Below are 42,573 nucleotides of genomic sequence, written 5' to 3'. Positions count from 1 at the left end.
GTCGAGGACGCCATCGCGGTGGACCCGTCGGTGGCCCAGGCCGCCGTGGTGGTCCGTGAGGACACCCCCGGCGTCAAGCGCCTCGTCGCCTACCTGGTGCCAAGTGAGGGTACCCTTATCGAGGTCGCCGCGGTCCGCCGCATGCTGGCCGCCCGGCTGCCCGAGTACATGGTGCCGTCGGCGTTCGTGGTGCTCGGTGAACTTCCGCTGACCGTCAACGGCAAGCTCGACCGCAAGGCCCTCCCCGCGCCCGGCGCCACCGACTTCACCACGTCGGGACCGCTGCGCGGACCCAGGTACCCGAGCGAGAAGGCCGTGCACGCGGCGTTCACCGACGTGCTGGGCCTGCCCGCGCTCGGGATCGACGAGAACTTCTTCGACCTCGGTGGCCACTCGCTGCTCGCGATGTCGCTGCTCCAGCGGATCCGGGCGGAGTTCGCCGGCGAGTTCGGCCTGGCCGACCTGCTGGCCCGGCCGACCGTGGCGGCGCTCGCCGAGTTCCTCGTCGACCGCCTCGTCCGCACCTCGCTCGGCGAGGAGCCCGAGAGCACGCCGGCCTGTTCCGGCTGACCACCCGTCCACCGACCACCACCCCCCCAAGGAGACGACATGAGCGCCACCAACCCGTTCGAGGACGACGACGCCCGTTACTTCGTGCTCGTCAACGCGGAGAACCAGCACTCCCTCTGGCCCGCCTTCGCCGAGATCCCGGCCGGCTGGACGGTCGTGCACGGCGAGGACACCCGCGAGGCCTGCACCGCCTACGTGGACGCCAACTGGACGGATATGCGCCCGGCCGGCCTGGTCGCCCGCACGGCCGCCGCCGGCGCCTGACCCACCCCACCGGGGGACGTGCCCACCGGGCCGTCCCCCGGCCCCGTATCCGACCCAGTGACCAGACGGGCGAGCGATCGAGTGAGCGATGTGAGCAACCGACAGACGGAACCCGCCGCGGGGCCCCGGGACGGCCTGACGGCCGAGGAACTCGCGGACGAGGACCTGGCGCCCGGGGCGCTCTCCCCGGAGCGCCGCCGTCGGGCGCGCGCCCTGCTGAGGAGCTCCCTGCGGCCCCACCGGGCCACCGTGGCCGCGGCGATGGTGGCGGCGGCGATCCGCCAGATCGCCCTGCTGGCCGTGCCCTGGTGCGTCCAGCACGCCGTGGACGACGGGCTCAAGCCCGGCGACGACCGGGCCCTGCTGCTCTGGTCCGGTGCCACCGCCGGCGCCGCGCTCGTCCAGTTCGTCGGCCTCTACGGCTGGCAGTACTGGGCCGGGTACGCCGACTCCAAGGTCGGCGCGGACCTGCGCGGCCGCCTGCTGCGCCACCTGTCCGGACTGGACCGCGCCGCGCTCGCCTCGCGCGGGCACGGCGACCTCGCCATGCGCGCCACCCGCGACACCGACCTGGTCCGCGAGTGGGTGCACGGCCTGGCCATCTGGGTGGTGCTGGCCACCACCTTCGTGGTCGTCCTGCCCGCCCTGGCCGCCCTCGACCTCAGCCTGCTGCTGGTCACCCTGGCCACCCTGCCGTTCCTGGTCTGGGTCAACCTGTACTTCCCCAAGCGCTTCGCCGCCGCCAGTGGGGAGCTCGCCCGGGCGCACGGCGAACGCGCCGACGCCGTCGCCGACCTGCTGCAGGTCGGCACCGGACTGCGCGGCACCGGCGGCCACCGCCCGCTGGTCGAACGCCACCACACGGCCAGCGCCGACGTCACCGACCGCACCGTGGTCGCCGCCCGGGTGGAGGCCGGCTGGGCCGCCGTGGCGCCGTTCGTCCCGCGCCTGGCGGTCGCCGCCGGCGTCGGCGTCGGCGGCCTGGCCGTCCTCGACGACCGGCTCAGCCTCGGCGGGCTGATCGCCTTCACCTCCTGGATGGCGATCGTCACCCTGGCCACCCGGGTCCTGGTGGACCGTCTGCTGGAGCGCGGCCAGGCCGACGTCGCCGCCGCCCGCATCGACGAGGCGCTCTGCATCCGGCCGGTCGTCGCCGAACCCGCCCCCGAGGACGCCGTGGAACTGCCGGACTCCGGCGCCCTGGTGCTCTCCGGCGTCAGCGCCGTCCGGGACGGGCGCACCGTGCTCGGCCCGGTCGACCTGGAGATCGAGGACGGCGGGTTCGTGGCCCTGGAAGGCGCCACCGGCTCCGGCAAGAGCACGCTGCTGCGCCTGGCCGTCCGCCTCGACGACCCGGACTCCGGCACCGTCTCCTACGGCGGCGTCGACCTGCGCCGGGCCCGGCTGGACGAGGTCCGAGCGCGGATCGCGTACGTCTCCCAACGTCCGGTCCTGCTCTCCGGCACCGTGGCCGACAATCTGCGCCTGGGCCGCGAACTGGACGAGGCGGCGCTGCACGAGGCCTGTCGGATCGCCGGCATCCACGACCAGCTCACCGCGATGCCCGAGGGCTACCTGACCGAACTGGGCGAGGGCGGCACCGCCCTGTCCGGCGGCCAGGTCCAGCGCCTCGCCATCGCCCGCGCCCTGCTCGGCGACCCCCGGGTGCTGCTGCTGGACGACTCCACCTCCGCCCTGGACACCACGACGGAGCGGCTCGTCCTGGAACGGCTGCGCACCTGGGCGGCCGGCCGCACGGTGGTCTTCGCCTCGCACCGCTCCGCCGTCCTCGACGCCGCCGACCGCTCGGTGCGGCTGCTCGGCCAGGGCGGCGAGAACGGCTCCGGACCGGACGACCCGTCCGGCCCCACCGACTCCGCCCCGACCGAAAGGCCCGAGAGCGCCATGACCGCAACCAGCGCGGAGGCGACCCATGGCTGAGCAGCCCCTGCTCCGGGACGAGGCGGACCAGCGGGGCGTGCTGCGCCGGGCGGCCCCCTACCTGCGCCCGCACCGCACCCGGCTGATCGTCGCTCTGCTGGTCGGCCTCGCCGACTCCGCCGCGCTGGTGGCCGTCGCCCCGCTGATCGGCCTCGCCGCCGACGCGCTGGACGACGGCGACCGCCGGGGCCTCGGCCTGGCCGTGCTGTTCCTGGCCGTGCTCGCGGTCGGCCAGCTGGTGCTGGCCAGGGTCGGCGAACTGCTGCTGATCAAGGGCGGCGAGCAGGTCGTCCGCACCCTGCGCGAGCAGTGCGTGGAGAACCTGGCCGTCGCGCCGCTGCGCTTCCTGGAGACGCACCGCAGCGGCGAGCTGCTGCGGCGCTCCACCGGCGAGGTGGCCGCGCTGGCCGCGTTCGTCCGGCTCCACCTGCGCAACCTGGTGGCCTCGGTGGCGACCCTGGTCTTCACCCTGGCGGTGCTGGCCGGGTACTCCTGGCTGCTGCTCCTCGTCCAGCTGGCCGTCTTCGTCCCGCTGACCCTGCTGGTCACCCGGTGGTTCCAGCGCGACGCCGGTGCGGCGTTCGGGGCCAAGGCCGGGGCGGAGGCCACCGTCGCGGCCACCTTCTCCGAGACGCTGACCGCCCGTGAGGCCCTTCAGACCTCGCGCGGCCTGGCCGGGTGGACGCGCCGCTTCGACGGCGAGAACACCCGGGCGGTGCACGCCGCCCGCCGGGCGCTGCGGGTGGAGAACCGGATCGACCTGGTGAGCCTGATCGAGGGCCTGGCCCTCGTGGTGCTGCTGCTGGTCGGCGGCTGGCTGGTCACCGAGGACACCCTGACCATCGGCGCCGTGGTGGTGTTCGTGGTCGCCGGCCGCAACCTCTTCGACTCCTTCGCCGACCTCTCCCAGCTGGTCGGTGAGGTGCAGACGGCGCGGACCGGCCTGGCCCGACTGCTGGACCTGCTGGCCGCGACCGCGCCCGCGGCCCGCCTGAGGACGGCGTCCGGTGCGCTGCCGGCCCGGGGCGATCTGCGCTGCGAGGGCGTCGAGTACGCCTACCGGGCGGACGGCCGCACCCTGCACGGGATCAGCCTCGACTTCCCCGAGGGGAGCCGGACCGGGGTCGTCGGCGAGACGGGCTCCGGGAAGACCACGCTGTCGAAGCTGCTCTGCGGCCTCTACCACCCGGACACCGGCACCGTCAGCTTCGCCGGCACCGACCTCGCGGCCGTGCCCGAGGAGGAGCTCCGCCGCCGGATCGTCCTGGTCCCGCAGGAGGTGCGGATGGTCACCGGCACGGTGGCGCAGAACCTGGCCCTGGTCCAGGGCGCCCCGGACCGGGCGGCCATCGAGCGGACGGTCGACCAGCTCGGCCTGCGGGCCTGGATCGCCGAGCTGCCGGGCGGTCTGGACGCGGAGGTCGGGCTGCGCGGCGGCAACCTGTCGGCGGGCGAGCGGCAGATCCTCGGCCTGGTCCGCGCGGTGCTGGCGGATCCGGCCGTCCTGGTCCTGGACGAGGCGACGGCCGACATCGACCCGGCCACCGCCGCCCGGCTGGAGCTCGCACTGGACGAACTGCGGGCCGACTGCACGCTGATCGTGATCGCGCACCGTCCGGCCACCATCGCCCGGCTGCCCCGGGTGGTCCGGCTGGACGGCGGCCGCCTGGTGGGTGACGAAGCGGCAGGTGAGCTGCGGATCGGGGCTCCGCGACTGGTCTGAAGATGAGAGGTTAGGCTAACCTAATCGAAAGTGAGTGCCGGTGCCGTCACCCGTCGAACGGGGGGCGGCACCGGCGGCTGCCGGCCTGCGCACACCTCCCACCGGATTGGGCTGACCGATGACGACAGACACCGCCCCGCCGCGCATGCGGATCGTTCGCCACCCCCTCAAGTACCGCCTGCTGGAAGTCCGGCGGGTCACCCGGGTGACCCCCGGCACGGTGCGGGTCACCTTCGGCGGCCCCGACCTCGAAGGCTTCTGCGAGCTGGCCCCGACCGACCACGTGAAGCTCTGCTTCGCCGAGGAGGGGGCCGACCTGCCGGTCGAGCCGGTGGTCGAGAACGACACCTGGATGGACGCGCCGGTCGAGCCGATCACCCGCGACTACACGATCCGTCACTACCGGCGGGACGCGCAGGAGCTCGACATCGACATGGTGCTGCACGGCACCGGCATCGGCTCCGGCTGGGCCGAGGCCGCCGAGCCCGGTATGCGGCTGGGCGTCCTGGGCCCGCGCGGGTCGGAGGAGATCCCCTTCGTCCACGACTGGTACCTGCTGGCGGCCGAGGAGACCGCGATCCCCGCACTGGGCCGCTGGCTGGAGATGCTGCCCGCCGGCGTCAGGGTGATCGCCTTCGCCGAGGTGCCCGGGCCCGAGCACGAGCAGGTCTTCGAGACCGCCACCGACGCGACGCTCACCTGGCTGCACCGCGGCGACGCCCCGGCCGGCAGCGGCGACCTGCTGGAGCGGGCGATCCGTGCGGCCGACCTGCCCGACGGCATGGGCTTCGCCTGGGTGGCGGGGGAGGCCAACACCCTCAAGCCGATCCGCCGTCACCTGCGGGCGGAGCGGGGACTGGACCGCCACCAGATCGACGTCGACGGCTACTGGAAGCGCGGCGTCGCCAACCACGACCACCACGAGGGCGAGCACGAGCAGGCATGAGGACCACCGCCCCGTCCAGCGCCGTCGAGCCCGCGGAGGCCGATCCCTCGGAGGACCAGGCCCGGGCCGCGACCGCCCTGCCCGGGCGGATCGGCACCGGCCGACGGCTGGCCTGGCTCCTCGGCGCACTGGCGCTGCTGGCCGTGCTCGCCCTCGCCGGCATCGCGATCGGCGCCCGCTACATCCCGCCCGGGCAGGTGCTGCACGTGCTGTTCCACCACGAGCCCACCTCCGAGGACTGGATCGTGGTGCACCACGCGCGGATCCCGCGCACACTGCTCGGCATCGCCGTGGGCGCCGCCCTCGGTGTCGCGGGCGCGATGATGCAGGCGCTCACCCGCAACCCGCTGGCCGACCCCGGACTGCTGGGCGTCAACGGCGGCGCCGCCGCGGCCGTCGCGGCCGGGACGGCGCTGTTCGACCTGCGGAGCTTCCACTCCTACATCTGGTTCGCGCTGGCCGGCGCCGCCGTCGCCGCCCTGGTGGTACAGATCCTCGGCGGAGGCGGCCGGGCCTCGGCGACACCCGCGCGCCTCGCACTGGCCGGAACCGCCGTCACCGCCGTGCTGACCGCCTTCGTCAACGGCCTGATCCTGCTCGATCCGCTGACCCTCAACCGGTTCCGGTTCTGGCAGGTCGGCACGCTCGCGGGCGTCGACTCCGCGGTGCTCGGCCAGGTCCTGCCGTTCCTGGCGGTCGGCGGGGTGCTCGCCCTGCTGCTCGGCCGGCCGCTGAACGCACTCGCCCTCGGCGACGACGCCGGGCACGCGCTGGGCGCCCACCCGGCCCGCACCCGGGCGTTCAGCCTGGTCGCCGTCACACTGCTGTGCGGCGCGGCCACCGCGGCGGTCGGCCCGATCGCCTTCGTCGGCCTGGCCGTTCCGCACCTCGCCCGCCACGTCTGCGGCCCGGACCAGCGCTGGATCATGCTGCTCTCGGCGGTCCTGGCCCCGGTGCTGCTGCTCGGGGCGGACATCCTCGGCCGGGTGCTCCTGCACCCGGCGGAGCTCCAGGCCGGCGTGGTCACCGCCTTCATCGGCGCGCCGCTCTTCATCGCCCTCGTCCGCGGCCGAAGGATCGTCCACCTATGAACAGCCCCCTGACGGTCCCCCGGCCCGCCGCCCCGGTCGCGGCCGTGCCGGACGGAACGCCCGCGCGGCCGCCCGTCCCGCTGCGCGCCCTGCGCCTTCCCGGTGGGCGCTCGCTGCGCTGGCACCGGCGGGCGACGGTGGTCGGCGCCCTGCTGGTGCTCGCCCTGTTCGGCGTCGGCGCCTGGCTGTTGACGGCCGGCGACTACCCGCTGCCGGTCGCCGACGTGATCGACGTGCTCACCGGCGGCGGCGTCCGGGCGGACCGCTACATCGTGAGGGAGGTGCGGCTGCCGCGGCTGCTGACCGCCCTGCTGGTGGGCGCCGCGCTCGGCCTGGCCGGCGCGCTCTTCCAGACGCTCGCCCGCAACCCGCTCGGCAGCCCGGACGTCATCGGCTTCACGGTCGGCTCGGCCACCGGCGCGCTGGCGGTCATCCTGCTGATCGGCGGGAGCGCCGCCACCGTCGCCTTCGGCGCCGTGGTCGGCGGACTGGTCACCGCCGCCCTGGTCTACCTGCTGGCCCGGCGCGGCGGCACCCAGGGGTACCGGCTGGTGCTGGTCGGCATCGGGGTGAGCTCGCTGCTCTCCTCGCTCAACGCCTACCTGATCGCCCGGGCCTCGTTCAGCGACGCGCAGAGCGCGGCGGTCTGGCTGACCGGCAGCCTCAACGCCCGGGGCTGGGAGCACTGCGGGCCGATGGCGCTCGCGCTGGCCGTCCTGCTGCCGGCGGCGGTGCTGCTCGGCCGCCCGCTGCGGATGCTGGAGATGGGCGACGACGCGGCGTCCTCGCTCGGGGTGCGCACCGAACGGGTGCGGATCCGGCTGGTGCTGATCGGCGTCGCGCTGACGGCCGCCGCCACCGCCGCCGCGGGCCCGATCCCGTTCGTGGCCCTGATCGCCCCGCAGGCCGTCCGCAGGCTGACCCGGGCCACCGGCCCCAACCTGGTGGGCTCCGCACTGCTGGGCGCCGTCCTGCTGGCCGTCAGCGATCTGGCGGCGCAGCGCCTGCTCGCCCCCACGCAGCTGCCGGTGGGCGTGTTCACGGGCGTGGTGGGCGGCTGCTACCTGGTCTGGCTGATCGCCGGCCAGTGGCGGGCCGCGCGCTCCTGAGGAGTCGGCGGGCACAGCAGCAGACCCCGGGTCCGATCACGGACCCGGGGTCTGCTGCTGTGGGCGGGAGGCGGCGTCAGCCCTCCAGCGTCCGGAGGTAGACCCGGGAGCCCCGGGCCGGGTCCAACTCGCGCGCCCACGCCTGCGGCGCGAGCCCGGCCGGGATCTCCTCGAAGCCGTAGCGGCGGAAGAGCGCCCCGCCGCCGGTGCTGGCGGTGAAGAGGGCCCGCACCCCGCGGCGGCCGGCCTCGTCCAGCAGGGCGTCCAGGAGGTGCGAGCCGAGGCCCGCGCCCCGCAGGCCCTTGCGGACGCAGAAGTTGTGCAGCAGCCCGGGGGCGGGGTGGGCCGGCGGCTCGGGGGCGAGCAGGCGCAGCGCCACGCAGCCGTCCGGGCCGGACGGCCCGTCGACGAGGAGGAACCGGTCCCGCGGCGCGCGGTAGTCGGCCTCCCGGCGGCGGCGCAGCTCACCGGAGTCCATGGAGGGCTCGGAGAGCGCGAGGAGCGCCGCCGCGTCCGCCGCCGTCGCCGGCCGGACCGTCAGGGTTCTGCTGCCGGTGGGGCTCACCGATTCCTCGACCGGTGTCCGGGCGCCATCGGGACGACCAGCGGGGTGCCGGTCTGCGGGTCCTCGATCACCTGGCACGGCAGGTCGAAGACCTTCTCGACCAGTTCGGCGGTGACGATCTCGCCGGGCGGGCCCTGGGCCACCACCGCGCCGTCCCGCATGGCGATCAGGTGGCTGGCGTAGCGGGCGGCCTGGTTGAGGTCGTGGAGCACGGCGACGAGGGTGCGGTTCTGCTCCTCGTGCAGCCGGGCGCACAGGTCGAGGACCTCGACCTGGTGGGCGATGTCGAGGAAGGTGGTCGGTTCGTCGAGCAGCAGCAGCGGGGTCTGCTGGGCGATGGCCATCGCCAGCCAGACCCGCTGGCGCTGGCCGCCGGAGAGCTCGTCGACGAAGCGGGCGGCGAGCGTGTCGACGTTGGTGGCCGCCATCGACTCCGCGACGACCCGGTCGTCCTCCCGGGACCACTGGCGGAACAGCCCCTGGTGCGGGTAGCGCCCGCGGGAGACCAGGTCGGCCACGGTGATGCCGTCGGGCGCGGTGGAGCTCTGCGGGAGCAGGCCGAGCCGGCGGGCGAGTTCCTTCGAGGACAGGGCGCTGATCTGCTCGCCGTCCAGCAGCACCCGCCCGGCGGCCGGCCTGAGCAGCCGGGCGAACGCCCGCAGCAGGGTGGACTTTCCGCAGGCGTTGGGGCCGACGATGACGGTGAAGGAGCCGTCCGGGACGCCGATCGACAGGTCGGTCGCGATGGCGCGGTCGCCGTAGCGGAGGGTGACGTTCTCGGCGTGGAGCCGCCCGGGCTCCTCGGGCGCGGTCACGGGGCCTCCAGCAGCTGGTCGGTGGTCAGGACGACGGCGCACTTCTCGGCGGCCCAGCGCAGGCCCTCCAGGTGCTTCTCGGCGGAGAAGTCGGCGGTGGCGTCGGCCACCACGAACGCCTGGACGTCGCGGCTCCACGCGTCGGCGGCCGTCATCAGCACACCGATGTGGGCGTAGACGCCGACCAGCACCAGCTGGTCGCGGCCGGACCGGGCCAGGATGTCGGCCAGCTCGGTCCTGGCGAAGGCGCTGTACTTCCACTTGAGCAGCAGGGTGTCGCCCTCGGCCGGGGCGACGACGTCCGGGACGGCCTGCGCCCAGGCGTCGGCGGGCAGTCCGGGGCCCCAGAAGTCCAGTTGGAGGCCGCGTTCCTCGGGGGACTGGCCGCCGCGCTGGTGGGAGTAGACGACGGGCATTCCGTGCCCGCGGGCGTACGCCAGGACCTGGGCGGTCCGGGCGAGGGCGGGGGCCAGTGGCGGCCCTTCGGCGGGGAACGCGGACAGGAAGTAGTTCTGCAGGTCGTGGACGAGCAGGACGGCCCGGGCGGGGTCGACCCGCCACGGGACCTTGGGCGCGGGGAGCTGGTCGGCCCGCGGGGGATCGTACGGGGCGATGGTGGGCAGTGCCATGGTGTCTGGGCGTGCTCTCTCTGGGGTGGCGCGCTAGCGGGCGGTGGTGCGGAGGTCCTTCTTGCTGACCTTGCCGATTCCGGTCTGCGGGAACTCGGTCACGAACTCGACCAGGTCGGGCACCTTGTAGTCGGCCAGGCCGCGGGCCCGGACGAAGGCCTTCAGCTCGACGGCGCGCGGGCGGGGTGCGTCGGCGCGCAGGATGACGTAGGCCCGGGTGCGTTCGCCGAGGTGCTCGTCGGGCACGGCGATGACGGACACGTCGTGGACGGCCGGGTGGGCGAGCAGGACGTTCTCGACCTCCTCGGCGGCGACCTTCTCGCCGCCCCGGTTGATCTGGTCCTTGGCCCGGCCCTCGACCACCAGGTGACCGGTGGCGGTCCGGCGGACCAGGTCTCCGGTGCGGTAGAAGCCGTCCGGGGTGAAGGCGACGGCGTTGTGCTCGGGCGCCCGCCAGTAGCCGCGGATGGTGTACGGGCCGCGGGTGAGCAGGTGGCCGGTCGTGCCGTCGGGCAGGTCCCGGTCCTCGTCGTCGACGACCCGTACCTCGTCGGCGGGGGAGATCGGGCGGCCCTGGGTCGTCAGCACGGTCTCCTCGGAGTCCTCCGGCCGGGTGTAGTTGACCAGCCCCTCGGCCATGCCGAAGACCTGCTGGAGGTCGCAGCCGAGCGCGGGACCGAGCCGTCGGGCGGCCTCCTCGCTGAGCTTGGCGCCGCCCACCTGGAGCAGCCGCAGGCTGGCGAGGTCCCGGTCGGCGCCGGGCGCCGCGTCGGCCCAGGCGAGGGCGATCGGCGGGACGACGCCGGTCAGGGTGACCCGCTCGCTCTCGATCAGCGCCAGCGCGGTGCCCGGGCTGGGGTCGGGGGCCAGGACCACCCGGCCGCCGGCGTGGAACACCCCGAGGCTGCCGGGGGAGCTGAGCGGGAAGTTGTGCGCGGCGGGCAGCGCGCAGAGGTAGACCGTCTCCGCGGTCAGCCCGCAGATCGCGGCGGACTCGCGGACGCTGTACAGGTAGTCGAAGTGGTAGCGGGGGATCAGCTTGGGCAGGCCGGTGCTCCCGCCGGAGAGCTGGAGGAAGGCCAGGTCGGTGGCGGCGGGCGGGTCCTGGACGGGTGCGGGCTCGTCGGCGCGCAGCTCGTCGAGCGAGGTGAAGGGGCCCGGATCACCGACCACGAAGACCTCGGCGAGGTCGGGCACCGCCGCCGTGACCCGGGCGGCCATCTCCCGGTGGTCGAAGCCGGCGTGCCGGTCGGCGACGATCAGCGCCCGGGCCCCGGCGAACTCGCAGAAGTAGGAGATCTCGGCGTGCCGGTGCGCGGGCAGGGCCATCACCGGGACCACCCCGGCCCGCAGCGCGCCGATGAACACCTCGTAGAACTCGGCGACGTTGGGGAGCTGGAGGACGATCCGCTCGCCCCGCCGGATGCCCCGGGCGAGCAGTCCGGTGGCCAACCGGTCGGCCCGCCGGTCGAGTTCGGCGTAGCTCCAGCGCCGGGCGCCGTCGACCACCGCGATCCGCTCGGGCCGTTCGGCGGCGTGCCGGCGGATCATGTGGTCGAGCCGCTCGTCGGTCCAGTAGCCGGCCGCCCGGTAGCGCCGGGCGAACTCCTCGGGCCAGTCGGTCATTTGGCGTCTCCCAGTCCAACAGCGTGGAGAAAGGTGCGGAACTTCGCGGTGGTCTCGGCGAGTTCGTGCTCCGGCACCGAGGCCGCGACCACGCCGGCGCCGGCGAACAGCCGCAGATCGTCCCCGTCGGCCTCCGCACAGCGCAGCGTGATGACCCATTCGCCGTCGCCGTAGGCGTCCCCCCAGCCGACCACGCCGGTGTAGAACCCGCGGTCGAAGGGTTCCAGGGTACCGATCAGCGCGCGGGCCCGGTCCGTCGGTGTCCCGCAGACGGCCGGTGTGGGGTGCAGGGCGAGAGCGAGGTCGAGCGCGCTGGTGGCGGGGTCGCGCAGGGTGCCGGTGACGACCGTGGACAGGTGCCACATCGCGGCGGTGCGGATCACCGACGGCCGCTCGGGCACGACCAGGTCGTGGCAGTGGGGTTCGAGCGCACGCCGGACGGCGTCCACGACGAAGGCGTGCTCCGCGAGGTCCTTCGGCGACTCCAGCAGGGCGGCGGCGCGCCGCCGGTCCTCGACCGGGTCGTCGCTGCGCGCGGCCGAGCCGGCCAGCGGGTTGGAGGTGACGGCGGTGCCGCGCCGGGAGACCAGCAGCTCGGGGCTGGCGCCGACCAGGGTGGCGCTGCCCTCGCCGGGGACGGCGAAGGTGTAGCCGTGCGGGTCACGGTGGATCAGCCGGCGGAGCATGGCCGGGAGATCGGCGCCGCCGGGGGCGGACAGCTCCAGGGTCCGGGCGAGGACGACCTTGCTGAGCTCCTGGTCCTCGCCGAGGATCCGGACGGCGTCGGCGACGGCCTCGCGGTACCCCTCGGGGGCGGGGACGGGACGGCTGGTCCAGACCGGCCCGGTCTGCGGTTCGGGGGCGAGCCGCAGCAGCGGATCGTCGTGGACCGGCTGGGCCCACCGGGTCTCGGCGGGTATGAAGAGCGCGGCGGGGCGGCCGGGGGCGAAGGGCACGGCGCCGACCACGAGCGGGTCGGGCCGCTCCGCGGTGCGCGCCTCGCGGAGCAGCCGGGTGGCCTCGGCGGGGTCGGTGACGGCCACCCGGCTGCCCGTGGCGAGCAGTGTCCGTCTCGGGCCGGCGAAGAAGGCCCGGTCGGGGCCGGGGCGGTAGGCGGCCAGCAGCGCACCGCCCACGCGGTGGGCCGCGGTCGTGCCGCCGGTCTCGTTCACTGTGGTCATGCTGCTCCGTTCTGGGGGGCGGGTCGGTGTGCCCGGTGGTCGTCCGACCGGTGGATCAGGCGCGGAGGGTGGCGCCGCCGTCGACGTAGAGGTCCTGCATGGTGATGTGCCGGGCCCGGTCGCCGGCCAGGAACACCACGGCCTCGGCGATGTCCTCGGGGTCGGCGATCCGTCCGAGGGGGATCCCCACCCGGTAGCTGGCCGGGTCGCCGTCGATGACGCGCTGTTCGGCGGAGGGGTCGCGCCACAGGGAGCGCTGCATCTCGGTGTCGGTGGAGCCGGGGGAGACCAGGTTGCAGCGGACGCCCGAGCGGGCCAGTTCCAGGCCGAGGCAGCGGACGAACATCGCGGTGGCGGCCTTGGAGGCCGCGTAGGCGGCCATCGTGGTGCGCGGCACCCCGGCGGCGTTGGAGCCGACCGTGACGATGCTGCCGGCGCCGCGCCCGGCCATCCGGCGCCCGACCGCCCGACAGGTGTGGAACACCCCGTCGGTGTTGACGGCGAAGGTGGCCGCCCAGTTCTCGTCGGTGGTCTCCAGGGCGAGGGCCGGGCGGAGGATTCCGGCGACGTTGACCAGGATGTCGATCGGGCCGACGGTGCGCTCCACGCGCTCGACCTCGGCCTCGACGGCGGCGGCATCGGTGACGTCCAGGCGGGCGAGACCGGGGCGGTCGGCCCGCCGGTCGGTGGCCACGACGCGAGCCCCGCGCTCGGTGAGCAGGCGGGCGACCGCGGCGCCGATGCCCTGGGCCGCGCCGGTGACGAGCGCGACGCGGCCTTCGAAGTCCGCGGTCTCGACGGCTGCGGGGCGGTCCGGGGCGGTGGAGGTCCGGACGCCCGCGTCGGTGGCGGGCGGAGCGGGGGCGTCCGCGGGGGAAGTCGGCATGTGAGATCTCCGGGGGCGGGCAGGTCGGGCGAGTGGGCGGAGCACAACAGTTCGGTAAGGCTAGCCTAACCATGTTTTCGAGGGGTGGCCAGGGTGGGGGTGGGCCCGGTGCGACCGGCGGCGGCCGTGCGGCGGGGCTCCGAGGCGGGGTCGGCGGGGGTTCGGGCGTGCCGAGCAGGCATCTTGAGGCCTGGTCGGGCGGGGTTCGGGGGTGACCGACCCTCCGATCGGGAGGTGCGTGATGAGGCATCAGGCGTGTGGGTTGGGCGGTGAATTGCGCCGTTCGACGGGTTGACGGTGGGGTGGGAGTGAACATTAGGTGAGGCTTGCCTGGCTAATGGGTCCAGTCGACTCGGGTCGGTTGCCGTGTGCGCTCCGCCGACTCCCCGCGTGCCCGGGTCAGGCGCGGCGAACCGCCCCAGGGGGCGTGGTGTCTCTCCTTGGCAGCACTTCTTGACGCCACTTTGCTTATTAGGCGAGGCTAACCTTATGTTGAACGACCCTTCGAGCCATGGGCCGGCCGGCGTCGCCAAGACCCTCCTCACGCCGCTCTACGGCCGCGCCCATGCCGACCGCCTGCTGCCGGACAGTGCGGTGCGGCTGCACGCCGCTTCGATCACCGACCCGGACCGAGGCGACGCGCTGCCCGAAGAGTCAGGGCCGACGCTGGTCGTGGTCGAGGGCGCGCTGATGTGCCCGTCCGACCGGGAGGTGGCGCGCTTCCTCGCCGATGTGGGGGAGCAGCTCGGTCCCCGCATGTGTAACGGCTCCCGCCCGGGCCCGCGGCCCGGTGAAGATTGGCTGACCCGATGAATCCCACCGCACCGGGGCTGTTGACGCTGAGCAGCTTCCTCATGTCCCGCACCGGCCAGGCCGCCCGCCGGCGGCTCGCGAACCAGGCGGAGCGTCAAGGGCTCCGGCTCTGGCACGTGATGGTGCTCTGCGCACTGGAGGAGGAGGGCGGCCAGGCGAAGGGCGAACTGGCCGCCCGGCTGGACATCGGCCCCAGCGACATGATCAAGGTGATCGACGACCTGCTCGCCGCGGGGTACGTCACCTGCACCCGCTCACCGGCCGACCGCCGGCGCGTGCACGTCGACCTCACCGCCCAGGGGCGGGTGGCGGCGTCCCGGATCAACTCCGACCTGGCCGCCACCGACGACGAGGTGCTCGCCCCGCTCTCCCGTGAGGAGCGGCGGCGGCTGTTCGACATGCTGAACCGCCTGAACGGGCACCTGGGGCAGGCCGACGACGACCCCGACGAGGCCGGGGCCCGGCAGATCCGGAAGCGGGGCCGGTGACGGCATCGGCGCACCGGGCCCCGCCCGGGTCGGGCGGGGCCGCCCGGCGGACCGTCAGCAGCTGCACCCCCACCGGGGCTCGACGGAGCCGGCGGGAAGGGCCGTGGCACCGGCCTTCCAGTCGGGCGCCGGGTGGACGGTGTGCCCGGCCTTGATGGTCTCGACGACGGTGATGTCCTTGATCTCCTCGGCCTCGACGGCCAGCGGGCTGGCACTGAGGATCACCAGGTCGGCGAGCTTTCCGACCTCGATGGTGCCCTTGCGGTCCTCCTCGAAGTACTGGCGGGCGGCGTTGACGGTGATCGAGCGGACGGCGTCCAGGGCGTCGACGCACTGCTCGGGGCCGACGACCACGCCCTCGGTGCGGCTACGGCGGGTGACCTGGCTGGAGAGGATGGCGATCGAGTTGGGCAGAGCCACCGGGGCGTCGTGGTGGGAGGTGTAGGCGAGGCCCTGGTCCAGCGCCCAGCGGGCCGGTGAGATGGTCGCCGCCCGCTCCTCCCCGAGGACGGTCCCGCGGTACCAGTCGCCCCAGTAGTAGGTGTGCATGGAGAAGAAGGAGGGGATGACGCCCAGCCGGGCGAAGTCCTCGACCTGGTCGAGCCGGGCGGTCTGCGCGTGGATCGCCACCGTCCGCCGGTCGGCGTGACCGGCCAGCTCGGTGGCGCCCTCGACGGCCTTGAGGAACTGGTCGATCGCGGCGTCCCCGTTGACGTGTGCCAGGACCTGCCAGCCCTTGGCGTACGCGGCTTCGATCTGCTTCAGGACGGTGGTGTCGTCCTCGACGGCGGGGTAGCCGCAGTAGTCCGCGGGCTTTCCGGGCGGCGGGGTCAGGTACGGGACGGTGAGCCAGGCGGTGCGGCCCTGCGGCGAGCCGTCCAGGACCAGCTTCACGCCGGCCGCGCGCACGCCGTCGACGTACTCCGCGCTCGCCCCGATCGGGTCCTCCTCCGGGGCCTGCGCGAGCTGGTCGGCCTTGACGTAGGCGACCACGTCGATCTTGAACGGCACGGCAGCGGCGGTGTCCCGCAGGGCCTTGAGGTTGACGAGGCTGGTGCCGCCCTCCTGCACCGTGGTGAAGCCGAACCGTGCCGCCGACTCCGCGCCCTTGATGAACAGCGCCTGCAGCGCCGCCTCGGGCAGGCCGGCCATCGCCAGGTCCGAGGCCGGGTTGAACGCCTTCTCCTCCAGCACCCCGTCGGGCTCGCCGTACGAGGGCGGCACCGCCAGCTCCCGGCGGCGGATGACCCCGCCCTCGGGGTCCGGGGTGGCGGCGCCGTACTTCAGCCGCTTCAGCCCCAGGCTGTTCACCGCGCCCAGGTGGAAGGACTGGTGGATCGCCAGGACGGGCCGGGTGGTGGAGACCTCGTCCAGCTCGTCGCGGGTGGGGTGCACGCCCTCGGCGAGCATGGCGTCGTCGTAGCCGAATCCGATGATCCAGTCGGAGTCCCGGCCTACCGGGCCCTCGGCCCAGGCCCGCAACCTGTCCTGGAGCGAGGGGATGTCGGTGACGTCGCCGTCGGGCGCGGCCAGCAGGTTCGCGATGGTCGCCTGCAGCCCGATCCCGCCGAGATGCCCGTGCGCGTCGACGAACCCCGGCAGCAGCGCCTGTCCCGCCAGGTCGCGCAGCCGCGTCCGCGGCCCCTTCCAGCCGTCGACCGCTTCGTCGAGTCCGCCGACGAAGACGATGAGCCCGTCCTTGACCGCGACGGCCTCGGGTGCCGGCCCGGCGGCGACGGTCACGATGTCGCCGCCGTGGAAGATGAGGTCGGCCTGGTCGGCCATGCTGTTGCCCCTTGGGTCGGATGCGGGTGGTGGCCGGACAACTACCCCGTGTGACCATCCGTCAACCGTCCATCGGATCAAGGTCGTCCCGTCCGTCCGTCCGTCGGTCGCCGCCCGTCCTGTCCGGCTGTCGGGTGCGGGCGACACCGGCTCCGCCCACGACGGCAAGGGCGAGGGGGTCTACGTGGGCACGGCCAACACGCTCACCGACCACAGCGACCACGTCCGGATCCTGAACAACGTCATCGGCCCCGACATCGGCGGGGAGAACATCGATCTCAAGGAGGGCACCACCGGGGGCCTGGTCTCCGGCAACACCTTCGACGGCAACGGGCTGACCGACGTCAACTACGACGACTCCTGGGTCGACGTGAAGGGCAACGACTACGTCGTGGAGAACAACTCGGGCGTGCGGACGCGCAACGACGGCTTCCAGACCCACTCCCAGGCGGCCGGCTGGGGTTGCGGCACGGTCTTCCGCAACAACCGCTCCGACCTGAGCGGCGCCACCGGCCCGACCCGGTACGCGATCGACGTCACCGCCTACGCCCCGGGCTCCTGCCCGACCACCGTCACCGCCGACAACACGGTCACCGGTGGCCGGGGCCTCGTCAACCCGGGCATTCCGGTCGGCTGACCGCCCGGCCCCGCGGCGGTCGGCCCTGCGATGGCCGGCGGGGCCCTCCCCGCGCCCGGTCTGTCGATGCGTCAACTCGCCGATCCGGACGCGCTCTTGCCAGGGCCACCGGGACGGCGTAGACGGGAGGCCCGCATCTTCGAGCACCGGGAGTGCCATGAGTACCAAGAGATTGCTGACCGTCCCCGCCGTGGCGCTGGCCCTGGCCGGCGCCGTCGCCCCCGTCTCACCCGCCGCAGCCGCTCCGGGCCCGCGGGTCGTGGCCGCGAACGCCGTGGTGGTCATCTCGGGTACGGCCAACGGCGGGACGGTACAGGCGCACACCGGCGACCTCGTCCAGGTCGATCTCGCCGGCTTCCGCGACTACACCGTGACGTGGCTGTGGAGCGTGCCGGCCGCCGGCTCGCCCTCGGTCCTGTCCGCGATCTCGGGCAGCGCCTCCCCGAACGGCGACGCGCAGGCGACCTTCGTGGCGGCGGCCGTCGGGACGAGCACCGTCACGGCGACCGGGCGGTGCGTGGCGGACCGCGGCGCCGTCTGCCCGCCCTGGGTCGTCCCGTGGCGGACCACGGTCGTCGTCTCCTGAGTCGCCGGCCCCGGCCACCGGTCGCTGCCCGGCCGGGCCCGCGATGGGGCCCGGGCGGGGCAGCGGCTGCGCCGCCGCCCCGCCCGGTATGTGCGCGGACCCGCAGGGCACTGGCATGATCGCTGCATGGCAGAACGCATCATCGGCGCCTGTGACGGCGCCTCGAAGGGCAACCCCGGCCCGGCCGCCTGGGCCTGGGTCATCGCCGACGCCGACGGCCGGCCGGGGCGCTGGGAGGCCGGGCCGCTCGGCCGCGCGACCAACAACGTCGCCGAACTGACCGCGCTGAAGGAGTTGTTGGGCGCGGTCGAGCCCGGCGTGCCGCTGGAGGTCCGGATGGACTCCCAGTACGCGATGAAGGCGGTCACCCAGTGGCTGCCCGGCTGGCGCAGGAAGGGCTGGAAGACCGCCGCCGGGACGCCGGTCGCGAACAAGGACCTGATCGTGGCGATCGACGCGCTGCTGGCCGGGCGCGACGTCGAGTTCGTCCACGTCGCCGCCCACCAGGTCGACGGCGACCCGCTGAACGCCGTCGCCGACCGGGCGGCGAGCGACGCGGCGGTGGCCCAGCAGCCTGCGGGCGGCACCTCCTTCGACGCGGTCCTGACCGCTCCCCGCGCCGACGCGGCGCCGCCGACCCGCACCCGCCGGGCCGGTCCCGCGGCTGCCGGCAAGACCGGCGCCCGGGCCGGCGCCAAGGCGGGCGGAGGCCGCACCAAGGCCAAGTTCCCCGGCTCCTGCCGCTGCGGCCGCTCCTACGCCGTCGGCGAACCGATCGCCAAGAACCCGGACGGCTGGGGACACCTCGACTGCGCCCAGGCGGCCTAGGTCCGGACCGAAGAAGGGCCCCACCGGGAGCGGTGGGGCCGACCGGCCCCCGTGCTGACGGGGGAGTCACCGCTCCCGTGACCGCTGCCCCGCCGGGCGGCACCTCCCCGCTCCGGCGCCACGGGCGGGCTGCGGATCAGGGCAGCCGTCGGCGGGTCCCGCACCAGAGAAGAAGGTGATCCCGCAACGGGCCGGGCCGCAGGCGGCCGTCGTGAGCGGCCAGGACGTACTCCCGGAGGCGCCGGATCGGCTATGCGCCCATTCCGTGCTCCGGCTCTTCCCGGTCCGGGTCGATGATCAGCGGCATGCCGGGATCGTGCCACACGTGGCCCGCCCGGGGCCGGTCGGCGCAGGCCGTCAGCGGGGGTCCGGCCCCTTGCGGCGGCGCAGCAGCAGTGGCAGGAGCGACAGCACCACGACGCCGCCCACCAGCAGCCACAGGTAGTGCTCGATCCCCGGGACGGCGGCGCCCAGCCAGTACCCCATCAGCACCAGGCTCTGCGACCAGAGCACGCCACCGACGACCTGCCAGACGGTGAAGGTGCGGGTGGGCACGTCCAACATGCCGGCGACCGGGCTGAGCACCGTCCGGACCAGCGGCACGAAGCGGCCCAGGACGATCGCCTTCCGGTAGCCGTAGCGGCGCAGCAGTGCCTCCCCCCGGGCCGCCGCCGACTTCAGGCGTCCGCTGCGGGTGCGGGCCAGGACCGGCCGCCCCCCGTGCCGGCCGAGCAGGAAACCCACCTGGGCCCCGGCCACCGCCCCCACCGCGGCGCACACCATCACCTGCCAGAGCGACAGGTGGGGCCCGGTGCGGCTGCCGGTGGCGCAGAGCACCCCGGCGGGCAGCAGCAGGGTGTCACCGGGGAGGAAGAAGCCCACCACCAGCAGCCCCGACTCGGCGAAGACCACCACCAGGACGGCCAGCGCGCCGAAGGCGGCGAGCAGGGAGTCCCCGCTCGTCGGGTCGACGGCCAGCAGCAGCCCGTTCACCTGGGCCCGGCCGCTGCCGTCCGACGGTCCGGGTGTCGTCCCGGGGGAGAACTGGACACGTGGTGAACCGTACTCGCGCGGCCGCCGCACCCGCCACAGCAGGCGGCGCGCGGCCCGGCGGGGAGCCGTCGCGCACCCCGCCCGTGCGGCCCGCCGGCCTTCCGGGCAGCGGCGAGTTGCCTGCCTGTGCACTGGGCTGCCATGTCCAGGATGCCCGGCGGCCACGCGGATCGAGTGGGATCGGCCCGGCTCTCCGACTCCGAGTGACTCCCTGGACTCCTCATGCGACGCACCCTTACCGCCACCGTGGCACTGACCGCCTCCGCGCTGCTGTCCGTGGCGGTCGCCGTTCCCGCCCAGGCGCACGACGGCCAGGCCTTCACCACCCCGGCGGGCGCCACCACCAAGGCGCCCTACCGCCCGCTGCAGAGCGTCCGGAGCCTGCAGCAGGCGCCGGCCGGCTACACGGCGGTCTTCACCCAGACCGTCTCCCGGCACGGCGCCCGCGCGCTCAGCGACAGCGAGGACGGGGACCTCCTGCTCAAGCTCTGGCAGCAGGCCGCCGACGAGGGTGAGCTGACCCGGCTGGGCAGGAGGTTCGGCCCCGACGTGCGGGAGCTGCTCGACGCCAACGCGAAGGTGGGCTACGGAGCCCTGACCGGTCAGGGCCGGCGCGCGCTGCAGGACACGGCCGAGCGGATGGAGCAGCGGCTGCCCGGCCTCTTCCACCGGATCGCCGCCGGCGCCGACGACCCGGCGGGCCCGGACCGGATCGACGTGGTCAGCTCGGGCCAGCCGCGGGCGGTCGACTCGGGGACGGAGTTCACCAAGGGCCTGCTGGACGGGGACCCGTCGCTGGCGAAGGCCGTCGACCCGGCCAGGACCGACACGGACCTGCTCTACTTCCACAAGTCCGCCGTGAACAAGGACTACACCGACTACGTCAAGAAGGACCCGCGGCTGGCCGCCACCCTGGCCGCGGTCCGGGACCAGCCGCGCAGCCACGAGGCGGCCCGGCACGTCCTGGAGCGGATCTTCACCAAGCAGTTCGTCGCCCGTCTCGCGGCCGGCGGCTACCCCTTCGCGGGGAACGAGGTGGACGCGGCGCAGGCCGTCTTCAACCTGTACAGCGTCACCGCCGACCTCACGGACGAGGGCGACTGGCACCTGGGCCGCTACATCGGCCCGGACGAGGCCGCCTGGTTCGGCTACCTCGACAACGCCGAGGAGTTCTACAGCAAGGGCCCGGGCTTCGCCGGCCGGGACATCACCTACAAGATGGCCGGGGTGCTCCTCGACGACCTGTTCCGCAAGGTCGAGGACCGGCGAGCGGGAACGGGCCGCCTGGGCGCCGAACTGCGCTTCACCCACGCCGAGGAGATCATCCCGCTCGCCGCGCTGATGCAGCTGCCCGGCAGCACGGCGCAGGCCACCGAGGCGTCCCCCTACACGTACGCGAGCAACGCCTGGCGCGGCGCGACGGTGGCCCCGATGGGCGCGAACATCCAGTGGGACCTGTACCGCAAGGGCGACAAGTACCTGGTCCGGATGCTCTACAACGAGAAGCAGACCGCGTTCCGGCCGGGCTGCGTGCCCGTCTCGAAGGGCAGTTACTTCTCCCCCCTCCCCGAGGGGGCGCGCTGCTGCGCCCGGCCGCCCTCGGGGGCGGCGGGGCGGGGGGGGTTGGGCCGCCCCCACCACCCGGGGGCGCCCCGCTCCCGGCCTGGCTGGAGGGCGGACAGGGGCCCAGAGGGCGGGCAGGGCGGTGCCCCCGGCCAGGGAGCGGCGCTCGGCCGGCCGGTGCCGGTTTGACCAGCGCCCCTGGAACGGGCTCCGGGGCTCGGAGTCCGCGCGTCATGGGCCCACCCCAGGAGGGGTGTTCGAGTCGGCCGGCAGCTGCGGACCGGCGGCCGCAGAACCGGTCGGCGGGCCCGGCACTACGGGGTGTCAGCCCCCTGTGCTGTACTACGCGTTCACCGTTCACGCACATGTCCCGCTTCAGGAGCGAACCGCAACCATGAGTGCCACCTGCCCGCAGTGCGCCGCGCCGGACCAGTCGGTCGCGGTGTCGCAAGCCCTCGCGGACACCACCCAGCCGCTCTCCGAGCCGATGCGTGCGCTGCTGTCACCGCCGCCCGAGCCACGGCCGGCGGAGGAGGGAGGCCTGAGCGGGGCCGCGATCTCGTTGTCCGCCCTGGCGGCGATCCTCGGCGTGCTCGGGGTCCTCTCGCTGGTGCGCGACCGCGAGGACCTCGCCGGCTACGACCCGGCCTACCGGGTCGGCTACCTGGCGGGTCCCTTCCTCCTCCCGCTGATCCTGCTGGCGATCGCCACGATCGTGGAGGTCGTGAAGCGTGGCCGCCGCCAGGCTGCGCCCGCCCCCTCGTCGCCCGAGGAGACGACGCGTCGGCAGCTGCACGCCCGGGTGTGGCAGGCCGGGTGGTTGTGCCGCCGCTGCCAGGTCGCCTTCTTCCCCGAGGCGTCGATCCGCCCGGGGTTCCCCGCCTCACCGGCGATACCCGTGGAGCAGTTCCCGCTCTGGGTGATGACCGCCGCCGAGCGGGCCTTCGGAGCGGACGCCCGGGCCGTGGCGGACTGACCCCGCCCGCCCGCCCGCCCGCCTGCCTGCCCGTCCGCCCGTCCGCGACACGGCCGGTGGCAGCGCCGTGGCCGGTGGCGGTGCCGTGGCCGGGGGAGGAGGATGGCCTCGCCGAGGAGGTGGGGCCGAGTGGCGGACGAACAGGGCATCCCTACGGGCACGGTGAGCGGTGCGGCCGCTTTCGGTGACCGGCCGGCGCTGCGGCCGGAGGCGGTCGCCCGGCCGGGGGCGGGCAGCCGGCAGCCCGCGCTGAGCGTGTACGACGCCCGCACCGGCCGGAGCGCCGAGGTCCCGCCCGGGCGCCGGATGCTGCTCCGGGTCGGCGTCCGGCTGTCCTGCGCCGGTGGTCGGACCGGGGTGGGGGACCTGCGGGCCGCGCTGATCGGTGACGTCCTGCAACGGGTCGCGGAGATCGAGGGTCTCCAGGTGGTGCGGGTCCTCGTCCTGCCGGACCACGCCGTCGCGGAGCGGGGCGCCGTCTTCGAGCGCGCCGCTGCGGCTCTCGGCATCCATCCCCACGTCGCCGTCGTCGCCGCGGTCGCCCCCGGCGACCTGGCCGAGGCGCTGGGCGGCCCGCCGGACGTCCAGGTCCTGGCGGCCGGCGCCGACGGGTCCGGCGCCGTGGAGGGCGTCCGGCTCGCGGTGGGCCCCGCCGGACCGGATCCGGGCGGCGACGTCGCGGCGGGCCTCGGCTGCGGCAGCGTCGACGCCGCGGCCCTGCGCCTGGCCCTGCTCGCCCGTTCGTACCGCGACCCGGCCGGGACGGGATCGCGCGAGCTGGACGAGGCGGCCGCCACCCTGCGGGACTGGCGCCGACAGGTCGCCGACTGGGCCTGGACGCCCTCGAAACCCGTCCCGGACGAGATCCGACGGCAGGCCGCGGCCGCGTTCACCGGGGACCTCGACACCCCGGCCGTACTCGCCCTGCTGCACCGCGTCCGGGCGGCGAACGGGTTCGCGGACGGCGCCCGCTTCGAGACCTTCGCGGCCCTGGACCGGGTGCTGGGTCTGGAGCTCACGCGCGACATCGGCCGCCCCTGACCGGTCCGCCGCGTCCTGCCGCCGTCGCCCGGGCGGCCCGCCGTCGGATGTCGTACGGCCAAGCTTCCTTCCCCGCCGGCCCGTCGTGGCGAGTGGCTGCCGGCTGCGCCACGAGGAGTCGGGCTCCGGAGACCTGCGCGGGTCGGCCCGGCCGGGCCGCCGCGAGGGGTCAGGCCTCGGGGCGAGGGGTGACCAGGGTGCCGTTGATGACGGTGCGCAGGATCCAGGCGAGGCGCTGTTCGGGCGTGCCGGAGAGGAGGTCCGCGCCGAGCGCGGTGATCCGCGGGTGGCTCTCGGGCGTGGTCGCCCGGAGTGCGGCGGCCAGGGCGCCGTGCTCGTCCTCGGCGCGGGCGTCGTGGTCGCGGCCGGCCTGTTCGGCGGCGATCGCGGTGGCCACCTGGAGGAGGACGTCGACGCCCCAGGCGGCCTGGCCGTCGGGGACGTCCCCTTCGTGCAGGAGGGCGAGGACGGCCTCGACGAGGGCGAGGTAGTTCGGCCCCGAGGGGCGGGCCAGCAGGGCCGAGTGCGCCAGGCTGGGGTGCTGGAACAGGACCCGGGTGTACGAGCCGAGGACGGCGGCGAGCCGTTCGCGCCAGTCGCCGGGCGTGCCGGCCGGGCCGAGGTCGACGGCGCCCAGCAGCTCCTCCAGGATCGCCGCGTGCAGCTCGGCGGTGTTGGCCACGTAGACGTACAGCGAGGCGGGGCCGGTGTCTAGCTCCTGGGCGAGGCGGCGCATGGTGACGCGCTGGAGGCCCTCGGCCCGCATGACCCGGACGGCCGTGTCGACGATGCCCTCGTAGGTGAGTGCGGGCTTGGCGGGCCGCTCACGGCGGCTGCGGGGGGCGGGGGAGCGCGAGGTCACGCGTCCGAGCCTAACGATCGCGTTCGCGACGAACAAGTTCGCCCTGGCTTGGCGCGGGGCATCGACGAACATGTTCGTCAAGACCTTGTTCCTGACGAACATGTTCGTTAGCGTGGTGGGGGAGGGTGCACGACCAGTCCCCTCGTCCCAGGCCACCGCAAGGAGTCCGCCATGACCACCACCCACCACCCCATCGCCATCGTCGGCGCCGGCCTCGGCGGCCTGACCCTGGCCCGCGTCCTGCAGGTGCACGGCATCGCCGCGACCGTCTTCGACCTGGAGCCCTCCCGGGCGGCGCGCACCCAGGGCGGCATGCTCGACATCCACGGCGACACGGGTCGGCGCGCCCTGCGCACGGCGGGCCTGCACGACCGGTTCCTCGACCTCGTCCACCCGGGCGGTCAGGCGCTGCGGATCGTCGGTCCGGACGGCACCGTCCGCCTGACCGAGGAGGACGACGGCAGCGGGGACCGCCCCGAGGTGGACCGCGGCCGGCTGCGCGACCTGCTGCTCGACTCGCTCGCGCCCGGCACGGTCCACTGGGGGCGGAAGGCGTCCGGCGCCCGCCCGCTCGGCGACGGCCGCCACGAGGTGCGGTTCGCGGACGGTTCGGCCGTCACGACCGACCTGCTGGTCGGCGCGGACGGCGCCTGGTCCCGGATCCGCCCGCTGCTCTCCGCGGCGACGCCCGCCTACACCGGCGTCTCCTTCGTCGAGGCGGACCTGCACGACGCCGACACCCGTCACCGGGGCGCGGCGGCCCTGGTCGGCGGGGGCTTCTTCTTCTCCCTGGGGGAGGGCAACGGCTTCCTCGCCCACCGGGAGGGCGACGGCAGCCTGCACGTCTACACCGCCCTCAAGGTCGCCGAGGACTGGCTGGACGGCATCGACTTCGCCGACGCCGCCGCCGCGAAGGAAACCGTCCTGGCGCACTTCGGCGGCTGGCACGAGAGCCTGCGCGCCCTGGTGGCCGAGGCCGACGGCGCGCTGGTCGGGCGACGCATCCACGCCCTGCCGGTCGGCCACCGCTGGGACCGGACCCCCGGGGTGACGCTGCTGGGCGACGCCGCGCACCTGATGTCCCCCTTCGCGGGGGAGGGCGCCAACCTCGCGATGCTGGACGGGGCCGAGCTTGGCCTGGCCGTCGCCGCCCACCCGGGCGACGCCGAGGCCGCCCTGCGGAGCTACGAGGAGGCGCTGTTCCCGCGCAGTGCGGCCTCGGCGGCCGAGTCCGCCGCGAGCCTGGAGCAGTTGTTCGGCGAGCGTGCGCTGGACGGGCTGCTGGAGCGGTTCGCCGCCATCGGCTGAACGGGCCTCGGGGGGCGGGCGGCAACGGCCGGTCCGCCCGGGGCGCGGCGGTCCGCGGGGCTGCCGTCCGGTCTACGAAGTGGTGATGGCCTGCTCCAGCAGGCCGTGCAGGAGCTGCTTCTCCTGCGGGGTGAGGCCGGACAACGGGGAGTCCACGGCGAGGAGTTCGAGGAGGCGTTCGCGCAGTGCGCTGCCCTCGGTCGTGAGGACGAGGTGCTTGGCGCGGCGGTCGGTGGGGTGCGAGTGCCGCTCGACCAGGCTCTGCTTCTCCAGCTTGTCGACGACGAAGGTGGTGTTGGAGGGTTCGCAGCTCATGCGCTCGGCGAGCTCCCGCATGGTCATCGGCCCGCTCATCTCCCGCAGCGCCGTCGCCTGGGGGGCGGTGAGTCCCAGGGTGGCGGCGCGCTGGCGCACGTGCTCGCCGATCCGCTGGGCCAGCCCGTTCACCAGGCCGCACAGCTGTCGCTCGGCGATGGCCTGCGGCTCGGGTGACGTCGTCATGCCGCCACCCTAGCAAATCCGTCAAGCCAACATAATTGCAGCTTGAATGATTCGAACTTGATGCATATGGTTGCGCCGTCGCCGCGGGAAACGCCGCGACGGCCTGACGACGAAGCAGGGGAGAGAACCCATGGCTGATGTGACGGTGGCTCAGGGCGGACGACTGCGCCGGCCGGCGGGGATCCGCTCGATACGGCTGGGCGACGTGAAGGTGTCGTACGTGCCGGACGGCGATGTGCGGCTCCGGCCGCTGGACCTGTTGCGGGACTCCACGGACGAGGTCTGGGCCGCGCACCCGGAGTACCTGGACGCCGCCGGTCACCTCGTGGGGAGCGTCGGCGCGCTGCTGGTGGAGCACGGTGACCGGGCGCTGCTGATCGACGCGGGCTTCGGCCCGCAGGCGCACGAGGCGCCGGCCGGGCCGCTCGCCACGATCCACGGCGGAGCGCTCGCGGACAGCCTGGCCGAGCTCGGGCGCAGCCCCGAGGACATCGAAGCGGTGGCCTTCACCCACCTCCACGCCGACCACCTCGGCTGGGCCTGCCTCCCCGCTCCCGGCGGTGACCGGCCGGTGTTCTCCCGCGCCGCCTACCTCGTCTCCGAGCCGGAGTGGGACCGGCGGGACCTCCTGGTGGAGCAGGGCATGACCGAGCAGGTCGCGGCCCTGGCGCGGCGCGTCCGCACGGTCACGGACGGGGAGGAGGTCTTCCCCGGCGTGCGCGTGCGGATCACCCCCGGCCACACCGTCGGGCACGCCGAGTACGTCATCACCGGGGGCGGGCGGCGGCTGATCGCCTTCGGCGACGCCGTGCACTCGCCGATCCAGATCGACCACCCCGACTGGTCCTCGGGCTTCGACCACGACCCGGCGCGGACCGCCGACCATCGCCGCCGCCTCGTCGCCGAGCTGGCGGAGCCCGACACGATCGGCTTCGGCGTCCACTTCGCCGACGTGGTGTTCGGGCACGTCCGCCAGGACGGGGACGGTCCGGCCTGGCGGCCCGTGGACGCCTGACCGGGCGGGCCGGGTGTCGGCCGGGCGCCGGCCGGGTGGTCCTAGCCGGCGCTCCAGCCGTGTTCGAGGAGGTCGAAGGCGGCGTCGAGGGCCCGCGCCGGGTCGTCGGAGCCACGGGCGAGGGACGAGGCTTCGAGGGCGAACCGGGCCAGCGCGGCGCAGCGCGGGTCGTCGTCCTCGGCGCCGGTCGCCCGGGCGACAGCGCGGGCGAGGGCGACCTGGTGCCGCGTCCACATCCGGTGCGCGTACTCGTCCAGGGCGGGGGTGGTCCGGACGAGGTCCGCGAAGGCGCCGAACCGGGGGGCGGCGCCCGGGGCGTGCAGGTGGGCGCGCTTGACGTACTCGCACAGCGCCCGGGGGACGGACCGGTCCGGCGCGCGGTCGCGCACGGCCGCGACGAGGCCGGCCTCGCGGTCGGTGTCCTGGTCGAAGACCAGGGCCTCCTTGCTGGGGAAGTGCTTGAGCAGCGTCGTGGTCGACACGTCCGCGGCCTCGGCGACGTCGCGGATGGTCACCCGGTCGTAGCCGTGTTCGAGGAAGAGGTTCAGGGCGGCGTCCGCGAGGGCCTGGCGGGTGGCGGCCTTCTTGCGTTCGCGGCGTCCGACGGTGGCGTCCATGACGGCATCGTACAGGAAGGTGTTCGAGGCAAAAAGTTGTGTCGTTGCACTTTTTGGGTCGGTGTGTTTTTGTGGTGGAGCGGTCGGCGAGCCCCAGCCCCGACCCGGCTTCCCGGCCCCGCTCCTCCGGTCCGTCCGTTCGCCCGTCCGTCGACGGCCGGAGCGGGTCCCGCCGTCCGCCCCGACCCTTGCCCCGAGCCCGCCCACAGGAAGGCCCCTCCCATGTCCACCAGCACGCCCCGCATCGTGATCGTCGGCGCCGGTCCCGGCGGTCTGACCTGCGCCCGCATCCTCCAGCTCCACGACGTCCCCGTCACCGTCTACGACCTGGACTCCTCCCGCACGGCCCGCAACCAGGGCGGCACCCTCGACCTGCACCCCGACGCCGGCCGGCACGCCCTGGCCGAGGCCGCTCTGCTGGACGCCTTCCTCCCGCTGGCCCGCCCCGAGGGCGGACAGCTGCGCCTGGTCAGCCGCGCCGGAGAGGTCCTCCTCGACGCGGGCCCGCCGGAGACCGCCACGACCGAGGGCAACCCCGAGATCGACCGGGGCCGACTGCGCGACCTCCTGCTGGACTCCCTCGCCCCCGGCACCGTGCGCTGGGGGCACCGACTGGAGCGGGCCGAGCCGCTCGGCGACGGCACCCACCGCCTGCACTTCGGCAACGGCGCGACCGCCGAGACCGACCTCCTGATCGGCGCCGACGGCGCCTGGTCCACGGTCCGCGGGCTCCTCTCGGACGCCAGGCCCGGCTACACCGGCGTCACCTTCGTCGAGACCGGCCTCGACGACGCCGACTCCCGCCACCCCCGGCTCGCCGCCCTCACCGGCAACGGCACCCTGATGGCCCTCGACGACAACCGGGGCTTCATCGCCCAGCGCAACAGCGGCGGACACATCCGCGTCTACGCCGGGCTGCGCACCGACGAGGCGTGGTACCGGCGGGCCGGCGTCGACCTGACCGACCCCGGCGCCGTACGCGCCGCCCTCCTCGCGGAGTTCACCGGCTGGAGCGGAGACCTGCTCGGCTACGTCAGCGACACCGACACCGGCTACGTGAACCGGCCCCTGTACGCCCTGCCCGTTCCGCACATCTGGCCCCACACCCCCGGCGTCACCCTCCTCGGCGACGCCGCCCACCTGATGTCCCCCTTCTCCGGCAGGGGCGCCAACCTCGCCATGCTCGACGGCGCCGACCTCGCCCGCGCCGTCCTCGACAGCCCCACCGTCGACGCCGCCGTCACCGCCTACGAGAGCGTCATGCTGCCCCGCGCCGCCGAAGCCGCCGAGGGCGCGGCCGAAGGCATCGCCGGCGCCTTCGCCCCCGACAGCGCCGAGCAGACCCTCGCCCACCTGACCGCACACCGCTGACAGGCGCACCCGGGCCCCCTCGGCGCCCCGTTGCCGAGACCGCCCTCACCGCCGAAGGGTTCCCCCGCCGCGTTGCGCCAACTCTGCGGCTGCTCCGCGAGCGTGGGCAGCAGTCGAGGCAGGCCGTGTCCGTAACCGCGACAGCCGTCGGCACGGTACGTCGCGGCGAACGTCCCCGCCGGGTCGTCCTGGTGCACCGCGTCCCGTGCACCTGGTTTCCGCCCCCGGTCGCCGCCGGTCGCGCACGATCGGGCGGACCGTGGCACGCCCTGCCCGGGGGTGGTGTGCGGGCTCCGACCGGGTGCAACGGGTACCACCGGTGCGGGAGGGGTCGTCGGACGTGACAAGGTGTGCGTGAAGCCGTCAACCGGCATCACGATTCCAGGAGGTCCTGTATGAGCAGCGAATCAACGTCGTCCGAGAAGCCCGAGAACCCGCAGAACCCCGCGAGCCCGGAGGCCGACCAGGCCGCTGCGGCGCCCGCCGCGCAGGACGACGTCAAGGCCCGCTTCCTTGCCGCGCTGGAGCGCAAGCAGGGCACCAAGGCCGGTAGCTCGGCCGGTGGGCCGAACGCCGACTCGAAGATCCACGGCGCCCACGGCGCGGTCGGCGGCAAGCGCAACTTCCGTCGCAAGAGCGGCGGCTGAGCACTCCGCTGCGCAGCGGGGCCGCCGGGTCCGGTGCCGACCGGGCCGCGGGGCACCCGAGCAGCGGGCGCTGCGGGGGCGCGCCCTGCCGGTCGTGGGCCGGCGGCGGGTCGCGGGCCGGCCGCCGTCCGGCACACCTGGTCCTTCCGCCGTCCGGCTCCTCACGGGGCCGGGCGGCGGTTCCCGTGGTCCGGCCCCGGGAGCGGGAGCGGGGGCGGCTCGTCGGCGGGTGCCGCGGTCACCCGGCCCGGGAGTGCGCGGGCCGGGCGGCGAACGGGCGGCCGGGGGCGAAGGCCAGGGTGGCGAAGCGCTCGCCGATGCGGCGGTGCGCGGCGGTGTCCGGGTGGAGCCGGTCGGGCAGCGGCAGCTCGGCGAAGTCGGCCTCCCCGTAGAGCTCGCGGCCGTCCAGGTGGTGCAGGTTCGGGTCCTCGGCGGCCCGCTGCCGCACGATGCGGGCCAGCTCCTCCCGGATGACGCGCAGGGTGAGTTTCCCGCTCGTCCGGTCCGCCGGATCGCCGGTCGCCCGGAACCTCAGCTGCCCGGCGCCGAGGGCGGCGAGGTCAGGGGCGCTGGGGCCGGGGGTGTCCTCGTGGATGGGGCACAGGATGGACGAGACGACGAGCAGCGGCGTGTCGGGATGCCCCTCGCGGATGGTGTCGAGGAACCCGTGGACGGCCGGGGTGAACGCGCGCAGGCGCATCAGGTCGGTGTTGACGAGGTTGATGCCGATCTTGACGCTGATCAGGTCGGCGGGTGTGTCGCGCAGGGTCCGGGCGGTGAACGGGTCGAGCAGGGCGCTGCCGCCCAGGCCCAGATTGATCAGCTCCACGCCGCCGAGCGCGGCGGCGAGCGCCGGCCAGGTCGTGGTGGGGCTCGCGGTGTCGGAGCCGTGGCTGATCGAACTCCCGTGGTGCAGCCAGGTCCTGCGGCCCCGGTCCGGTGCGGGCCGCACGGGGGCGTCGGTGCGCAGGGCCACCAGCTCGGTGGTCTCGTTGTGCGGCAGCCAGATTTCGACGTCCTTGACGCCCTCGGGCAGGGCGGGGAAGCGGGCGGTGCCGACGGGGCCCGGCCCGACCTGCGCGGATCCGGTGCTCATGTCGATGGTCAGGGTGTTGCCGCCGGCCACCCGGGCCTGTCCGACCAGGAGTCCGTCGACGAGCAGGTCGTACACGCCGTCAGGGCGGGGCGGGGCGCCCACGTAGACCCGTTTGGTGGGCAGGGTGTCCAGCTCGACCGCGGTGGCGCGGGTGCGGAAGGCCAGCCGCACGCCCGAGGGCTGGGCCTCGGCCATGGCCAGCTGTCCGTCGGTGTTCTGGGCACGGGCCCGGGCGGGCAGCCGGTGCGGCAGCAGACCGTGTTCGGTCCGCTCCAGGTCCAGGGCGCCGCGCAGCAGCTCCGCGGTGACGGGCGTGGTGATCCAGGGGCGGGGGGTGGTGTGCATGTGCTTCTACCTTGTGGTTCAGGGGTGACGGAGGCCTCGTACCCCGGCGACGGGCCGGTCGGCCGGGGCCGACGCGAGCCGGGGCGGACGCGAGCCGAGGCCGACGCGGGCCGGGGCCTTCGTCCGAGTGGGGCCCGGTCAGGGGGCGGGCCAGTTCCGCAGCAGGGCGTCGAGGGCGTCCAGGACCCGGGTCCAGGACGCCTGGGAGTCGGGGGCGCTGTGACTGAAGCTCCCGGCCAGTTCCAGGCTGACGTAGCCGTGGAAGACGCTCCCCAGCAGGCGGACGGCGTGGGTCTGGTCCGGTTCCGTGAGGTCGTAGCCGCGCAGGATCGCCCGTGTCATCTCCGCGTGCCGGCCGCCGGCGCTGCCGGCCGCCGCCTCCGGGGTGAGCGGGAGCTTGGTCGCGGCGTAGCGGCCGGGGTGCTGCCGCGCGTAGTCGCGGTAGACGTCCGCCAGGGCGATCAGGGCGTCCTTGCCCGCCCGCCCGGCCAGCGCGTCGGCGCCCCGGTCGGCGAGCTCCTCCAGGGCGAGCAGGGCGATCCTGGTCTTGAGGTCCTGGGAGCTCTTCACGTGCGAGTACAGGCTCGCGACCTTGACGTCGAACCGCCTGGCCAGCGCCGAGACGGTCACCTGCTCGAAGCCGACCTCGTCGGCCAGCTCCGCGCCCGCCCGGGTCAGGCGCTCGGTGGTCAGCCCTACGCGTCCCATGCCCGATCCTCTCGTTCGACAGAAGCGATTATGTATTTGCCTAATAGCTTTAGGCAAATCATAACGACCTATAGGAGAGGAGTGGCAGGCGGCGGAGTGCCTCCTTCAGTCGGCCTGCAGTCGCCAGCCGGCGAACGAGGTGTCCGACACCCGGATCAGGCAGCCCGGGGTGAGCGGTTCGTCGAGGAGCGTGGGCGTGTCGTCCTTCGGAAACGCGGAGTTGAAGCCGATCCTGCGCAGATCCTCCGTCAGGGAGTCGACGGTGATCGATCCCCTGGCGTCGCTCGCCGCCAGGTTCGCCAGGCGCAGGCGTCCTCTCCGGCCGGTCCACCGCAGCACCTCGGGGCCGCGCCCGGTCACCGTGCCGGCAAAGCCGCGGGCGTCGGCCAGGGGGTGCACCCGCGCCTCCCAGCGGCCGGCGCTGCGGACGTCGATCAGCTCCGGCCCCTCGCCGGCCCCGATCAGGTCGGTGCCGGTGCGCTCGCCGTGGGGCGACCTCCGCAGGCTCACACCGCGCAGCGCTCCGCCCCAACTGCCCACCAGTAGATGATCGTTGTCCCGGGGCAGACTGAACGACAGGAGCGCGGGCGGCCCGTCGTGGCGCAGGACGTCATTGCCCTCGCCCTCGGCCCGTTCCGTCAGCCGTGGCACCTGGTCGGGTTCGAGCAGCCGCGCCCACCAGGGTCCCTGGGCATCGACCCGGACCCGCAGCTTCGGCAGGTTCGCGGTGTCCTCGTCGTGCCACACCAGCATGCGCTGCGGGGACACCGCGGTGACGAGGTGGAAGTCGGTCCGGCGGTCGCCGCGCGGGCCTTCGATCCGCAGGGCGACCCGGCGGCGCTCGACGAGCTCGTCGAAGCCGAACTCCAGCACCGCCGCCCGGCCGCGCCGCGGTCGCGAGAACTCCGCCGAGCCCTCCCCCTGGCCCGTACGGGCGTCGTCCGGGACGCGGAAGGTGTCGAACTGCTCGTCGACGGGCGGGCCGGGCACGGCGTCGCGCGGCTGGTCGTCGGCCGCCTCCCGCAGTCGCAGCGTCCACTCGCCGCGGTGGCGCACCGACAACTCGGCGAAGGCCGGGCGCCACTGCGGCGGGATCAGCAGGGTGCCGCCCCCGCCGTCGAAGACCACCTCCGTCGGGGAGGAGGCCGAGGGCCGGGAGACCCGCAGCGTCAGCGACCGCCCGGGTCTGCCCGCCACGGTCAGCAGCACGGTCCGAACACCGGCGGGGAAGGACGGCTCCACCGTCCCGTTGCCCTGCCCCCGACCCACCCACAGCTCCGCCATCCCGGCCCCCCGACGCGATCGACGGAACCACTGTGCCAGTGCCACCGCCCGCGCGACACCCCGCCTGCTCGCCACCGGGCCGCCCGGCGCGCCGGACGGTCAGCGGTACCAGGCCTCGACCACGGGCCGTACCTCGTCGAGCAGCGCGGGGCCGTCCTGCGGTACGGGCGGGCGGCCGCTGCCCGGCCTGATCTCCAGGAGCTGCTCGTTGGACAGGGCGAACACCACCCGCCGCAGCCCCGCCTGCTGGATGACGGCCTCGCACATCCCGCACGGCTGGCAGCTGGTGTACAGCGTGGTGCCCGCCGCCGTGGCGGCGTCCAGCTCCCTCGCGGCCCACCTGGCCAGCTTCAGCTCCGGGTGCGCGGTGATGTCCCGGTCGGTGAGGGTCGTGTTGCGCTCCTCGGCCAGGACCGTGCCGTCCGGTCCCGCGAGCAGCGAACCGAACGGCGGGTTGCCGCCCGCCCGTGCCTCGGCCGCGAGCGCGACGGCCCGTCGCAGCAGGGTGTGGTCCTCGGGTGCGGTCATCGGGGACCTCCGTGGATACCCCCGGTTGGCCGGGGGTGGGGGCGCCCCCGCTTGCGGGGGAGAAACGGACCGCCTGCGGAGCAGGTCGGGGGGCGGTGTTTCGCCGTCGAGGCGGACCGCCGTGCGGGTGGCCGCAGGTCGTTGTCAGTGCCTGCCGGTAGGTTGATCCTGTGCGTCTCAGGTACTCCTATCGCATCTGTCCGACGGTGGGTCAGCGGCAGGCGCTGGCCCGTACGTTCGGGTGCGCGCGGGTGGTGTACAACGATGCGCTCACCCTGCGGAAGGCGGCGTGGAAGGCGGACCGGTCGAGGATCCCGACCGGGGCGCTGGCCAAGGCGGTGATCACCGATGCGAAGAAGACGGACGCCCGGTCGTGGCTGGGGTCGGTGTCGGTGGACGCGTTGCAGTCGTCCATCCGTGACCTGGACACGGCCTACCGGAACTTCTTCGACAGCGTGTCGGGTAAGCGGTCCGGTCGCCCGGTGGGCCTTCCGGTGTTCAAGTCGCGGAAGGACAACCGGCAGTCGTTGCGGTTCTCTCGCAACGGGTTCCGCCTGCGGTCCAATGGCAAGTTGAACCTTGCCAGGATCGGTGACGTGCGGGTGAAGTGGTCGCGGGCGCTGCCGGCCGATCCGTCGTCGGTGACGATCGTGCTGGACCCGTCCGGCCGGTACTTCGCCTCGTTCGTGGTGGACGTCGAACCGCAGCACCTGGCCACCCTGGACACCGAGGTGGGCATCGACCTCGGCCTGAGCATCTACGCCGTCTGCTCCGACGGCACGGTGATCGACAACCCGCGCTTTCTGCGGAAGGCGGAGAAGAAGCTCAAGGCCGCGCAGCGGGCGCTGTCCCGGAAAGCGAAGGGGAGCAAGAACCGGGCGAAGGCCCGGCGAAAAGTGGCCAGGGCGCACGCCAAGGTGGCCGACACCCGCATGGACTGGCTGCACAAGCAGACGACCAGGCTGATCCGCGAAAACCAAGCGATCTACCTGGAAGACCTGAACGTGCGCGGCCTGGCCCGAACCCGCCTGGCCAAGTCCGTCCACGACGCCGGATGGTCCACCTTCCGCCGACTGCTCGAGGAGAAAGCCGCCCGGTACGGCAGGCACGTCGGCGTGATCGGCCGGTACGAACCAACGTCGCAGGTGTGCTCCGCCTGCGGGGTCCCGGACGGACCCAAGCCGTTGAACGTCCGCATGTGGACGTGCGGCGCGTGCGGTACCTCTCACGATCGTGACCTCAATGCTGCTCGGAACATCCTGGCCGCCGGGCGGGCGGACAGGCTAAACGCCTGCGGAGGGCCGGTAGGACCCGGTGTGGCGATCCCACGCCGGGCACGGCCCGTTGAAACAGGAACCCACCGGAACGCCGGCCGCACCGGGCGCAAGCCCCGTGCCGCAGGCGCGACCGGAATCCCCGCGCTTTAGCACGGGGAGGATGTCAAGACTGCTCCGTTCCGGTGCGGGTGCGGGGTGGGAGGAGGTGCGCGGCCACCGTGGCGAGGGCCTGCCGCCCGGTGTGCGGACGGCAGGTCTCGCGCGGGTCGCCGTGGTAGGGGTCGAGGACGACGGTGTCGGCGCCCAACTGCCGCAGCTGGTCCAGGTCGTCGAGGACCTGGTCGAGCGTGCCCTCGCCGGCGAGCCGCCGCGGTCCGTCGACGGGCGCCGCGGTGAGCCGCAGGGCGATCCGCGGGGCCAGGGCGGGCGCGGGGAGCCCTTGCCCGTCCGCGGCCGCCTTCAGCCGGCCGGCGGCCTCGCGCAGCCAGGGCATGGTGCAGCGCAGCGGGTGCCAGGCCTCCCCGAGGCGCACGGCCCGGCGGATCCCGGCGTCGCTGTTGCCGCCGACCCACACCGGGATCCTGCGGTGTCCGTAGGCGGCGGTGTCCGCCCAGGCGGCCCGGACGTCCCGCAGATGGGCATCGGTCAGTCGGCCGCGTTGTTCGAACGGGATCCCGAGGGCGGCGAACTCCTGCCGCGCCCACCCCACTCCCACGCCGAGGACCAGCCGGCCGTCGCTCAGCTCGTTCAGGTTGGCCGCCATCCGGGCGGTGACCAGCGGGTGCCGGTAGGGAGCGATGAGGACGGTGGTGCCGAGGCGGACCCGGGTGGTGAATCCGGCCAGCCAGGACAGGGTGGTGAAGGGCTCGTAGAAGGGCGCGGGATAGCGCTCGGCGACGTCGGGCGTGATGGCGATGTGGTCCGAGAGCATCAGCAGGTCGAAGCCCAGATCCTCCACGGTCCGGGCCCAGCTCCGCAGGACCCCGGGGTCCGTGCCGGGGCCGAAGTTGGGGACGTTGACTCCGATCTTCATACCGTCGAGCCTAGCCAGGCCGTACGGGCCGTCAGAAGGGATTCCTGCCTGTTCGCAGGCGGTTCGCCCGTGGATCCGCCGGTAATCTGGCCGGATGACCGAGACTCTTGACGCGACCGACTGGGCGATCCTCGCCGAACTCCAACGGGACGGCCGGATCGCCTTCACGGAGCTGGCACGGCGGGTGAACCTGAGCGCGTCGGCGACGACGGAGCGGGTGCGGCGACTGGAGGCGGCCGAGGTGATCACGGGCTACCGGGCCGAGGTGGACCTGGAACGCACCGGGTTCCCCGTACTGGCGGTGATCCGGCTGAAGTACCCGGGGACGAGGCACGAGCCGCTGCGCCGGCTCCTCGGGGAGCGCTCGGAGATCCTGGAGTGCGTGCGCACCACGGGGGACGACTGCTACGTCCTGAGGGTGGCGACCACGTCGATGGGCCACCTGGAGGAGATCGTCGACGCACTGGCCCAGTTCGGGAGCACCACCACCAATCTCGTGCTCAGCCGGACACAGCCGTTGCGCGGCCCGTGCGCGCCGCGGGAGGGCGCCCGGTCGCTCTGACCGCCGGGACGACGGGACGACGGGGCGGGGGGGCGGGGGGCGGGGGAGCGGGGGCGCGCGCGGTCGGGCCAGGGGGTGGGCAGCGCGTCCTGACCCGGCTGGGAGGGCCACCACGACCACGCATCCGGCGAACGCCGCGCACGGGTGGTACGCGTGGACGTCATGGACGTCATGGACGTCACCGAGGTGCCACTCACCGCACTGCGCGTCCTGCGGGCCGTCGCCGAACAGGGCACGTTCACGGCTGCGGCCGGCCAACTCGGCCACACCCGGTCGGTGGTCTCCCGGCAGATCGCCTCGATCGAGCGGCTGGCCGGAACACCCCCGCAACTGGCCCGACTGCCGGGCCCGTTGGCCGATCCCGTCGCCCGCGTGGCCACCGCGCTGCGCGCGGCGGCGATCGAACTCGACGCGGAGCCGTAGCCACCGCCGACCCCGGCAGGCGTCGAGCCGTCACCGACCCGGCCGGGTGTGCGTCGAGCCGCCGCCTCGTCCTCCGGCGCGGCAGACCCCCGTGACTGCCGCGGCGGAGGACGAGTGCGCGGGACCCTTCGGGTACCGGCCAGTCTGTCCATCGCCGGGGCGGCCGTCATCGGCCCACAGCGCAGGAAGGCTTGTCATTGCCTGCGCGAAGGTGCCCCCTTCCGGCACCTCACGGTCGGGCCGCCCCGGTGTCGGCGGGCCCGTCGGGGCTCAGGCCCTGTCCGGCGTCGCGCGCCCGGCAGGATCGGCCGGACCGGTCGTCGCGGAGCCCCGGCGGCCCGGGCCCAGGGTCGCCCGGCGGTACTCGCCGGGCGGGACGCCGTAGGCGGCGCGGAACGAGCGGCTGAACCGGTCCGGGCCGGCCAGACCCCACCGCGCGCCGATGGCGTGCACGGGGACGGCCTGCAGTCGCGGGTCGGCGAGGTCCGTACGGCACCGCTCCAGCCGGAGCCGGCGGATCACGGCGGACACCGTCTCGCCCCGGCCCCGGAAGAGTTGGTGCAGGAGCCGGACGGAGATGTGGTGGTGGCCCGCGATGGCGCCGGGGTCGAGCCCGGGGTCGGCCAGCTGGGACCGGACGAAGAGGTCGATCCGGGAGAGCAGCATCCGGTGCCGCGTCTCCGCGGGAAGACACCGTTGCGCGGCGGCCCGGGAGGCGAGCAGCCCCGAGGCCAGGTCGAGACTCGTGACGCCCAGCCGCCTCCGGTCCGCCTCGTCCAGCCCGGGCGCCTCCCGGGCCACCGAGACCAGGTGGTCGGCGAGGATCCGACCCATGCCGTTCCCGGCCGGCAGGGCGCGGGCGAGCAACTGGTCCAGTTCGGCCTCGGGGACGGGCACCAGCGCCTTGGGCAGGTGCAGTACGACGGCCCGCGCGGCGCCGGTGCCGGAGCTGCCCGCGGCCCTGCCGTGATAGGGCCGCGACGTCGACCAGATGGCGAAGTCCCCGGCGGACAGCCGGGCTTCGTTGCGCAGCTGGGAGATCTCCAGGACCCCGTCGAGGACCAGGGCGAGCTCGTAGGTCTCCGGGTCCCCGCGGCGGATCTGCTCCGCCGAGCGCTCGGAGTGCAGCGCGGGGAAGGTGATCGTCGACAGTTGGAGCAGCCCCAACTCCAGGGACCCGACGCTCCCGGTGAAGTCCGAGGCCCGGTCACCGGTGATCCGGGTGGGCGCCTCGCCCCGGCCGACCACCTCGCGCCACCAGTCGAAGCGCTGTTCCCGGGGCAGCTCCGCCGTGTCGAACTCCGTGAACGTCATCGTCCCCCACCCGGCCGGCACGCTCGTGTACGACCACCATGACCGCGCGCCGACCCGCCGTGCAATCCGCACCGGTGGGATGGCCGAGCCGTCGAGGGAGATGGCCGAAAGGCCCGGTCGGCCTCCGGTCGAGAGGCGAGGTGGCGCTCAGGACCGCACTGTTGGTCCGATCGGACGGCCGTCCCGAATTCCTGGCGCGCCGGGGAGTCGCAGGACGGCGCAGCTGGGCCCGGCGGCTAGGTTGGGCCCGTGACCGGCAACGACGCGGTCCTGGCACTGGTGGTCGCCACCGCGCTGGGCTTCGACTTCACCAACGGATTCCATGACACCGGCAACGCCATGGCCACGTCGATCGTCACCGAGGCTCTCCGACCGCGCGTCGCGGTCGCCCTCTCGGCGGTGCTCAACCTGGTCGGCGCCTTCCTGTCGACCGCCGTCGCGGCGACCATCGCGAGCGGCCTGGTCGACAGCGCCGACGTGACCCTGGTGGTGGTCTTCGCCGGCCTGGCCGGCAGCATCCTGTGGAACCTGACCACCTGGTACCTCGGCATCCCCTCCAGTTCCTCGCACGCGCTCATCGGCGGCGTGGTCGGGGCCACGATGGCGGCGGCCGGTGCCTCCGCGGTCAAGTGGCAGGGCCTGGTCTCCAAGGTGATCGTGCCCGCCACCCTGTCGCCGTTCATCGCCGGCACGGTCGCCGTGGTCGGCACCTACCTGGTCTACCGCTTCACCCGGGGGGTTCCCGAACGCCCGCGCGATCACGGCTTCCGGATCGGTCAGATCGGCTCGGCCTCGATGGTCTCGCTCGCGCACGGCACCAACGACGCGCAGAAGACCATGGGCGTCATCACGCTGGCCCTGATCGCCAACGGCACCCTGAAGTCCGGGGCCCAGGCGCCGACGTGGGTGATCACCTCCTGCGCGTTGGCGATCGCCCTGGGCACCTACCTCGGCGGCTGGCGGGTCATCCGGACGCTGGGCAAGGGGCTCATGGAGATCGAGTCACCGCAGGGCATGGCCAGCGAGTCGGCCTCGGCCGCGGTGATCCTCTCCTCCACCGACTTCGGCTACTCGCTCTCCACCACCCATGTGGCCACCGGGTCGATCGTGGGTGCCGGGGTCGGCAAGAAGGGCGCCGTGGTGCGCTGGAACATCGCCCGCCGGATGGCGGTGGCCTGGCTGTTCACCCTGCCGGCCTCGGCGGTCGTCGGCGCCGCGGCCTACTGGGCCGCGCACGGGATCGGCGGGACGGTCGGCGTCGTGGTGATCTTCATCGTGCTGGTGCTGGCCTCGATCGCCTTCTTCGCCGCCTCCCGGCACCCGGCCGTGACACCGGAGAACGTCAACGCCGCCTGGACCGGTTCGGTGGTCCCGACGCCGGACGCCAACGAGGCGGCCTCGTGAACTCCTGGGTCAACCTGGACGCGCTGTGGCGGATCGTCGTGGTCGGCCTCCTCGCCGGAGCCGGCCTGCCGGCCCTGTTCGCCGTCGGTCTGCGCGCCCTCAACCCGCCGGCCCGGACGGTCGAACCCGCGGGCGCGGCGGCGGCGGCGGGGCGGCCGACCGCCGGACCGGTCGGCTACGCGGTGGCCGGTCTGTGCTTCGCGGTGGTGCTCGCGGCGATCGGCTGGGGGATCTTCGTCATCGTCAACCACCGCTGAGACGGCCGCACCGCGTCCCGGGCCGGTGCGGTCGCCCGGTGGAGCGGACGCCGGCCACCGGCGGCCGGATGCCGCCCCGGTGGCGTCAGGAGCACCCGATCCGCCGGACCTCCGAGGCGGTCCGTCGGAGCCCCGGGTCATGATGAGGTGGGGTGCGGGCGGCCGGTTCGCAAGGGTGCCGACGCCTGCCCCCTGCCGTGTACGACCATGACCACGAGATGAGTTGATACCCCCTCATGTTCGACGAGGACATATCGCCCGGTGTCGCCGCCACGCTGGTCCGACCCGGCTCCGGACAGGTGACGGCGTCCAGCGTGCACTCCGCCGCGACGACCGCGCACCCGGCCGTGCGGTTCCTGCTGGACCGCGTCGACCCCGCGATGCGCTCGGCGTTCCACGGGCGCTGTCCGGAGGTCGTCCTGCTCTCCGGGATCGCGGCCGAGGCGCAGGCCTCGCTCACCGCCGACGGCGTCCACGACCCCGGGCCCGCCCGGATCCTGGACCGCATGAGCCTCCTGCTGTCCGGGGCGGTGATCGCGGGCAGGCTGTTGCGCGAGTGGGGCGATCCGGTGCACGAGCGCCCGATCCCGCCCTGTTCGTCCTGCGCGCCCGCGCTCGACGCGCTCGGCGTCCGGGTCGTGGAGGAGGTGCTTCCGGCATGACGGCCCGCTTCCCCGCTGCCGTCGCCGAGGCCCTCGCGGCGGCCGGCTGGTACGAGGGCGTCCGCGTGCCCGAGCACGAGGTGCGGGGCTGGCTGACCGGATGGACGGGCCCGGGCGGGTACGTGCCGGCCCCCGTGACGGCCGCACTGCGGGAGTTCGGCGGCATGGTCGTCCACCAGTACGGGCCGGGCGCGGACATGGCCCGGATGCCGTTTCGGATCGACCCGGACGTCGGGCGTCACGCGGGCCGGAGCCTGGACGCGTACCGGGAGAGGTTCGGGCCGGAGCTGTGGCCCGTCGGCGAGTACGACCTGGGGCGTGGACGGCTCGCGATGGACCTCGTGGGGGCCGTGTACCTGTTCTGGGGCGATCTGTGGAAGGTCGCCGACTCCTTCGACGGCGCGCTGATCGCCCTGGTCGAGGGCCGCCGCCCGACCCGCTGCGATCCGGTTCCTCCGGCGCCCCTGCCCCCCGGTGAACCGGTGGACGAGGCCCGGGCCCGCGAACTGGCCCGGGCGTACCTCGTGCGGGGCGGTCCCGGCTCCGCGGTGGACGTCGCGCTCCAGGAGTTCGAGCTCGGCTGGCTGGTCTTCCAGGTCTTCGCCGATCCGGCTCCGCTGGCGAACGTGGGGGCCGGTTACCTGATCGTGGACCGCCGCAACGGCCACCTCACGCAGATGCCCTCGCTCTACCCGGAGGCCGTTCTGGACCTCTACCGCGCGCAGTACCCCGCCCGCTGACGCGCGGCCACTCGGGCAGGAGCCACCGCGGCGGCGGGTCGCCCCGGGCTCGCGCCGCCCGGGTCGGTCCGCGCGCTCCGTTCAAGTGATTGACAGGATTCCGTCATGGGAGTTCACTTCGTGAAGAAAGGTCCCGGCCGGGCACTCCCACGACCTCTCCCTCCCAAGGCGGTTGCGTATGCCCTCGTCTGTCCAACGACGCTCCCTGGCCACCACGTTCGGCGTCCTGTTGGCCCTGGTCGCGGCCATCGGCTGGGGCCCCGCCCCGGTCTCGGCGGCTCCGGTGCCTCTTCAAGCAGTGAACTTCGAGGACAACTTCGACGGTCCCGCCGGGGCGGCCGTCGACGCCGGCCGGTGGCAGACCGAGACCGGAGACAACGTCAACAACCACGAGCGCCAGTACTACACCGCCGGCAACGCCAACGCCGCGCTGGACGGCCAGGGGCACCTGGTGATCACGGCGCGGCGCGAGAACCCGGCCAACCACCAGTGCTGGTACGGCACCTGTCAGTACACCTCGGCCCGGCTGAACACCTCGGGCCGGTTCGCCCAGGCCTACGGGCACGTCGAGACCCGGATGAAGGTCCCGCGCGGCCAGGGCATGTGGCCGGCCTTCTGGATGCTGGGTAACGACATCGGCCAGGTCGGCTGGCCGAACAGCGGCGAGATCGACGTCATGGAGAACGTCGGGTTCGAACCCGGCACGGTGCACGGGACGATCCACGGTCCCGGCTACTCCGGCAGCGGCGGCATCGGCGCCGGCTACAGCCTCCCCGCCGGGCAGGCCTTCGCGGACGCCTTCCACACCTTCGCCGTCGACTGGGCACCCGACTCGGTCACCTGGTCCGTGGACGGCACGGTGTACCAGCGCCGCACCCCGGCCGACCTCGGCGGCCGGAGCTGGGCGTTCAACAAGCCGTTCTTCCTCATCCTCAACCTGGCCGTCGGCGGCTACTGGCCCGGCGACCCCGACGCCGGCACCGCGTTCCCCCAGCAGCTGGTCGTGGACTACGTCCGGGTGACCTCCGGTGCCACGCCCACGGGCGGCACCCTGACCGGGCTGGCCGGCAAGTGCCTGGACGTGGCCGCCGCGGGCACCGCCAACGGCACCCAGGTCCAGCTCTACACCTGCAACGGGACCGCCGCCCAGCGGTGGGCGGTCGGCTCGGACGGCACGGTGCGCGCCCTCGGCAAGTGCCTGGACGTCAACGCCGGGGGCACCGCCGACGGCACCAAGGTGCAGCTGTGGGACTGCAACGGCACCGGCGCCCAGCGCTGGTCGTACAACGCGGCCACCCACGACCTGGTCACCGTGCCGGCGAACAAGTGCCTGGACGTCGCGGGCGGCAGTCCGGCCGATGGCACGGCCACCCGGATCTGGACCTGCACAGGGGGCGGCAACCAGAAGTGGACGCTCAACCCCTGATGACAGCGCCGTGGCCCCGCCGCCCCCCCGGGGGCGGGGGGGCGGCGGGGGGCACCCGCCCGGCGGGGGGCAGAGGG

At 74.4% G+C, this 42,573-nt stretch carries 43 protein-coding genes and 1 pseudogene; 27 read left to right on the top strand and 17 right to left on the bottom strand.

Going from position 1 to position 42,573, the window contains the following annotated elements:
- The 7 genes from ACFVYI_RS30795 to ACFVYI_RS30765 form a co-directional block, all read left to right on the top strand.
- The coding region (locus tag ACFVYI_RS30795; RefSeq protein WP_387891675.1) for a phosphopantetheine-binding protein at positions 1-570 on the top strand (570 nt) is incomplete at its 5' end.
- A gap of 39 nt (positions 571-609) precedes the next feature.
- Positions 610-834: an MbtH family protein gene (locus ACFVYI_RS30790; RefSeq protein WP_387891673.1), complete on the top strand. Its 225-nt coding sequence runs from the start codon at positions 610-612 to the stop codon at positions 832-834.
- Between the two features lie 90 nt (positions 835-924).
- The gene (locus ACFVYI_RS30785) at positions 925-2,775 is read left to right on the top strand and encodes an ABC transporter ATP-binding protein (protein ID WP_387891671.1); all 1,851 of its coding nucleotides are present in this window, start codon (positions 925-927) and stop codon (positions 2,773-2,775) included.
- On the top strand, positions 2,768-4,498 hold the full coding sequence (locus ACFVYI_RS30780) for an ABC transporter ATP-binding protein (protein WP_387891669.1): 1,731 nt from the start codon (positions 2,768-2,770) through the stop codon (positions 4,496-4,498). The genes ACFVYI_RS30785 and ACFVYI_RS30780 overlap by 8 nt, the downstream gene beginning before the upstream one ends.
- Positions 4,499-4,616: 118 nt before the next feature.
- Positions 4,617-5,444 (top strand): siderophore-interacting protein, encoded by an 828-nt coding sequence (locus ACFVYI_RS30775; protein WP_387891668.1) that lies wholly within the window; start codon positions 4,617-4,619, stop codon positions 5,442-5,444.
- On the top strand, positions 5,441-6,535 hold the full coding sequence (locus ACFVYI_RS30770; protein ID WP_387891667.1) for a FecCD family ABC transporter permease: 1,095 nt from the start codon (positions 5,441-5,443) through the stop codon (positions 6,533-6,535). The genes ACFVYI_RS30775 and ACFVYI_RS30770 overlap by 4 nt, the downstream gene beginning before the upstream one ends.
- Positions 6,532-7,644, top strand: coding sequence for a FecCD family ABC transporter permease (locus ACFVYI_RS30765; protein ID WP_387891665.1), 1,113 nt, complete (start codon positions 6,532-6,534; stop codon positions 7,642-7,644). The genes ACFVYI_RS30770 and ACFVYI_RS30765 overlap by 4 nt, the downstream gene beginning before the upstream one ends.
- A 76-nt stretch (positions 7,645-7,720) precedes the next feature.
- Here the strand turns inward: ACFVYI_RS30765 and ACFVYI_RS30760 are convergent, their stop codons facing one another.
- The 6 genes from ACFVYI_RS30760 to dhbA are packed head-to-tail and all read right to left on the bottom strand — an operon-like array spanning position 7,721 to position 13,346.
- A complete protein-coding gene (locus ACFVYI_RS30760; RefSeq protein ID WP_387891664.1) occupies positions 7,721-8,209 on the bottom strand; it encodes a GNAT family N-acetyltransferase in 489 nt (162 codons plus the stop codon).
- Entirely contained in the window at positions 8,206-9,024 is an 819-nt protein-coding gene (locus tag ACFVYI_RS30755; protein ID WP_387891662.1) for an ABC transporter ATP-binding protein, read from the bottom strand. Before ACFVYI_RS30755 ends, ACFVYI_RS30760 begins: the two co-directional genes overlap by 4 nt.
- On the bottom strand, positions 9,021-9,653 hold the full coding sequence (locus ACFVYI_RS30750) for an isochorismatase family protein (protein ID WP_387891660.1): 633 nt from the start codon (positions 9,651-9,653) through the stop codon (positions 9,021-9,023). The genes ACFVYI_RS30755 and ACFVYI_RS30750 overlap by 4 nt, the downstream gene beginning before the upstream one ends.
- Positions 9,654-9,686: 33 nt before the next feature.
- The gene (locus ACFVYI_RS30745; protein WP_387891659.1) at positions 9,687-11,279 is read right to left on the bottom strand and encodes a (2,3-dihydroxybenzoyl)adenylate synthase; all 1,593 of its coding nucleotides are present in this window, start codon (positions 11,277-11,279) and stop codon (positions 9,687-9,689) included.
- Positions 11,276-12,460: an isochorismate synthase gene (locus tag ACFVYI_RS30740; protein WP_387891657.1), complete on the bottom strand. Its 1,185-nt coding sequence runs from the start codon at positions 12,458-12,460 to the stop codon at positions 11,276-11,278. The genes ACFVYI_RS30745 and ACFVYI_RS30740 overlap by 4 nt, the downstream gene beginning before the upstream one ends.
- 55 nt (positions 12,461-12,515) lie before the next feature.
- On the bottom strand, positions 12,516-13,346 hold the full coding sequence (gene dhbA / locus ACFVYI_RS30735; protein ID WP_387891655.1) for a 2,3-dihydro-2,3-dihydroxybenzoate dehydrogenase: 831 nt from the start codon (positions 13,344-13,346) through the stop codon (positions 12,516-12,518).
- Positions 13,347-13,835: 489 nt separating this feature from the next.
- Here dhbA and ACFVYI_RS30730 point away from each other — a divergent pair, with 489 nt between their 5' ends.
- Entirely contained in the window at positions 13,836-14,159 is a 324-nt protein-coding gene (locus ACFVYI_RS30730; RefSeq protein ID WP_387891653.1) for a hypothetical protein, read from the top strand.
- Entirely contained in the window at positions 14,156-14,647 is a 492-nt protein-coding gene (locus ACFVYI_RS30725) for a MarR family winged helix-turn-helix transcriptional regulator (RefSeq protein WP_387891652.1), read from the top strand. Before ACFVYI_RS30730 ends, ACFVYI_RS30725 begins: the two co-directional genes overlap by 4 nt.
- Before the next feature lie 54 nt (positions 14,648-14,701).
- Here the strand turns inward: ACFVYI_RS30725 and ACFVYI_RS30720 are convergent, their stop codons facing one another.
- A complete protein-coding gene (locus ACFVYI_RS30720; protein ID WP_387891651.1) occupies positions 14,702-16,432 on the bottom strand; it encodes an amidohydrolase in 1,731 nt (576 codons plus the stop codon).
- A gap of 136 nt (positions 16,433-16,568) precedes the next feature.
- On the opposite strand from ACFVYI_RS30720, the pseudogene ACFVYI_RS30715 reads away from it, so the two are divergent.
- From ACFVYI_RS30715 to ACFVYI_RS30705, 3 genes and pseudogenes are all read left to right on the top strand, one after another.
- Positions 16,569-17,069 (top strand): annotated as a pseudogene (locus ACFVYI_RS30715) (sheath polysaccharide-degrading enzyme); the annotation flags it as partial.
- Between the two features lie 157 nt (positions 17,070-17,226).
- Positions 17,227-17,655, top strand: coding sequence for a hypothetical protein (locus tag ACFVYI_RS30710; protein ID WP_387891650.1), 429 nt, complete (start codon positions 17,227-17,229; stop codon positions 17,653-17,655).
- A 126-nt stretch (positions 17,656-17,781) separates the two neighbouring features.
- Positions 17,782-18,483, top strand: coding sequence for a ribonuclease H (locus ACFVYI_RS30705; protein WP_387891648.1), 702 nt, complete (start codon positions 17,782-17,784; stop codon positions 18,481-18,483).
- A gap of 357 nt (positions 18,484-18,840) precedes the next feature.
- Here ACFVYI_RS30705 and ACFVYI_RS30700 read toward each other — a convergent pair whose 3' ends face one another.
- Positions 18,841-19,464: a DedA family protein gene (locus ACFVYI_RS30700; protein WP_387891678.1), complete on the bottom strand. Its 624-nt coding sequence runs from the start codon at positions 19,462-19,464 to the stop codon at positions 18,841-18,843.
- A 294-nt stretch (positions 19,465-19,758) separates the two neighbouring features.
- Between ACFVYI_RS30700 and ACFVYI_RS30695 the strand changes: the two genes are divergently transcribed.
- From ACFVYI_RS30695 to ACFVYI_RS30685, 3 genes are all read left to right on the top strand, one after another.
- On the top strand, positions 19,759-21,288 hold the full coding sequence (locus ACFVYI_RS30695; RefSeq protein WP_387891647.1) for a histidine-type phosphatase: 1,530 nt from the start codon (positions 19,759-19,761) through the stop codon (positions 21,286-21,288).
- A 205-nt stretch (positions 21,289-21,493) separates the two neighbouring features.
- On the top strand, positions 21,494-22,075 hold the full coding sequence (locus ACFVYI_RS30690; RefSeq protein ID WP_387891646.1) for a hypothetical protein: 582 nt from the start codon (positions 21,494-21,496) through the stop codon (positions 22,073-22,075).
- A gap of 129 nt (positions 22,076-22,204) precedes the next feature.
- The gene (locus ACFVYI_RS30685) at positions 22,205-23,116 is read left to right on the top strand and encodes a hypothetical protein (protein WP_387891644.1); all 912 of its coding nucleotides are present in this window, start codon (positions 22,205-22,207) and stop codon (positions 23,114-23,116) included.
- 169 nt (positions 23,117-23,285) lie between these two features.
- Here ACFVYI_RS30685 and ACFVYI_RS30680 read toward each other — a convergent pair whose 3' ends face one another.
- On the bottom strand, positions 23,286-23,978 hold the full coding sequence (locus ACFVYI_RS30680) for a TetR/AcrR family transcriptional regulator (protein WP_387891642.1): 693 nt from the start codon (positions 23,976-23,978) through the stop codon (positions 23,286-23,288).
- A 171-nt stretch (positions 23,979-24,149) separates the two neighbouring features.
- On the opposite strand from ACFVYI_RS30680, the gene ACFVYI_RS30675 reads away from it, so the two are divergent.
- Positions 24,150-25,286 carry an FAD-dependent oxidoreductase gene (locus tag ACFVYI_RS30675; RefSeq protein WP_387891640.1) on the top strand — a complete coding sequence of 379 codons (1,137 nt, stop codon included), beginning with the start codon at positions 24,150-24,152 and terminating at the stop codon, positions 25,284-25,286.
- Positions 25,287-25,358: 72 nt separating this feature from the next.
- Here the strand turns inward: ACFVYI_RS30675 and ACFVYI_RS30670 are convergent, their stop codons facing one another.
- A complete protein-coding gene (locus tag ACFVYI_RS30670) occupies positions 25,359-25,787 on the bottom strand; it encodes a MarR family winged helix-turn-helix transcriptional regulator (protein ID WP_387891639.1) in 429 nt (142 codons plus the stop codon).
- 130 nt (positions 25,788-25,917) lie between these two features.
- Here ACFVYI_RS30670 and ACFVYI_RS30665 point away from each other — a divergent pair, with 130 nt between their 5' ends.
- A complete protein-coding gene (locus ACFVYI_RS30665; RefSeq protein WP_387891637.1) occupies positions 25,918-26,802 on the top strand; it encodes an MBL fold metallo-hydrolase in 885 nt (294 codons plus the stop codon).
- A 41-nt stretch (positions 26,803-26,843) separates the two neighbouring features.
- Here ACFVYI_RS30665 and ACFVYI_RS30660 read toward each other — a convergent pair whose 3' ends face one another.
- On the bottom strand, positions 26,844-27,419 hold the full coding sequence (locus ACFVYI_RS30660; RefSeq protein ID WP_387891635.1) for a TetR/AcrR family transcriptional regulator: 576 nt from the start codon (positions 27,417-27,419) through the stop codon (positions 26,844-26,846).
- A 222-nt stretch (positions 27,420-27,641) separates the two neighbouring features.
- Between ACFVYI_RS30660 and ACFVYI_RS30655 the strand changes: the two genes are divergently transcribed.
- Together ACFVYI_RS30655 and ACFVYI_RS30650 are read left to right on the top strand one after the other, a co-directional pair.
- Positions 27,642-28,790, top strand: a complete 1,149-nt coding sequence (locus tag ACFVYI_RS30655; protein ID WP_387891634.1) for an FAD-dependent oxidoreductase — start codon at positions 27,642-27,644, stop codon at positions 28,788-28,790.
- A gap of 395 nt (positions 28,791-29,185) precedes the next feature.
- Positions 29,186-29,437: a DUF5302 domain-containing protein gene (locus tag ACFVYI_RS30650; RefSeq protein WP_360636193.1), complete on the top strand. Its 252-nt coding sequence runs from the start codon at positions 29,186-29,188 to the stop codon at positions 29,435-29,437.
- A 238-nt stretch (positions 29,438-29,675) separates the two neighbouring features.
- Here the strand turns inward: ACFVYI_RS30650 and ACFVYI_RS30645 are convergent, their stop codons facing one another.
- From ACFVYI_RS30645 to ACFVYI_RS30630, 4 genes are all read right to left on the bottom strand, one after another.
- The gene (locus ACFVYI_RS30645; RefSeq protein ID WP_387891632.1) at positions 29,676-30,878 is read right to left on the bottom strand and encodes a GDSL-type esterase/lipase family protein; all 1,203 of its coding nucleotides are present in this window, start codon (positions 30,876-30,878) and stop codon (positions 29,676-29,678) included.
- A 138-nt stretch (positions 30,879-31,016) separates the two neighbouring features.
- Positions 31,017-31,586: a TetR/AcrR family transcriptional regulator gene (locus tag ACFVYI_RS30640; RefSeq protein WP_387891630.1), complete on the bottom strand. Its 570-nt coding sequence runs from the start codon at positions 31,584-31,586 to the stop codon at positions 31,017-31,019.
- Positions 31,587-31,691: 105 nt separating this feature from the next.
- Positions 31,692-32,870 (bottom strand): hypothetical protein, encoded by a 1,179-nt coding sequence (locus ACFVYI_RS30635; protein WP_387891628.1) that lies wholly within the window; start codon positions 32,868-32,870, stop codon positions 31,692-31,694.
- Positions 32,871-32,969: 99 nt separating this feature from the next.
- Entirely contained in the window at positions 32,970-33,398 is a 429-nt protein-coding gene (locus tag ACFVYI_RS30630) for a nucleoside deaminase (protein ID WP_387891627.1), read from the bottom strand.
- A gap of 170 nt (positions 33,399-33,568) precedes the next feature.
- On the opposite strand from ACFVYI_RS30630, the gene ACFVYI_RS30625 reads away from it, so the two are divergent.
- Positions 33,569-34,825, top strand: a complete 1,257-nt coding sequence (locus tag ACFVYI_RS30625) for an RNA-guided endonuclease InsQ/TnpB family protein (protein WP_387891625.1) — start codon at positions 33,569-33,571, stop codon at positions 34,823-34,825.
- A 13-nt stretch (positions 34,826-34,838) separates the two neighbouring features.
- On the opposite strand, the gene ACFVYI_RS30620 is transcribed toward ACFVYI_RS30625, so the two are convergent.
- Positions 34,839-35,708 (bottom strand): LLM class flavin-dependent oxidoreductase, encoded by an 870-nt coding sequence (locus ACFVYI_RS30620; RefSeq protein WP_387891623.1) that lies wholly within the window; start codon positions 35,706-35,708, stop codon positions 34,839-34,841.
- A 94-nt stretch (positions 35,709-35,802) separates the two neighbouring features.
- Here ACFVYI_RS30620 and ACFVYI_RS30615 point away from each other — a divergent pair, with 94 nt between their 5' ends.
- Both ACFVYI_RS30615 and ACFVYI_RS30610 read left to right on the top strand, forming a co-directional pair.
- Entirely contained in the window at positions 35,803-36,270 is a 468-nt protein-coding gene (locus tag ACFVYI_RS30615) for an Lrp/AsnC family transcriptional regulator (protein WP_387891621.1), read from the top strand.
- Between the two features lie 162 nt (positions 36,271-36,432).
- On the top strand, positions 36,433-36,693 hold the full coding sequence (locus tag ACFVYI_RS30610; protein WP_387891677.1) for a LysR family transcriptional regulator: 261 nt from the start codon (positions 36,433-36,435) through the stop codon (positions 36,691-36,693).
- A gap of 270 nt (positions 36,694-36,963) precedes the next feature.
- Here ACFVYI_RS30610 and ACFVYI_RS30605 read toward each other — a convergent pair whose 3' ends face one another.
- Positions 36,964-38,007: a helix-turn-helix domain-containing protein gene (locus ACFVYI_RS30605; protein WP_387891620.1), complete on the bottom strand. Its 1,044-nt coding sequence runs from the start codon at positions 38,005-38,007 to the stop codon at positions 36,964-36,966.
- 249 nt (positions 38,008-38,256) lie between these two features.
- On the opposite strand from ACFVYI_RS30605, the gene ACFVYI_RS30600 reads away from it, so the two are divergent.
- The 5 genes from ACFVYI_RS30600 to ACFVYI_RS30580 all read left to right on the top strand — a co-directional run bounded on the left by ACFVYI_RS30600 (position 38,257) and on the right by ACFVYI_RS30580 (position 42,496).
- Positions 38,257-39,411: an anion permease gene (locus tag ACFVYI_RS30600; protein ID WP_387891618.1), complete on the top strand. Its 1,155-nt coding sequence runs from the start codon at positions 38,257-38,259 to the stop codon at positions 39,409-39,411.
- Positions 39,408-39,668 (top strand): hypothetical protein, encoded by a 261-nt coding sequence (locus ACFVYI_RS30595; protein ID WP_387891616.1) that lies wholly within the window; start codon positions 39,408-39,410, stop codon positions 39,666-39,668. The genes ACFVYI_RS30600 and ACFVYI_RS30595 overlap by 4 nt, the downstream gene beginning before the upstream one ends.
- Before the next feature lie 236 nt (positions 39,669-39,904).
- Positions 39,905-40,330 (top strand): YwqJ-related putative deaminase, encoded by a 426-nt coding sequence (locus ACFVYI_RS30590; RefSeq protein ID WP_387891614.1) that lies wholly within the window; start codon positions 39,905-39,907, stop codon positions 40,328-40,330.
- Positions 40,327-41,070 (top strand): SUKH-3 domain-containing protein, encoded by a 744-nt coding sequence (locus tag ACFVYI_RS30585; RefSeq protein WP_387891613.1) that lies wholly within the window; start codon positions 40,327-40,329, stop codon positions 41,068-41,070. The genes ACFVYI_RS30590 and ACFVYI_RS30585 overlap by 4 nt, the downstream gene beginning before the upstream one ends.
- 178 nt (positions 41,071-41,248) lie before the next feature.
- Complete coding sequence (locus tag ACFVYI_RS30580; RefSeq protein WP_387891611.1) at positions 41,249-42,496, top strand: ricin-type beta-trefoil lectin domain protein; 1,248 nt, start codon at positions 41,249-41,251, stop codon at positions 42,494-42,496.
- Positions 42,497-42,573 lie beyond the last annotated feature (77 nt).

Origin of the sequence: Kitasatospora sp. NPDC058218, assembly GCF_042882445.1 — a bacterium.
Classification (GTDB): Bacteria; Actinomycetota; Actinomycetes; order Streptomycetales; family Streptomycetaceae; genus Kitasatospora.
The sequence above is the reverse complement of the archived record's forward strand: the minus strand, read 5'-3'. Positions and strand labels throughout refer to the sequence as shown.

Excerpts from the sequence above, each read along its gene's own strand:
- ACFVYI_RS30775 (WP_387891668.1), top strand. The coding sequence starts at position 4,617 with ATGACGACAGACACCGCCCCGCCGCGCATGCGGATCGTTCGCCACCCC.
- ACFVYI_RS30765 (WP_387891665.1), top strand. The coding sequence starts at position 6,532 with ATGAACAGCCCCCTGACGGTCCCCCGGCCCGCCGCCCCGGTCGCGGCC.
- ACFVYI_RS30790 (WP_387891673.1), top strand. The coding sequence starts at position 610 with ATGAGCGCCACCAACCCGTTCGAGGACGACGACGCCCGTTACTTCGTG.
- ACFVYI_RS30610 (WP_387891677.1), top strand. The coding sequence starts at position 36,433 with ATGGACGTCATGGACGTCACCGAGGTGCCACTCACCGCACTGCGCGTC.
- ACFVYI_RS30740 (WP_387891657.1), bottom strand. The coding sequence starts at position 12,460 with ATGACCACAGTGAACGAGACCGGCGGCACGACCGCGGCCCACCGCGTG.
- ACFVYI_RS30645 (WP_387891632.1), bottom strand. The coding sequence starts at position 30,878 with ATGCACACCACCCCCCGCCCCTGGATCACCACGCCCGTCACCGCGGAG.
- ACFVYI_RS30655 (WP_387891634.1), top strand. The coding sequence starts at position 27,642 with ATGTCCACCAGCACGCCCCGCATCGTGATCGTCGGCGCCGGTCCCGGC.
- ACFVYI_RS30605 (WP_387891620.1), bottom strand. The coding sequence starts at position 38,007 with ATGACGTTCACGGAGTTCGACACGGCGGAGCTGCCCCGGGAACAGCGC.
- ACFVYI_RS30705 (WP_387891648.1), top strand. The coding sequence starts at position 17,782 with ATGGCAGAACGCATCATCGGCGCCTGTGACGGCGCCTCGAAGGGCAAC.
- ACFVYI_RS30580 (WP_387891611.1), top strand. The coding sequence starts at position 41,249 with ATGCCCTCGTCTGTCCAACGACGCTCCCTGGCCACCACGTTCGGCGTC.
- ACFVYI_RS30660 (WP_387891635.1), bottom strand. The coding sequence starts at position 27,419 with ATGGACGCCACCGTCGGACGCCGCGAACGCAAGAAGGCCGCCACCCGC.
- ACFVYI_RS30590 (WP_387891614.1), top strand. The coding sequence starts at position 39,905 with ATGTTCGACGAGGACATATCGCCCGGTGTCGCCGCCACGCTGGTCCGA.
- ACFVYI_RS30710 (WP_387891650.1), top strand. The coding sequence starts at position 17,227 with ATGAGTACCAAGAGATTGCTGACCGTCCCCGCCGTGGCGCTGGCCCTG.
- dhbA (WP_387891655.1), bottom strand. The coding sequence starts at position 13,346 with ATGCCGACTTCCCCCGCGGACGCCCCCGCTCCGCCCGCCACCGACGCG.
- ACFVYI_RS30635 (WP_387891628.1), bottom strand. The coding sequence starts at position 32,870 with ATGGCGGAGCTGTGGGTGGGTCGGGGGCAGGGCAACGGGACGGTGGAG.
- ACFVYI_RS30630 (WP_387891627.1), bottom strand. The coding sequence starts at position 33,398 with ATGACCGCACCCGAGGACCACACCCTGCTGCGACGGGCCGTCGCGCTC.
- ACFVYI_RS30725 (WP_387891652.1), top strand. The coding sequence starts at position 14,156 with ATGAATCCCACCGCACCGGGGCTGTTGACGCTGAGCAGCTTCCTCATG.
- ACFVYI_RS30695 (WP_387891647.1), top strand. The coding sequence starts at position 19,759 with ATGCGACGCACCCTTACCGCCACCGTGGCACTGACCGCCTCCGCGCTG.
- ACFVYI_RS30675 (WP_387891640.1), top strand. The coding sequence starts at position 24,150 with ATGACCACCACCCACCACCCCATCGCCATCGTCGGCGCCGGCCTCGGC.
- ACFVYI_RS30780 (WP_387891669.1), top strand. The coding sequence starts at position 2,768 with ATGGCTGAGCAGCCCCTGCTCCGGGACGAGGCGGACCAGCGGGGCGTG.
- ACFVYI_RS30690 (WP_387891646.1), top strand. The coding sequence starts at position 21,494 with ATGAGTGCCACCTGCCCGCAGTGCGCCGCGCCGGACCAGTCGGTCGCG.
- ACFVYI_RS30650 (WP_360636193.1), top strand. The coding sequence starts at position 29,186 with ATGAGCAGCGAATCAACGTCGTCCGAGAAGCCCGAGAACCCGCAGAAC.
- ACFVYI_RS30730 (WP_387891653.1), top strand. The coding sequence starts at position 13,836 with ATGTTGAACGACCCTTCGAGCCATGGGCCGGCCGGCGTCGCCAAGACC.
- ACFVYI_RS30585 (WP_387891613.1), top strand. The coding sequence starts at position 40,327 with ATGACGGCCCGCTTCCCCGCTGCCGTCGCCGAGGCCCTCGCGGCGGCC.
- ACFVYI_RS30640 (WP_387891630.1), bottom strand. The coding sequence starts at position 31,586 with ATGGGACGCGTAGGGCTGACCACCGAGCGCCTGACCCGGGCGGGCGCG.
- ACFVYI_RS30620 (WP_387891623.1), bottom strand. The coding sequence starts at position 35,708 with ATGAAGATCGGAGTCAACGTCCCCAACTTCGGCCCCGGCACGGACCCC.
- ACFVYI_RS30770 (WP_387891667.1), top strand. The coding sequence starts at position 5,441 with ATGAGGACCACCGCCCCGTCCAGCGCCGTCGAGCCCGCGGAGGCCGAT.
- ACFVYI_RS30720 (WP_387891651.1), bottom strand. The coding sequence starts at position 16,432 with ATGGCCGACCAGGCCGACCTCATCTTCCACGGCGGCGACATCGTGACC.
- ACFVYI_RS30750 (WP_387891660.1), bottom strand. The coding sequence starts at position 9,653 with ATGGCACTGCCCACCATCGCCCCGTACGATCCCCCGCGGGCCGACCAG.
- ACFVYI_RS30665 (WP_387891637.1), top strand. The coding sequence starts at position 25,918 with ATGGCTGATGTGACGGTGGCTCAGGGCGGACGACTGCGCCGGCCGGCG.
- ACFVYI_RS30745 (WP_387891659.1), bottom strand. The coding sequence starts at position 11,279 with ATGACCGACTGGCCCGAGGAGTTCGCCCGGCGCTACCGGGCGGCCGGC.
- ACFVYI_RS30670 (WP_387891639.1), bottom strand. The coding sequence starts at position 25,787 with ATGACGACGTCACCCGAGCCGCAGGCCATCGCCGAGCGACAGCTGTGC.
- ACFVYI_RS30615 (WP_387891621.1), top strand. The coding sequence starts at position 35,803 with ATGACCGAGACTCTTGACGCGACCGACTGGGCGATCCTCGCCGAACTC.